At 54.2% G+C, this 57,671-nt stretch carries 47 protein-coding genes (1 of these 47 only partly in view); 23 read left to right on the top strand and 24 right to left on the bottom strand.

Annotated features, from left to right (window positions below; genetic code table 11):
- Both tesB and RC73_RS05710 read left to right on the top strand, forming a co-directional pair.
- Window positions 1–214, top strand: the final stretch of a protein-coding gene (gene tesB, locus RC73_RS05705) for an acyl-CoA thioesterase II (RefSeq protein WP_039033748.1). 650 nt of this gene lie to the left of the window's left edge; the window shows 214 of its 864 coding nt (coding positions 651–864); its start codon lies off the left edge, out of view; its stop codon occupies window positions 212–214.
- Window positions 215–225: 11 nt separating this feature from the next.
- A complete protein-coding gene (locus RC73_RS05710; RefSeq protein ID WP_039033749.1) occupies window positions 226–642 on the top strand; it encodes a YbaY family lipoprotein in 417 nt (138 codons plus the stop codon).
- Between the two features lie 250 nt (window positions 643–892).
- Here the strand turns inward: RC73_RS05710 and RC73_RS05715 are convergent, their stop codons facing one another.
- The 8 genes from RC73_RS05715 to dauA form a co-directional block, all read right to left on the bottom strand.
- A complete protein-coding gene (locus RC73_RS05715) occupies window positions 893–3,202 on the bottom strand; it encodes a toxin-antitoxin system YwqK family antitoxin (protein ID WP_039033750.1) in 2,310 nt (769 codons plus the stop codon).
- Window positions 3,203–3,257: 55 nt separating this feature from the next.
- Window positions 3,258–4,478, bottom strand: coding sequence for a sensor domain-containing diguanylate cyclase (locus tag RC73_RS05720; protein ID WP_039033751.1), 1,221 nt, complete (start codon window positions 4,476–4,478; stop codon window positions 3,258–3,260).
- Between the two features lie 68 nt (window positions 4,479–4,546).
- Window positions 4,547–5,626, bottom strand: coding sequence for a 5-(carboxyamino)imidazole ribonucleotide synthase (gene purK / locus RC73_RS05725; RefSeq protein WP_039033752.1), 1,080 nt, complete (start codon window positions 5,624–5,626; stop codon window positions 4,547–4,549).
- A gap of 1 nt (window position 5,627) precedes the next feature.
- Window positions 5,628–6,119 (bottom strand): 5-(carboxyamino)imidazole ribonucleotide mutase, encoded by a 492-nt coding sequence (gene purE / locus RC73_RS05730; RefSeq protein ID WP_025010942.1) that lies wholly within the window; start codon window positions 6,117–6,119, stop codon window positions 5,628–5,630.
- Window positions 6,120–6,360: 241 nt separating this feature from the next.
- On the bottom strand, window positions 6,361–7,527 hold the full coding sequence (locus tag RC73_RS05735; RefSeq protein ID WP_082014258.1) for a PQQ-dependent sugar dehydrogenase: 1,167 nt from the start codon (window positions 7,525–7,527) through the stop codon (window positions 6,361–6,363).
- A gap of 98 nt (window positions 7,528–7,625) precedes the next feature.
- Entirely contained in the window at window positions 7,626–9,017 is a 1,392-nt protein-coding gene (locus tag RC73_RS05740) for an SPFH domain-containing protein (protein WP_039033753.1), read from the bottom strand.
- Between the two features lie 10 nt (window positions 9,018–9,027).
- Window positions 9,028–10,113 carry an alpha/beta hydrolase gene (locus RC73_RS05745; RefSeq protein ID WP_039033754.1) on the bottom strand — a complete coding sequence of 362 codons (1,086 nt, stop codon included), beginning with the start codon at window positions 10,111–10,113 and terminating at the stop codon, window positions 9,028–9,030.
- Window positions 10,114–10,345: 232 nt separating this feature from the next.
- Window positions 10,346–12,133, bottom strand: a complete 1,788-nt coding sequence (dauA, locus tag RC73_RS05750; RefSeq protein WP_039033755.1) for a C4-dicarboxylic acid transporter DauA — start codon at window positions 12,131–12,133, stop codon at window positions 10,346–10,348.
- Between the two features lie 322 nt (window positions 12,134–12,455).
- Between dauA and RC73_RS05755 the strand changes: the two genes are divergently transcribed.
- From RC73_RS05755 to RC73_RS05770, 4 genes are all read left to right on the top strand, one after another.
- Window positions 12,456–14,426, top strand: a complete 1,971-nt coding sequence (locus RC73_RS05755) for a vWA domain-containing protein (protein WP_052248017.1) — start codon at window positions 12,456–12,458, stop codon at window positions 14,424–14,426.
- Between the two features lie 119 nt (window positions 14,427–14,545).
- Window positions 14,546–15,124 (top strand): sigma-70 family RNA polymerase sigma factor, encoded by a 579-nt coding sequence (locus RC73_RS05760; RefSeq protein ID WP_039033756.1) that lies wholly within the window; start codon window positions 14,546–14,548, stop codon window positions 15,122–15,124.
- Entirely contained in the window at window positions 15,121–15,969 is an 849-nt protein-coding gene (locus tag RC73_RS05765) for a hypothetical protein (protein ID WP_039033757.1), read from the top strand. Before RC73_RS05760 ends, RC73_RS05765 begins: the two co-directional genes overlap by 4 nt.
- A gap of 157 nt (window positions 15,970–16,126) precedes the next feature.
- Entirely contained in the window at window positions 16,127–16,597 is a 471-nt protein-coding gene (locus RC73_RS05770; protein ID WP_039033758.1) for a cupin domain-containing protein, read from the top strand.
- Window positions 16,598–16,802: 205 nt separating this feature from the next.
- Here the strand turns inward: RC73_RS05770 and RC73_RS05775 are convergent, their stop codons facing one another.
- On the bottom strand, window positions 16,803–17,225 hold the full coding sequence (locus tag RC73_RS05775; RefSeq protein WP_052248018.1) for a ribosomal maturation YjgA family protein: 423 nt from the start codon (window positions 17,223–17,225) through the stop codon (window positions 16,803–16,805).
- Entirely contained in the window at window positions 17,222–17,560 is a 339-nt protein-coding gene (locus RC73_RS05780) for a winged helix-turn-helix transcriptional regulator (protein ID WP_039033759.1), read from the bottom strand. Before RC73_RS05780 ends, RC73_RS05775 begins: the two co-directional genes overlap by 4 nt.
- 206 nt (window positions 17,561–17,766) lie before the next feature.
- Between RC73_RS05780 and RC73_RS05785 the strand changes: the two genes are divergently transcribed.
- Entirely contained in the window at window positions 17,767–18,081 is a 315-nt protein-coding gene (locus RC73_RS05785; RefSeq protein ID WP_025010933.1) for a monooxygenase, read from the top strand.
- Window positions 18,082–18,217: 136 nt separating this feature from the next.
- Window positions 18,218–21,484, top strand: coding sequence for a S41 family peptidase (locus tag RC73_RS05790; protein WP_039033760.1), 3,267 nt, complete (start codon window positions 18,218–18,220; stop codon window positions 21,482–21,484).
- Window positions 21,485–21,588: 104 nt separating this feature from the next.
- Here the strand turns inward: RC73_RS05790 and RC73_RS05795 are convergent, their stop codons facing one another.
- Complete coding sequence (locus RC73_RS05795; protein WP_039033761.1) at window positions 21,589–22,032, bottom strand: OsmC family protein; 444 nt, start codon at window positions 22,030–22,032, stop codon at window positions 21,589–21,591.
- A 343-nt stretch (window positions 22,033–22,375) separates the two neighbouring features.
- Here RC73_RS05795 and RC73_RS05800 point away from each other — a divergent pair, with 343 nt between their 5' ends.
- Window positions 22,376–23,938: a S8 family serine peptidase gene (locus RC73_RS05800; RefSeq protein WP_039033804.1), complete on the top strand. Its 1,563-nt coding sequence runs from the start codon at window positions 22,376–22,378 to the stop codon at window positions 23,936–23,938.
- An 81-nt stretch (window positions 23,939–24,019) separates the two neighbouring features.
- Here RC73_RS05800 and RC73_RS05805 read toward each other — a convergent pair whose 3' ends face one another.
- The 3 genes from RC73_RS05805 to RC73_RS05815 are packed head-to-tail and all read right to left on the bottom strand — an operon-like array spanning window position 24,020 to window position 26,251.
- On the bottom strand, window positions 24,020–24,343 hold the full coding sequence (locus RC73_RS05805; protein WP_039033762.1) for a DUF3325 domain-containing protein: 324 nt from the start codon (window positions 24,341–24,343) through the stop codon (window positions 24,020–24,022).
- Window positions 24,340–25,947 carry a PepSY-associated TM helix domain-containing protein gene (locus RC73_RS05810; RefSeq protein WP_052248019.1) on the bottom strand — a complete coding sequence of 536 codons (1,608 nt, stop codon included), beginning with the start codon at window positions 25,945–25,947 and terminating at the stop codon, window positions 24,340–24,342. Before RC73_RS05810 ends, RC73_RS05805 begins: the two co-directional genes overlap by 4 nt.
- 1 nt (window position 25,948) lies before the next feature.
- A complete protein-coding gene (locus RC73_RS05815) occupies window positions 25,949–26,251 on the bottom strand; it encodes a hypothetical protein (protein ID WP_052248020.1) in 303 nt (100 codons plus the stop codon).
- A 350-nt stretch (window positions 26,252–26,601) separates the two neighbouring features.
- Between RC73_RS05815 and hpf the strand changes: the two genes are divergently transcribed.
- The gene (gene hpf, locus RC73_RS05820; protein ID WP_039033763.1) at window positions 26,602–26,958 is read left to right on the top strand and encodes a ribosome hibernation-promoting factor, HPF/YfiA family; all 357 of its coding nucleotides are present in this window, start codon (window positions 26,602–26,604) and stop codon (window positions 26,956–26,958) included.
- Between the two features lie 75 nt (window positions 26,959–27,033).
- On the opposite strand, the gene RC73_RS05825 is transcribed toward hpf, so the two are convergent.
- Window positions 27,034–27,756 (bottom strand): YebC/PmpR family DNA-binding transcriptional regulator, encoded by a 723-nt coding sequence (locus tag RC73_RS05825; RefSeq protein WP_039033764.1) that lies wholly within the window; start codon window positions 27,754–27,756, stop codon window positions 27,034–27,036.
- 262 nt (window positions 27,757–28,018) lie between these two features.
- On the opposite strand from RC73_RS05825, the gene RC73_RS05830 reads away from it, so the two are divergent.
- Window positions 28,019–29,593 carry a methyl-accepting chemotaxis protein gene (locus tag RC73_RS05830; RefSeq protein WP_039033765.1) on the top strand — a complete coding sequence of 525 codons (1,575 nt, stop codon included), beginning with the start codon at window positions 28,019–28,021 and terminating at the stop codon, window positions 29,591–29,593.
- Between the two features lie 46 nt (window positions 29,594–29,639).
- On the opposite strand, the gene RC73_RS05835 is transcribed toward RC73_RS05830, so the two are convergent.
- Window positions 29,640–30,221, bottom strand: a complete 582-nt coding sequence (locus RC73_RS05835) for a TetR/AcrR family transcriptional regulator (RefSeq protein ID WP_039033766.1) — start codon at window positions 30,219–30,221, stop codon at window positions 29,640–29,642.
- Between the two features lie 183 nt (window positions 30,222–30,404).
- Here RC73_RS05835 and RC73_RS05840 point away from each other — a divergent pair, with 183 nt between their 5' ends.
- On the top strand, window positions 30,405–31,448 hold the full coding sequence (locus tag RC73_RS05840; protein ID WP_039033767.1) for an alkene reductase: 1,044 nt from the start codon (window positions 30,405–30,407) through the stop codon (window positions 31,446–31,448).
- Here RC73_RS05840 and RC73_RS05845 read toward each other — a convergent pair.
- Entirely contained in the window at window positions 31,366–32,307 is a 942-nt protein-coding gene (locus RC73_RS05845; protein WP_052248021.1) for a substrate-binding periplasmic protein, read from the bottom strand. The genes RC73_RS05840 and RC73_RS05845 overlap by 83 nt on opposite strands.
- A gap of 188 nt (window positions 32,308–32,495) precedes the next feature.
- Here RC73_RS05845 and RC73_RS05850 point away from each other — a divergent pair, with 188 nt between their 5' ends.
- On the top strand, window positions 32,496–37,442 hold the full coding sequence (locus RC73_RS05850; protein ID WP_039033768.1) for a S8 family serine peptidase: 4,947 nt from the start codon (window positions 32,496–32,498) through the stop codon (window positions 37,440–37,442).
- Between the two features lie 147 nt (window positions 37,443–37,589).
- Here RC73_RS05850 and RC73_RS05855 read toward each other — a convergent pair whose 3' ends face one another.
- On the bottom strand, window positions 37,590–39,986 hold the full coding sequence (locus tag RC73_RS05855) for a Lon protease family protein (RefSeq protein ID WP_039033769.1): 2,397 nt from the start codon (window positions 39,984–39,986) through the stop codon (window positions 37,590–37,592).
- A gap of 227 nt (window positions 39,987–40,213) precedes the next feature.
- Between RC73_RS05855 and RC73_RS05860 the strand changes: the two genes are divergently transcribed.
- From RC73_RS05860 to RC73_RS05890, 7 genes are all read left to right on the top strand, one after another.
- Window positions 40,214–41,437: a DEAD/DEAH box helicase gene (locus tag RC73_RS05860; protein WP_039033770.1), complete on the top strand. Its 1,224-nt coding sequence runs from the start codon at window positions 40,214–40,216 to the stop codon at window positions 41,435–41,437.
- A 348-nt stretch (window positions 41,438–41,785) separates the two neighbouring features.
- Window positions 41,786–42,547: a phosphatase gene (locus tag RC73_RS05865; RefSeq protein ID WP_039033771.1), complete on the top strand. Its 762-nt coding sequence runs from the start codon at window positions 41,786–41,788 to the stop codon at window positions 42,545–42,547.
- A gap of 69 nt (window positions 42,548–42,616) precedes the next feature.
- Window positions 42,617–43,942, top strand: coding sequence for an SDR family oxidoreductase (locus tag RC73_RS19805; RefSeq protein ID WP_160289561.1), 1,326 nt, complete (start codon window positions 42,617–42,619; stop codon window positions 43,940–43,942).
- Window positions 43,943–44,130: 188 nt separating this feature from the next.
- Window positions 44,131–44,892, top strand: coding sequence for a 3'(2'),5'-bisphosphate nucleotidase CysQ (gene cysQ / locus RC73_RS05875; RefSeq protein ID WP_082014264.1), 762 nt, complete (start codon window positions 44,131–44,133; stop codon window positions 44,890–44,892).
- A 28-nt stretch (window positions 44,893–44,920) separates the two neighbouring features.
- Entirely contained in the window at window positions 44,921–45,823 is a 903-nt protein-coding gene (mak, locus tag RC73_RS05880; protein WP_039033772.1) for a fructokinase, read from the top strand.
- Window positions 45,824–46,019: 196 nt separating this feature from the next.
- A complete protein-coding gene (locus tag RC73_RS05885) occupies window positions 46,020–46,799 on the top strand; it encodes a YdcF family protein (protein WP_052248026.1) in 780 nt (259 codons plus the stop codon).
- A 68-nt stretch (window positions 46,800–46,867) separates the two neighbouring features.
- Window positions 46,868–47,542, top strand: a complete 675-nt coding sequence (locus RC73_RS05890; protein WP_039033774.1) for a DUF2982 domain-containing protein — start codon at window positions 46,868–46,870, stop codon at window positions 47,540–47,542.
- Between the two features lie 106 nt (window positions 47,543–47,648).
- On the opposite strand, the gene RC73_RS05895 is transcribed toward RC73_RS05890, so the two are convergent.
- From RC73_RS05895 to galU, 6 genes are all read right to left on the bottom strand, one after another.
- On the bottom strand, window positions 47,649–49,916 hold the full coding sequence (locus tag RC73_RS05895; protein ID WP_039033775.1) for an OmcA/MtrC family decaheme c-type cytochrome: 2,268 nt from the start codon (window positions 49,914–49,916) through the stop codon (window positions 47,649–47,651).
- A gap of 278 nt (window positions 49,917–50,194) precedes the next feature.
- Entirely contained in the window at window positions 50,195–51,169 is a 975-nt protein-coding gene (locus tag RC73_RS05900; protein ID WP_039033776.1) for a LysR family transcriptional regulator, read from the bottom strand.
- A gap of 151 nt (window positions 51,170–51,320) precedes the next feature.
- Window positions 51,321–51,725 carry a bactofilin family protein gene (locus tag RC73_RS05905; protein ID WP_039033777.1) on the bottom strand — a complete coding sequence of 135 codons (405 nt, stop codon included), beginning with the start codon at window positions 51,723–51,725 and terminating at the stop codon, window positions 51,321–51,323.
- 114 nt (window positions 51,726–51,839) lie between these two features.
- The gene (gene napF / locus RC73_RS05910; RefSeq protein ID WP_039033778.1) at window positions 51,840–52,319 is read right to left on the bottom strand and encodes a ferredoxin-type protein NapF; all 480 of its coding nucleotides are present in this window, start codon (window positions 52,317–52,319) and stop codon (window positions 51,840–51,842) included.
- 2 nt (window positions 52,320–52,321) lie between these two features.
- Complete coding sequence (gene galE, locus RC73_RS05915; RefSeq protein WP_039033779.1) at window positions 52,322–53,335, bottom strand: UDP-glucose 4-epimerase GalE; 1,014 nt, start codon at window positions 53,333–53,335, stop codon at window positions 52,322–52,324.
- Window positions 53,332–54,243, bottom strand: coding sequence for a UTP--glucose-1-phosphate uridylyltransferase GalU (galU, locus tag RC73_RS05920; protein ID WP_039033810.1), 912 nt, complete (start codon window positions 54,241–54,243; stop codon window positions 53,332–53,334). Before galU ends, galE begins: the two co-directional genes overlap by 4 nt.
- 286 nt (window positions 54,244–54,529) lie before the next feature.
- Between galU and phhA the strand changes: the two genes are divergently transcribed.
- From phhA to tyrR, 3 genes are all read left to right on the top strand, one after another.
- Entirely contained in the window at window positions 54,530–55,321 is a 792-nt protein-coding gene (phhA, locus tag RC73_RS05925) for a phenylalanine 4-monooxygenase (RefSeq protein ID WP_039033780.1), read from the top strand.
- Window positions 55,322–55,375: 54 nt separating this feature from the next.
- Window positions 55,376–55,714, top strand: a complete 339-nt coding sequence (locus RC73_RS05930; protein WP_025010903.1) for a 4a-hydroxytetrahydrobiopterin dehydratase — start codon at window positions 55,376–55,378, stop codon at window positions 55,712–55,714.
- A gap of 198 nt (window positions 55,715–55,912) precedes the next feature.
- On the top strand, window positions 55,913–57,451 hold the full coding sequence (tyrR, locus tag RC73_RS05935; protein ID WP_039033781.1) for a transcriptional regulator TyrR: 1,539 nt from the start codon (window positions 55,913–55,915) through the stop codon (window positions 57,449–57,451).
- The last annotated feature ends 220 nt before the right edge of the window (window positions 57,452–57,671 follow it).

Genomic DNA, 57,671 nt, shown 5'->3' on the forward strand with positions numbered 1-57,671 from the left:
GTCATTTTTGACCCCGGGGATGCGGATGGCCACTATAGATCACTCACTCTGGTTCCACCGACCTGTCAATATGGGGGAATGGCTGCTTTATGCCATAGAGAGTCCCAATGCCAGTGGCGGTCGGGGATATGTGCGAGGGCAATTCTTTAATCAACAGGGCGAGCTGGTGGCTTCTGCCACTCAGGAAGGCTTGATGAGAATGACCGCCAAATAAGGGAAAGCAAGATGATTAAGTATTTGAAAGGACTGGTAATTGCTGCTGGAATAGTGTTTCTAGGCGGCTGTGTCACTGTTGACCCCAAAGCTCCTGTTATCGTCAACGGGGCCGCTGGTTACTTGGAAAGAGTGGCTTTGCCTCAAGGTTCCAGTATCACCATTGCCATCATAGATTTGGACACCCCCGGGGTAATCGTGGCACAAAAGAGCTTTGATATCGCCAGGGCGCCGGTGCCGTTCAAGTTTATTTTACCGACTGAAACCCTTGAGTCCGATGTCAACTATGGTGTGGTCGCCATGATCCAGTATCAGGGAAGGGTGATTTTCCAAACCTATGACAGATATCCGGTGATCAACAATGACAAGTTCACCACCGAAGTGTTGATGAAGGCGGTGCCAATACCTCAGTTGGAACAACAACCTTGATTATTTGATATTGGCGCGAGGATCCCTCTGTCGCGTGATGCCGTTTACTTTTGTAAGCGGCATTTTTATGGTTACTGATGAGGCCGGCTGGGGAAGGGGCTGTTTATTTCGGTAACCTGATATTAGCCGCTGCTATCAGGCTGGCTTACGACTCTAGCCTTGGCGACTTGTCTATTGAACCCATTTTCTCGCCAATAGATGCTGCCAAAATTCACAATCCTCAACTCTAGTCGCGAAACCGGGGGGGAGATTAACCATGGTGTTCAGTCTTTATCAGCTTGCCGAACTGATCGTAGAAGTTCCAGTCACCTGATTCGCGATTGCTGATATAGCTGCCTTCGGTACGCTTCTCACCATTGGTCCAGAAGGTCTGCCACAGCCCCTCTTTTCTGTCCCTGAGGAAGGTGCCTTTCTCGGCCAGCTTGCCGTTGTTGTGGAAGTAACTGGCTTCACCCTCTTTCTGGCCCTTGAGCCACTGTTCATGGCTCTGTGGTTTGCCATTTTGGAAGTACTGGCTCAGTTTGCCATCGAGTTTTCCCTGCCAGTAGTTGGCCTGCAGTTTCAACTGGCCGTTACTGTAGTACTGCTCAGACTTGCCGTGCAGTACATCGTCCTTGAACTCTTGACTGGCGGCGAGCATGCCATCTTCAAACCAGCTTTGCCACTGGCCGCTTTTGGCCCCTTTTAACAACTCGCCGGCCAGTTTCTGTTGCCCATTGTCGACATAGTACTCGCTGTAGTTGCCGCTCTTGTCGCCATTGGCATAGGTTTCCTTGCGATAAAGGATGCCCTTGAAGCTGTAATGCTCGCGTGCGCCATGCAACTTACCCTGCTGCCACTGGCTCTTGATCCTGACATTGCCTTCTGGGATGGTGCCGAAGGTGGGATCGTCCTCTTCGTAGCGGTAGTCTATCCAGCTACCTGTCTTCTTATTGTCCAGGTACTCCCCCGTAACCCGGCGGCGGCCATGATAATACTCGGCATATTGGCCATTGAGTTTGCCTTTGACAAAGGTCTGCTCCCGGCTCTTGACCCCTTCGCGATACTGAATCCAGAGCCCGTCCTTGTCGCCGTTGAGATATGCGCCTTCCTCATTGGGATCGCCGTTGGCGTACCAGCGCTTGAAGGCACCATCGAGCGGATAACGATAATCCTTGGCGGCCTTGTGTTTGGCATAGTGGGCTAACTCCCTGGGCTTGCCATTGTCGTAGAAGCTCTCATACTTGCCGACCCATTTACCGTCTATGACTTCGCCCTGTTCTTGCACTGTGCCATCTTCAAAGTAGCGGATGGACTTTCCGGTTTGCTTATCATGCTGATATTGCACCAGGCTGCGTTTTTCCCCGTTCGGGAAGTAACGGATAAAGTCGCCGTGACGTTTTCCCTGTTGCCATTGGCTGGACTCTTGCAAAACGCCGGCGCTGAAACGTTGATATAAGCCATCCAGCAGGCCCATGGTGAACTGGGACTTTTCCAGGGGTTTGCCGTCGATATCGAAACGTTCATACTTGCCATGGCGGGGATATTGACCGTTGTCGCTCAATTGGCTGTCGTGGAAGGTTTCCAGCTCGGCCAACTGGCCATTGGGATGAAAACGTTTCTGTATACCGGTTTGCAGGCCATTTTTGTAATGCTGCTCTATGACCAGCTTGCCTTCACTGTTGAAGTACTCCTGGTGGCCATCTTTTTCGCCGTCACTGAAGAGTTCATTGCCCAGCAGCACGCCTTTATTGTCGAAGGTTTGGCATGGGCCCTGGCGTTTACCCGCGCGGTAAGCACATTTGACCGCCAGTTCACCGCCGGGGTGATATTTCAGGCTTTCGCCGTCCCGTTCTCCGGCGCTGAAACGGGTTTCGCTCTCTTTACTGCCATCATCAAAAAAGCTCTGCCAGACGCCCTGACGTTGGCCATTGGCATCGAATTTGCCCTTGATCTTGATGACGCCCTGGTTGTTTTGCTCCAGATACTCGCCAAAGAGTTGGTTGTTGGCATATTGCTGACTTTGTGCCAGGGTGCCATTTTCATAGAAGCTCTGCCACTGACCATGGCGCAGGTTATCGGTATAGGTTTCGCTGGCCTTGAGTTTACCGCTGGCGTAGAAGCGCTTGACCAGCTGTTTATTGCCGCTGCGGTAGAATACGCTTTCATTGAGGCGGCCATTGCTGTCAAAGGTTTGCCATTCCCCTTCGGGTACGCCCTTGTTGAACACCTGTAATTCGGTCATCTGGCCGCTGAGGTCATACATGCGCCAGCTGCCATTCTGATAACCCTGGAAATACTGGCCCTCAATCAATTTGGCATTGTTGGGGTGAAATACCTGCCAGCGGCCATTGGGCAATCCTTGAGAGAAAGTCGCTTGGGTATAACCTTGGTTATCGCGAATGATGGAGATCTCACCATTGAGGGGCATGCCACTGGCCAGATTGTAATAATGAGGGATACCATCCTGCTGCCGGACTTCCACCATTAAGGAAGAGAGGTTTTGTGCCGCTTGTGCCTGTTGCAGCAAAGTCGATGTGCTCACGACCAACATTGTCATGATGGTGAGATGTTTATGCATAGCTTCTCCTTGTTACCGACTTCTGTAACCCCGTCATTGGGATCCGGTTCTTTACTTATTTGAGCTCACTCTTGCGGGCTTTTTTATATTGGTACATCTGGTTGTCTGCCAACCTGAGACTCTGCTCCACATCGCCATTGAAAGGTGCGATGCCAGCGCTGAAATACACGGCAACCTTATCGGTGGTCAGCTTGGTCTCGACTTGCCGTAAGCGTTCTCTGAGCCAAGTTTCACTGCCGTAGCTGAGCAGCACAAACTCATCGCCGCCAAAGCGGCTCACCAGCGCCGGTGTCGGAAAAGCGAGTTTCAGCTCGGTTGCCAAACGTTTGAGTGCAAAGTCACCGGCACCATGCCCCAGACTATCATTGATTTTTTTCAGGTTATCCATATCCAGCAGCACCAGCATGCTTTCTATGTTGTTTTTGGGCTGCCACTTCTGGGTTTGCTCTTCAAAATACTTGCGATTGGCGAGCCCCGTCAGGCTGTCAAAGTTGGCCAATTGGTGGATCTGACGGGACTTTTGGTACAGGGCGATGGCATTGGCGGCTTCATGGGTCAAAATAGCCACCAGATCCCTGTCATAGCTGCTGAAGCTGGCAACTAATGAACTGTCGAGATTGAGCATGGCATAGAGTTTGCCATCTATATGGAGTGGGCTTGAAAGCGTCGCGCTAATGGGAGGGGCGGCTGCGTTTAACAATAATGTTTGAGCTTCAGGACTCAGACCACTCTGGGCGTTGAGTTTGCGCATATCGTTGACTACAACTACCCGGTCGCAGCGGCCATTGGTCAACCTGTATGCGAAAGACTGCTCCAGGGTCATATTCAGCCGTTGCAATTTGGTCATATCCAGCCCAACAGCCGATTCAAAGTGCAGCTTATTACTGCCGGGTTTCACCAGTATGATAGAGCCCATTTCGGCGCCATCTATCATGGCGACTGCTTTACCCAGTAGGGCATTGAGGAAGGCGTGTTCGGTTTCGTATTGGCTGGAAAGATGCACCAACTCGAAGGTGGCTTCGTTGATACCCAGCACCTGTTCCAGGTGTCGCCACAGCCGGCCCAGGCGCCCTTGGTGGACAAAGTAGCCCAAACTATAGGCCATGAAATAGATGACAGAAACCCCAACCCACTGCAGCCAGGGAAGTTCTCCGGCTGGACTGGTGACCCAAAATAATAAGGCTATCAGTAGCAGCGGCAGTAACATAAGCAGCAGATGATAACGCAGATCCAATGTGTCTATCTTCTGCTTTTTGAGTCCGTTCTGATCCAACAAATCCTGAAAGCCCTAAAGTTATGCCTTGAACAGTCGTAAAAGGCGGGCAACCCTTGCCCGCCCGTTTTTCAGTCAAACTCTGCCTGTATCCATGAGAGTGGTGCCTGATACTGAGTCGGCATCCACTGCTTAAGCTGGCTGATGCTGTTTGCCAGCGCGTTTTTATCCAGTACCGACAAGTTCAGGTGGCCTACCTTACGGCCGGGGCGCACCTCTTTGTCGTACCAGAATAGCTCGGCATTGGCCAGGCTCAGCCAACGGTCGTCCTTATCTATGCCTATCAGGTTGACCATTACACACTGGAAGTTAACCTGAGGCGTCATCAGTGGCAATTCGCACAGGGCCCGCAGGTGCAGCTGGAACTGATCCATATGAGTGCCTGCCTGAGTCCAGTGCCCTGAGTTGTGCACTCTTGGCGCCAGCTCATTGACCAGCAGGTGATCGCCCACCCGGAAACACTCCATCGCCATCACCCCAACATACTCCAGCTCATGCATTATACTGCTGAGCATAGTTTCGGCCTCGGCCTGCAATGGTTGCAACCGGGCCAAGGGGGCTATCGATGCCATCAGAATGCCATCTTGATGCAAATTGAGCGTTAAGGGATAAAAGAAGCACTCGCCGCTGCGGCTGCGAACCCCAACCAGAGACACTTCTTCATCGAAGGGGATCGCCTGCTCGGCAATCGCCTCATTACGCCAATCGGCTGGGATAGTGCTCGACTCGACCTGTTTCAGCCAGTGTTGTCCCTTGCCATCATAGCCGCCGGTGCGGCGTTTCAGTAGAACTCTTTCACCATATTTGTGATAAAGATCATTAACTTGGGTGTTTTCGTCCAGCAGTTCCCAAGGCGCAGTGGCCACCTTGAGCTGATCCAGCAGGGATTTTTGGGTGTATCTGTCGGCGAGGCGGCCAAATACCGGACCATTGATGAAATGACAGTGCTGCGATAATTGCAGGCTCAGGGGTGACTCGGGCCACTGCTCACGTTCGGCAGTAATAATATCTGTGTCTGTCAGCGGCAACTTTTCATCGCTTGGCGCCATGATATCCACCGGGCGGACATCTATCGCCAGCGGTTGGCCGGCATGACGCAACATGGCACCCAGTTGGCCATCGCCCAGTACCCAAACTCTCTTGTCAGCCATCTCAGTCTTCCCTCGGATCCGGATTATCCAGTACCGCGCGGGTCTGAGCTTCGCGGAAGGCTTCGAGGCGCTCGGCCAGTTGCGAGTCCTGAGTTGCCAGCATCTGGCAGGCCAGCAGGCCGGCATTGAATGCCCCGGCTGTCCCTATGGCCAGCGTTCCTACGGCAATCCCCTTGGGCATCTGCACTATCGACAACAGACTGTCCATGCCGCTGAGAGCCTTGCTTTGTACCGGCACGCCCAGTACAGGCAAGCGGGTTTTGGAAGCTATCATACCCGGCAGGTGAGCGGCGCCGCCGGCACCGCCTATGATGACCTTGTATCCTTTGTCTGCTGCTGATGCGGCAAATTCCATCAACTTGTCTGGGGTTCTATGGGCCGAAACCACTTCGACATGGTAGGGCACCTTGAGAGAATCCATGATCTCTGCGGCCGCTTCCATGGTGGGCCAATCACTCTTGGAACCCATTACAACAGCAACGAGGGCTTGCATGATAACTCCTTAACTACTGATTTTATTTATAATATTTTGCCTGTTTCCAGGTCGGGTACAGTAACGGACGGTGCAAACCAGTTCCATGCGTGCTCTGCGTGGGCTTACAGGCCTTGATAAAAGGCGTGGTTCGCAACGTCCTTAACCCGGCGTTGTTCCCAAGGCCGGGCGATAATGGCTGCAGATAATATCATGACAGGACGGCGCGCGCTGCCCTTGAACACTGTGTTTCGGACAAAAATCAGCCCGAATAAAAGATGCGATAGAGGCGGCCTTGGGCATCATCGGCTACCAGCAAGGAACCATCCGGTAACTGCAGTACATCGGCGGGGCGTCCGGATACGGTTTCGCCCTTGAGCCAGCCTTCGGCAAACACCTGAGGTTCACCGGCCTTGCCCTGTTTTATCGGCACGAAACGCACTCGATATCCCACCTTGCTGGACCGGTTCCAGGAGCCGTGCTCGGCAATAAAAATGCCGCCGTGATAGGCCCTGGGGAAGCTGTCGCCGCGATAGAAGGTCATCCCCAGCGCTGCTACATGGGCGCCCAGCTTGACTTCAGGTGGGCTGAAATCGGCAAGCTGCTTCCCTTTGCCGAATTCAGGATCCAGGGTATCCCCTTGATGAACGTAGGGATAACCAAAATGCTGGCCGCGCTGACTCAAATGATTGAGCTCATCGGCTGGCATATCGTCTCCCATCATGTCGCGGCCATTATCGGTAAACCACAGCTGGCCACTGATAGGGTCGAAGTCGAAACCGACACTGTTGCGCACACCGGCGGCTTCGAGCCTCGGTTGTTTGCTTTGGAGATCCAGGCTGATTATTTTGCTGTAGTCGCTGCCGGCATCACAGATATTGCAAGGTGCGCCTATGGGTATATACAGGCGGCCGTCGGCGGCAAACTTGAGGTATTTCCAGCCGTGATGCTTATCTGTGGGTAAGTCATCATAAAAGATTCGGTAGCTCGGGGAAGCATTCTGACTCAGCTGCTGCTCGATATTATCGAAGGCGAGAATTTGGCTCACGGCACCTACATAGAGAGTCTGGTCCCGAAAAGCCAGCCCGGAAGGCATATTGAGCCCGGAGGCGATCACTTTAACCCTGTCATGGCGGCCATCGGCATCTGTATCTATTGCGGCATAGACTTTACCTTCGCCGCGACTGCCGATAAAGAGTGTGCCCTGGCTGCCAAGCGCCATCTGGCGGGCATTGGCGACATTATCCAGATAGACTTCTATCTTAAAGCCCTGGGGCAGGCGGATATCCTTCAGTACCGATGGCGCTGAATTTTCAGCCAGTGCAGAGCCACTCACGGTAGCTGTCAACAAAGCTGCCGTCGAGAGAGCTGCTGCAAGCGAGATAGCGCGGCGCTGCGGGCGCAGTGAAACGGATGAGTGCTTAGACATAAGGCCTCCTTGCGGTTGGGCATATCAGTATGACCTGAAATGAAGGCGAATAAAAAGGGAGGCTAAGCCTCCCTTCAATTTACCTTCTAGCCAGCCTGTTATTTGGCGGATGCTTTACTGCCAAGGGTGGTGCTTTTTTCCATCAGTCCCAACGCCGACAAGCCGGTGATCACGTCCAGATTGGAGGTCATGCCGTTGCCGCCACTGCCGTTGATATAGTTCTTCGGCATATCCACCTTGAAGTTGGGCAGGTTCTGATACAGGGCGTTGGCTACATCCCGATTCAGCTCGGCCAGATACACTTTCTCATGAGCACCCAATGCCTTGTATTTCGCCGCCAGTACGTCGGCTTCGGCTATCCCTTTTTCACGGATCGCCTTGGCCTCAAACATGGCCGAGGCCGAGTTGGCTTTCTGGATCTCCAGGTTGGCCTGGGCGATTTCCAGCTCCTTGGCCTTGCTCAGGGTAGCGATATCTTTCTTCTTGCGTTCTTCCACCAGTTCACGCTCGGCGATTTGCCGCGCCACTTCAACCTCTTTTTGCTGGGCAATAACCGCCAGCTCCTTGGCACGCTGGGCATCCTGTACTTCGCGGGTACGCTGGATCTCTTTGCGCAGCTGCTCCGTCTTGGCCTGGGCCTTGGAGGTTTCCTGCTCTTGAATGGTACGGATCCGTTCGGCAACCAGTTTTTTCTTGTCGGTCAATAGCTTGTCCAGTTGATCTTCCGGCTTGGGATCGCCGATAGTGACCTGGGTGACCGTGATTCCATAATGTTTTAGCGGGTTATCCTGACGTACCGGATTACCGCTCTTGTCGGTAATAGGCACTGTCTTCCACACCAATTGCTTGGTGGCTTGCAGCTTGTTGGAATCTTCCTGATCGAAGCCCACCGGCACCAGATCCACCTGCTCGACTTCAACCTGGCGTCGCTCAGTGGTATAGATACCGTTGCTGAGCTGATCCGACAGTTGTGCCTTGAACTGATTGAGGCCGCCCTGGAAAAACTCCTCGCCGGTATATTGGGTTGAGGTGATCACAGTGACGTTGCGGGCGTTTTTGATCAACATGGTGTCAATCAGGTTGTCGTTGGAGCGAAACTCCCGATGCATGGTCTTGAGCTGCTCGGGATCATAAGACAGCTTAAAGCGGAAAGTGGCCGGTACCTGGCCTGTGTAGGTATCGGCAAAACGTACCTGCAGCGCCGGCAGACGTTGGTAGAATACCTCGCCCTGGTTGTTGCCAAAGGAGACGGTAACGACCTGATCATAGCGGGTTATTTTCGACAGAAACGGCATGCGAAAGTGGATGCCGGGCTCGGTGAACACATCCAAAGAGCCGGTAACATTGTTCTGATGCACATAGGTGTAACCGGCATCTGTCATCAATACTGAGCTTTGGGCAATACCCAGGGCCGCCAATATGCCCACCCCTATCAGAATGCGCTTGGGGGTAAAATAGGATTTAAAACCTGAGGTACTTTTCAGTTCCATCTAATCTTCCTTAATTGAGTTCCAATACGAAATTGACATAATCCGGGTATTTCTGCTGCCAGGCATCATCAAAGAAATGTCCGCCCTGATGCGGTTTGAGCTGCAGTTGATTATCCGGGCTAAAAAATTGTTCCAGCTGTTTATCCAGCGCCAGATTACTGCTGTGTTCCTGTTCGCCGTATGAGATGACCAGTCGCTTACCGGCGGGGGCCGAAGTTTTGAGCTCGGTTTGCATGCCGCCTGCAGACAATAGCAGGGCGCCGACATAATCATTCGGGTGTTTGGCCAGCAGGTGAGCGCTGTGAAGGGCACCCTGGGAAAAGCCCATCAGTGCTACTTTCTGCTTGTTGACAGGGCTGGTCTTTGCCGCCAGGGCTAAAGCCTGCTGCACCGCCCGGTGACTGGACTCGGTTTCGGTTCTGGCCCAGCGGAAGCTGTGCTCATTGAGCTTTTCCGTGCCGTTGATGCCGATAAATATTGCCCGTTCACTCGTCAGCAGTTCGGCCATATGGGTGCTGTTGCTGCCTTCTGTGCCATAGCCGGATAACCAGACCAGCACAGGCCAGCCACCTTCAGGGGCTGTCCCATGAGGGTGGTGGATATAAGCTGTACCGGCATCTTTTGCATGCTGAGGATAACGACGTTTAACCTTTTCCAGCACGGCGCGGTACTCATCCGAGTCTCTGATGGCGTTAAGTTCTTCGTCTTCCTCAAGCATTATCTTTTGCCACAGGCCGCGGCTGTCGGCCAGTTGCAGCATTTCGATAGCCTGGTCTTTAAGTTCCAGCATTGCCAGAGTACCGGCGGCTTGATAGGGCGCCCAGATATTGCTGCTATCGCGTTCTGTGGCCATTAGGTAATAGGCGAGGGCACCGGCGTAGTTGTTGTAGCGGCTTTTTTCATTATCTCCTTGGGCGATGAAGTCTTCCGCGTTGGCTTGACTCAGATACAGGTTGGCTATCGGGCTAAGTGTTTGCCAGCGGATCTCCGCTTCTGTTTTATCCTCATTAGCCTGCGCCAGTTGGCTCAGGCTGAATAGTCCCAGCCCGGCAACCAGCTTTAACAGGTTACAGAGCTTTGTTTGTTTTGCTTGCATTCCCAGTCCTTTGCAATGTACGGCGGCAAATCAATATTGCGCCTTTTTTATCCTGTGCTTTTTAATCAACGCCCTTTTTATCAGCGCGCATACTAGCAGATTGGCTTAAGTGGGGGGGATAGCCAATCTCTTACAATTGTGTCAGTAGTTTGCGATGGTTATTACTTTGGCGGGATAAGCGAGCGCCCGGATAAGACCGGGCGCGTGAAGGTATAATCAATGCTCAATAGTGCTATTGTGCCGGTTTGATATGGGCGGCTTCTGCGCTAGTTTGACCATCTATGCTGAGCGGCACCTGTTCTTCAATTAGCTCTCTCAAAGTGGGATAGAACTTGAGCACACCTTCGATAGGCTGAACCTTGGCCTTGGCCAGGGTCCGGATTGGCTGGAATTGCAGATCGGCGACCAGCAAACGGGTATCGTTACTTTGGCATTTGCGTATCAGCTTGTTCAACGCCGCCATACCACCGGCATCGAGAATGGACACCCCATCCATATAGAGCACGATTGTCTGTTTATCCTGAGTCATCTGCGCGATTTCAGCAAAGATGCGCTCCGCCGCGGCAAAAAACAGTGGGCCATTAATCTTAAGTACTACCCAATCGTCCGGTAGTGGCCGGTCAATATAACGTTTATTGTGGCTGATATCGTAGAGGCGGGTCATCTCGGCGATCTCTTTCATAAACAGCAGGGCCGCCAGCATGATCCCGAAAGAGATGGCGATCACCATGTCGAACGCTACCGTCAGGAAAAAGCAGCTTAAAAATACCCAGATATCGCTGCGCGGCGCGGTTTTCAGCAGTTGCCAGGCCTTGGGAGCTTCGCTCATGTTCCAGGCTACAACCAGCAATAAGGCCGCCATGGCCGCCATCGGCAGGAAGGACAGTAAGCCGGCCAGCGCCACCAGCCCCAGGAGTACTACCAGGGAGTGGATAATCGCCGATACCGGGCTAAAGGCACCGGCCTTGACGTTGGCCGCGCTGCGGGCGATGGCAGCTGTAGCCGTGATACCGCCAAAGAAAGGGGCCACTATATTACCTATCCCCTGACCAAGCAGCTCACTGTTGGCGCTGTGACGCTTACCTGTCATGCCATCGAGCACTACGGCGCACAGCAGGGATTCGATGGCGCCCAACATGGCGATGGCAAAGGCGGCTGGGGCCAGGGCTTTTACCATCTGCCAGGAAAGCCCCAGAGGTTCACCATCCGGCCCGGGCTGCAACCAAGGCCACTCAAAGTTTGGCAGGAAGGGGGGAATACCATTGCCCTGGCTGCCGTCGGGCAGCAGATAATGGAAGCGGCTGCCTATGGTTTCTACCTCTTGCCCAAAGCTGCCGAGCAGCAGTGCCAGTAGACTGCCGATAATGATGGCCGGCAGATGCGCCGGTACCGGCAATTTCAGTTTTGGCCACAACAGCATCACAGCCAGAGTGACCAATGCGACCACTAAGCTGGGAAAATCGGTTTGTGGCAGTGCCAGTACCAGTACCTGCAGCTTTTCACCAAACTGCTCCGGCATGCTGTCTATCGGGAGGCCGAAGAAGTCTTTCAGCTGTAGAACTGCAATGACTACCCCTATCCCGGCGGTAAAGCCCAGCGTCACCGACTGGGGAATATATTGGATCAGGCGACCAAGGCGCAGCAGCGCCATGGCTATCAGAATCCCCCCTGACATCATCCCCGCCATCAACAGACCGGCGAGGCCAAACTCCTGAGCTATGGGATAAAGCAGCACCACAAAGGCCGCGGTTGGGCCAGAGATTGAGTAGCGTGAGCCGCCGGTAAGGGCGATGATAAAGCCGCCTATGATAGCGGTATAGAGACCATATTGAGGGGCAACACCACTGGCTATAGCCAAAGCCATAGCCAATGGAATGGCGATGATCCCCACTGTGACCCCGGCCATCAGATCCTGGCCAAAGTGTTTACCACTATAGCCTTCCTTGGCGATGACTTCACGCAGGGCATGGCCTAGGCGCAAAGAAAAAAGTTGGGTTCTGAAATTGCTTATGTGAGGCACGTCGACAGGGCTCCAGAAAATCGAACCGGCTTGTGGCCGGAAAAAAAGAGCCGTTATTTTAGGCTTCTGTAAACCCGCCTTGTGTGACGTGTGGCTCAAAAGCTAAATTTTAAGCTTTTTTTTGGGGTAAAAGTGTGTTTGGTCGAAAGCAATTCTGTTTTTCACGTTTGCTCTTCTCTTTTTATCTGCCTTGGTCGCTTGGCGTTTCTTAGCCATCATTCACCAGTGCTTTGGCTTATTTGCAAGATTTATTGTGGGTTCGATAACCCTTTTGCTTCTGCTGCCCGTTTGCAATAACAACAGCCGAATAAGGAGAAATGTTATGAAGGCGACAATGTTGCCTGGCAAATGCAAGGTGAGTACCAAAGGGAAGATGGGGATAAATCAAAGCGCCGCCATTGCCGGGCGCCAATATCATCTTAGCCTGTTGGCCATTCTAGTTGGCAGTTTGTGGCTGACTGCCTGTCAGCCACAGCAGTCCCATGAACTACCCAAGGTAGCCAATCAAGCGAGCGAGGCTCAGTCCTCTGAGGTTGAAACTACTGTGCTGCCAAGCAAAGACCCCGGGCGGGATATCGCGAATGCTATAACCCATGCGCAAGCTCAGAAGTTAGCCGTCAGCGGCGCTGCATCGTCACGGACTTTGTACCAGCCGAGTGTCCAGCCAAGAAGTTTGAGCGTGCCTGCTGAATTGACTCTGGCGGATGTGAATTATCCCAGCGCCACTGTGCTTGCCAATGGCTCGGAGGTGTATATCGCCAACGGCATCATGGTGGCGGGCGAAACACCGTTATCGACCTTTTCCGTCGATGTGGACAGTGGCAGTTACAGCCTGATGCGGCGCAGTATCAACCTGGGAGCATTGCCAGCCAAGGGCACAGTGAGAGTTGAGGAATTGATTAACTATTTCGACTACAACTACCCACAGCCGGACAAAGGCGAGCCTTTCTCCATCAGTACTGAGCTGGCACCGTCGCCTTACAATGAAGGCAAGATGTTGCTGCGTATCGGGCTTAAGGGTTATGAAGTGCCTGCCAGTCAGATAGGCGCCGCCAACCTGGTGTTCTTAATGGATGTTTCCGGCTCCATGTCATCGCAGGACAAGTTGCCGCTGCTGAAATCGGCCATCAAAATGCTCAGCGATACGCTCACCTCACAGGACAAGGTGTCGATAGTTGTCTATGCCGGTGAGGCCGGCGTCGTACTGGACGGTATCAATGGTGCCGATAAAGAGAGCCTAGACGCCGCTTTGGCTGAGCTTAAGGCCGCCGGCGGCACCAATGGCGGCGAAGGCATCCAAACAGCTTACCGTTTGGCCCGCAAGCACTTTATCAGTGGCGGGGTAAATCGGGTTCTGCTGGCCACCGATGGCGACTTCAATGTGGGTCTGACCAGCAGGCTGGAGCTGCTGGCACTGGTTGAACAACAAAAGCAGCAGGGGATTGGCCTGACGACTCTGGGGTTTGGCCTAGGCAACTACCGCGACAGTATGTTGGAGCAGTTGGCGGATAAGGGTAATGGCCAATACGCTTATATCGATACCTTGAGCGAGGCCCGTAAAATTCTGGTGGAGCAGCGTAGCGGTACCCTGCTGACCATAGCGTCGGATGTCAAAGTGCAGCTCGAGTTCAACCCGGCGCTGGTGGCCGAGTATCGCCTCATCGGCTATGAAAACCGCGCCCTCAAGCGGGAGGATTTCAACAACGATAAGGTCGACGCCGCCGAAATGGGCGCCGGACATGCGGTGACGGCCCTATATGAGCTCAGCCTTACGGATTCACATAACCTGGCCAACGATGCATTGCGCTATGGTCGCGACCCTGTCAGCGGCAAGGAAAAATACAGCCGTGAAGAGCTTGGCTATCTGAAACTGCGAGCCAAACCGCCCTTGAGTGACAGTAGCAAAGACAGTAAGAGCCAGCTTTATACTCACGGCATTCGCCTGGATTCTGCCCACAAGTCGCTTGCGCTCGCCAGTGATGATCTGCGTTTCGCCGCGGCGGTAGCCGGGCTTGGGCAACTGCTTAACGGCTCAGTGTATCTGCATGACTTTGACTGGCGCCGGGTCGCCGAGCTTGCCGATTCGGCCAAGGGCGAAGACCCATACGGTTATCGACATGAGTTTGTCAGCCTGGCTCGCAGCGCCGCGCTGTTGGCCGGGCAAGGCGCGCTTAAGCCCGGACGCAAAGTCGTGGCAGATAAAACCAGAGCCGAACCTATGTCCGAACCTATGTTTGAACCTATGCCGGCCGACGGATTTAAACCACTGGAACAGGGGCGTAGGCAAAACTGAGATCCAGAGTCGCGCCAGCGGGCTTTACAGCCCAATGGTGTAGAGGCAAACTCTCATCCCAATAACCAATTAAGCTGCCGGTCAGGAGAGAGAATTTGGAACAGCAAAGGCAGACGGGAATGCCAAGTGGAGAGGATGAGACCTGGATGCTGGCTTATGCCGCCGGGGATGCCCAAGCTTTTGAGCGCCTCTATCTTAAACACAAGGGCGGACTCTACCGGTATTTTGTCCGTCAGTTAAGTGACATGGCCTTGGCTGAAGACTTGTATCAGGAAACCTGGAGCCGGGTGATCAAGGCGGCGCAGAGTTATCAACCCAGCGCCAAGTTTACTACCTGGCTGTACCGGATAGCTCATAACCTGCTGATTGACCATGTGCGGGCGGTTAAACCGGTCGACAGTCTCAGCATAGTTGAGGATGAGCCGGATGCGCAGGCCAATCTGCTGGGCCCACAAACCGCCGAGCCGGATAGCGAACTGCTGCGAGGTCGTCAGGTCGCCTGGCTCAAGGAGTGCATCGGCCTCTTGCCCCAGGTGCAGAAGGAAGCCTTCTTGCTAAATCAGGAGTCCGGGCTGACGGCGCAACTGATCAGCGAAGTGGTCGGGGCAACGCTGGAGGCCACCAAGAGCCGGATACGTTATGCCTATCAGAGCCTGCGTGACTGTTTGGGGCGCAAGACCCAGGAGAGCATTGAATGACAGAGAACAAACGCGATGATGCTGCCACACCAGAGTCGCAGATAGATGCGCTCTATCGTGAAGGTGCTGTCGAGCAGCCGCCTCTGGCCTTGGATCAGCACATTCTGCAGCAGGCGAGGGACAACTGCCGTCAAGCGCCAGAGGTGATCCGTCCGGCACCCGGTTTCTGGCAAAAGCACAGATATGGCCTATCCGCAGCGGCTTCTGTGATGCTGGTGGCAGGGTTGTTTATTCTGAATCCCGAACTGCGAAACGCATCGGCGCCGCAGCTCAGTGCTCCGGCTAATCTGGAAATCAGCCCGCAGCCAGATAGCGCTGAAGATGCGGCGCAGCCCGCCAGAGTTGAGCCGATGGCGGCGCCGCAGTCCATGGCCGCCAAGCGAGCGGCACCTCAGGAACAGGCTGTTCAGCAACAGGATATGCATCTTCAAGAAAGCGCTGCTGCCAAGAATCGCGCCGTGGCAGAACAGAGTGTGCAGCAAAGAGCGGGAATGGCCCCCAGGCAGCAGCAAGCTCTGGCCGCGCAGCCAAGTGATATCGACGGCCGATTGGATCTGCTGACAAGTACCATCGAAGCCGGTGAACTTGAGCAGGCGGCAGTGCTGGTACGAGGCATAGTTGCAGATTATCAACTGACGCTGCCGGATGCTTTAGCCAAGGCCTTGAGCCTAAATGAAGCGGCTCAGGTGAAAGAAGCGGCCCAGCAGCAACTGAAGCAGCAGTCCTTTATCCATCAGGCTACGGCGCCCGAGAATGCGCAAGCGCTTAATCGCGAGCAGAGCGAGCGCTGGCAAGCCTTGCTTGAGCGTCTCGAGCAGAGTCTCGAAGTCAAAGAGAATCACTGAGACTAAAGATTGAGCTTAAAAGAGAGTGACTGAGTTTAAATATAGTGACGGGGCTTAAAAAGAGTTACGGGCTTAAAAAAAGTTACCGGGAAGTCAGTCAGTTTCAATCCATCACAGGGCAGGGAGCCTGCCCTTATTTTAATAACAGGAGTTTTTTATGTTGACCGCCGATGATGTTATCCAGGCACTCGAGCTTGAGCCCCATGTTGAGGGCGGGTATTTCGGTCGTTCATTCGTTTCGGACAGTCACTATGATGACAGCCGTAACCTGTGGACCAGCATCTACTTTATGCTCAAGACGGGGGAAGTGTCCCACCTGCATCAACTGACGGCCGATGAGATGTGGTACTTCCACAGTGGCGAGTCGCTGACCATATATATGCTCTCAGAGCAGGGTGAGCTGACCGAGGCGCAACTCGGGATGGACTTGGCCAAAGGTGAGCGGCCACAGGTCTTGGTGCCCAAAGGCACTATTTTTGGTTCGGCAATGAATAATCCGGGCTATTCGCTGGTAGGTTGTATGGTGGCACCTGGCTTTACTTTCGATGACTTCAAGCTGTTCGGCCGTAATGAACTGCTCGAGCGTTTCCCTCAGCATCAGGTGTTGATAAACCGCCTGACCCGCTAGCGAGCGTTACAAGGTTTAAGCTTATTTTGAGCCGTGATTTTTAAACCGCCTTTTTGAACCGTCAAATCCACGGGGGGCAGCTGCCAACCTGCTCCCGGTCTTTTAGCCCGATTTAGCGGGTAATTCTCAGCCCAATGCCGCCCAGGTGGTGCTGATATTGGCCTAAGCCGGGGAGCAAGCACCGAAACTGAGTTTTATTCAGGGGTTATTCCCGGGCACTTTGAGCTTGTCTCTTCCCCGGGAAAGGTAGCGCAAGGGAGCCCGGGAGTAACAGCAAACAACCCAGGCTGTATGCCAGCAGATCCAGCCAGTCGAAGTGGCTGCCGATAACGATTCGTGCTAGGCGAATATGGCCCAGCCCCAGCTTATCCACCAAGCCAAAGGCCTGACCAAACTCTATGGCGAAGGCAAATGCCAGCACCAAGGGAAGCAGCAACCGACTTGTCCAAGGGGTAAGAGTTTTAAGGGCGCAAAACATCAATATTACTACCAGCAGATCGCCGATAAACCCGCGGATGAAGCCGGGCGGGGCGTAGCGGGCTATCAATATTTCAGTACCGAATAATAAAAGCGTGGCCAAGGCAAAATGCCAGCGCTTCATGCCATCGAGCCAGGGCACAGGTTTCATTGGGCCTCTCCCGTCAGCAAGTCGGCGTTTTGCTCGGCAAAAAGGTGCATCTGCTCCAGCAGCGGCAACAGTGCCATTCCAAGCGGACTGAGACGATAGTCGACCCTGGGCGGCACTTCAGGGTAGAGAGTACGGGTGAGTACGCCGTCTTGCTCCAGCTCCTTTAGCTGAGCGGTCAGCACTTTTTGACTGACACCGGGTAGATGCCGTTTTAAGTAGCTGAAGCGCTGTGGCTGCTGTTGCAGCAGGAACAGAATGGCGGGTTTCCATTTGCCGCAGATCAGCCGCAGAACCTGATAGGCCGGGCAGAGAGGGGCTTGCTGATTGAGTGTCATAAGGCTGGGCGCAAGTTACTTTAGGGTAACTATGCCACCAATTTGTGCCTCCTTGTAGCGAACGCGCCGCAGTTTTATGATTTCATAAGGAAGGTTCTCATGCTGCTATCTGCCAAGCGAGCAGCATTAACAGTGACAGGCATTCAAGGCCAATCACTTGTTTGCATCTTCCCTGACATTAATCCGCAAACCAAGGGGAGGGTTGAATGACCACTCTATTGCAAATTGATTTTGAATTTCCCGCCGAAATGATGGGCGATGCCCTGACTGAGCAGGCCAAACCTCTGGCCGAGTCCATTACCCGGGAGCCGGGTTTCATTGCCAAAATCTGGACCGAAAACCCACGCAGCGGCGAGGCCGGTGGCATCTATCTGTTTGAAGATGAAGCCAGCGCCGAAGCTTACGCCTGCATGCACTCACAACGAGTGGCGGCCATGGGCGCCCACAACATACGCATCAGGCTGTTCGATGTGAATGAATCCTTGAGCAAAATTACCCACGGCTGGCCGCTATCAGTTTGATTTTTTCAGTATGCCTGCCGACACATTTGCTAAAACTTCTGTCGTCGGCAACAGCTGAATCCCGCCGCTTTCTCTGCTAACTTGTTGGGCTCGTAAAACCGCGCTAACTGATTAATAACAGAGAATAGAGGCATTGATGAAACTTCGTCACTCCGTGGCCTGCTGTATGCTGGCATTGGGAACTTTGGGCAGTGCAGCCGCCTATGCCGCAGAAGCGGGTCAGGGCTATTACCGTTCGCCCGCGATTCATGACAATACCCTGGTGTTTACTGCCGAAGGGGATATCTGGACTCAGACACTCGGGCAGGAGAAAGCTGCCCGTTTGACCAGCCTGCCGGCCGAAGAGCTGAATGCCAAGATCTCTGCCGATGGAAAATCGCTGGCGTTTACCGCCAACTATGATGGTGCCCAGGAAGTCTATGTGATCCCCATGAGTGGCGGGCTTGCAAAGCGCGTCAGTTTCGAAAACAGCCAGGTTCGGCTACAGGGCTGGACCGCAAATGGCGAAATTCTCTATGCCACAGACAATGCCCAGGGGCCGGCGAACTACTGGGTGCTGCGCTCGGTAAACCCGGATACCCTGACAACCCGCGATCTGCCGTTGGCCGATGCCATAGAAGGCGTGGTTGACCCACAAGGCGAGTATGTCTACTTCAGCCGCTTTGGGCTGCAAACCACAGGGGATAATGCCAAGGTGTACCGCGGCGGCGCCATGGGTGAACTGTGGCGTTATCAACTGGGGCAGGACAAAGAGGCTGTGCGGCTGGGCAAAGAGCATCAGGGCTCGCTGCGTCATCCCATGCTGTGGCAGGGGCGGGTCTATTTCGTCTCGGATGCCGATGGCAACGCCAATATCTGGTCTATGGCCAGCGATGGCTCAGATCTTAAACAGTTGACTCAATATCGTGATTTCGAAGTGCGCAGCCCCTATCTGGACGGCGGCCGCATAGTGTTCCAGCTGGGTGCCGATATTCACCTGTGGGACCTGGCTTCCGGGCAGGAGCAGAAGCTGGATCTGCGTCTGGCCTCAGACTTCCCCGAGCGGCGTGAACATTGGGTTAACGATCCGCTCGATTTTGCCACCAGTGCCAGGCTGGCCCCGGCAGGAGACAAGGTGGTCATCACTGCCCGCAGCCATGTGGCGCTGGCGACTACAGATGGTTCCCGCCTGGTAGAGCTGGACTCGGACGGCAAGCATAGAATGCGCAATGCACTGATGAGTCATGACGGCCGTTGGGTCTATGCCATCTCGGATGCTTCCGGTGAGCAGGAGATCTGGCGTTATCCCGCCGATGGCAGCGCTGGCGCCAAGCAGCTGACCCAAGATGGCAACACATTGAGAATGAGCCTGGAGCTGTCGCCCAATGGGCGTTATTTGGCTCATGATGATTATGCCGGTAATTTGTGGCTGCTGGATCTCAAAGACGGCAGTAACAAGAAGATAGTGACCAACAACGAAGGTCTCGGCCCCTATGTCGATATCCGTTGGTCGCCGGATAGCCGCTTCCTGGCTTTGACTCGCTCGGAAGTCGGTGCCCAGCGCAGCCAGGTGATGCTCTACTCGCTGGAATCCGCCAAGGGCGAGATGCTGACCAGCGACAAGTACGAGTCTTTCTCGCCCAGCTTCAGCCCGGATGGCCAGTGGCTCTATTTCCTGTCAAACCGTGAGTTCCAGGCCACTCCATCTTCGCCTTGGGGCGATCGCAACATGGGCCCCGTATTTGACAAGCGTAGCCAAATATTTGCCCTGGCATTGAGTCAGGATGCCCGTTTCCCATTCCAACGTCCCAACGAGCTGCAAGGCGCTGTTGCCGGTGATGAAAAGGCCGCTGACGATAAGCTGCAAGTGGATTGGCAAGGCCTGAAGTCGCGGCTGTGGCAAGTCCCCATCGAGGCGGGTAACTACCAGAATTTGCAGGTGCTGGACTCGGGGCTCTATCTGCTAGATAGCGATATCACAGGCGAACAGTCGGCGCTCAAGCTGGTAAGGTTTGACCCTTTGAGCCCCAAGCTGGAAACCTTCGCCGATGATGTGCGCGATTATCAGCTCTCGGCCGATCAGAGCAAGGTATTGCTGCGTAAGCAGAGCAATCCCAAAGAGATGGTAATAGTGCCAGTGGGTGACAAACTGCCGGGCGATCTCAGCAATGCTGTGGTGCAAACATCCCAGTGGCAACTCGCCATTCAACCGCGTCAGGAGTGGCAGCAGATCTTTGAAGATGCCTGGCTGATGCACAGAGACTCCTTTTTCGACAAGAAGATGCGCGGTGTCGATTGGCAAGCCGCCAAGGCCAAATATCAGCCATTGCTGGACCGGCTCACCGACAGACATGAGCTGAATGACATCTTCACTCAGATGATGGGTGAACTGGATGCGCTGCACTCTCAAGTGCGCGGTGGTGACTTTGCCAAGGATCCCGATATGCCCAAGGCCGCCGAGCTGGGTGCACGTCTGAGTCAGGTGAAAGATGGTGTCAAGGTAAGCCATATCTATCGCACCGACCCTGAGTTGCCGATGCAGGCCTCACCGCTGGCGCGCCCCGGAGTCGATGTCCGCGATGGCGACATCATCACCCATATCAATGGCCGTAAGCTGGCTACCCTGGCGCAGCTCACCTCCATGCTGCGTAATCAGGCCGATAAACAGGTGCTTTTGGGCCTCAAGCGCGGCAGCAAGCAGCACAAGGTAATAGTGCAGGCCATCAGCAACCGTGATAACGCCAAACTCAGGTATCTCGATTGGGTCAATGCCAATGCCGATAAGGTGGCCAAGGCCAGCGACGGCAAGATAGGTTATCTGCATCTGTATGCCATGGGCAGTGATGATATTGAGAGCTTTGCTCGCGAGTTTTACGCCAACTATGACAAGGATGGCCTGGTTATCGATGTGCGCCGCAATCGTGGCGGTAATATCGACAGCTGGATTATCGAAAAGCTGCTGCGTAAGGCCTGGGCCTTCTGGCAACCCACAACAGGTGCGCCTTATGTCAACATGCAGCAGACGTTCCGCGGCCACCTGGTGGTGCTGACAGATCAGTTGACCTACTCCGATGGTGAAACCTTCTCCGCCGGCATAAAGGCACTGGGATTGGCGCCCTTGGTGGGTAAACAGACGGCGGGCGCCGGGGTTTGGCTCTCGGGTCGCAACAGCCTCACCGACCGGGGCATGGCGCGGGTTGCCGAGTATCCTCAGTATGCCATCGATGGTCGCTGGGTGCTTGAAGGCCGAGGTGTCAGCCCGGATATCGAGGTAGACAACTTGCCACTGGCAACCTTCAACGGCAAAGACGCCCAGCTTGAGCGGGCTATCAGTTATCTCAAGGATGAATTGTTGCGGGAGCCGATACCGGCATTGAATGCTCGCCCCATGCCTCCCAAGGGGGAAGCGGACGATATTAAGTAAACGTCGAGGTATAAAAAACGGGGGATGCATTTGCATCCCCCGTGCAGGTGTTAGGGTGTTATCGGCCACTTGGTTCCCAGGCCGGTAGCACCCGTTTTTATTGCTCAGAAATTGATTTCCACTTCGGTATCTGCCGCCAGAGAGTTGGCGATAAAGCAGTTGGCATGTGCCTTTTCGTGGATCTTTGCCAATGTTTCCCTATCTATCTCGGTGCCTTCGGCAAAGGCCACTTCAGGATTAAGAGTCATACGGGTCACGGCGATTTTACCTGATTCCTTCTTGCCGATTTCTGCGGTGGCGTTATCCCGGTAGCTCTCGACCGGTAAGCGCTTCAAGTGAGCTATAGTCAGGAAAGTCAGCATATGGCAGGACGACAGTGCCGCCAGCAGACTCTCTTCCGGGTTGACTTTGGTTTCATTGCCTTTGTATTCGGGGGCTGCTGACGCCAGCAGTTGTTGGCCAGTACCAAAGTCTATTTGATGATCGCGATTGAACTCTCCCTCGGGCGCCGGGCTGGTTTGCCAGGATACGGTCAGATGAAAACTCAATTGGATGCTCCTTGAGACGGTTTGCAAAGTAGCGGCCACTATAGCCTATTTGCCAAACCCTTGTCTGCCACTGGGGGGCAGGATCCATTTATGCTCGATATTTTTCGGCAAAATCAACAGAAAATCTTTATTAAAGTGTTGTTTTTAAAGTTAATTACATGAATGTCTGCCATTAGTTCTTTGGTCTTAATTCTTTGGTCATTCCACCTACTTTAGTCTTGCATCTCAAGTCTGGCAGCGCTATAACAATAGCGTGTGTAAACACCTTGTTTCAATTGTTAATAAAAATAATATTTCGAGATAGATCGAAATGCAGACCAAAAACAAATTGCAGGAGAACATTATGCAGGCATTTTACAAGCCCCTCGCAGCAGCGGTGACTTTGGCGCTGTGCGTCGGTGCACAGGCTGCAGATAACGAGCGCTACATAGTCAAGTTTAAGGAGGGGAAAGGCCCCAGCACTATGGCGCAGATGAAGGCCATGGGTGCCAAAATGGAGCTGGATCTGTCGGCCCACAACGCCGCCGCTTTTTCTATTCCGGCTCAGGCTCTCAAGGGCCTGGCCAACAATCCCAACGTGGAATATGTCGAAGCGGATGTGAAGCGTTTCCCGCTTTCACAGATAGTGCCTTATGGTATTCCCATGGTGCAGGCCGACCAACTCAGTGACGCCCAGACCGGCAATATGAAGGTCTGTATCATAGATTCGGGTTACCAGTTGGCTCATGAAGACCTATCGGGCAACAATGTTGATGGCACCAATGATCCGGGTACCGGCAACTGGTACACAGATGAAAACCATCATGGTACCCATGTGGCCGGGACTATTGCCGCGCTCAACAATGGGGTTGGTGTGGTAGGCGTAAACCCCAACGGCAATCTTAACTTGCACATTATCAAGGTATTCAATGCCGATGGTTGGGGCTATTCATCCAGCCTGGTTGCCGCACTGGACAAGTGTGAACAGGCCGGCGCCAAGGTAATCAACATGAGTCTGGGTGGCAGCATGAAGAGCCGCACCGAGGACAGCGCCTTTGCTGCCGCCGACAGTCGCGGCATTCTGAGTATTGCTGCAGCCGGTAACGACGGTAATACCCGTCACTCTTATCCGGCATCTTATAACTCTGTGGTGTCGGTTGCCGCAGTGGATGCCAACAAGCAGCATGCGGATTTCTCACAGCGTACCAGTCAGGTTGAGCTCTCCGGCCCGGGGGTCGGCGTACTTTCCTCTGTGCCTATGGGCACTGCATTGGTAGCTGCTGCCGCTGTTGCCGGCAATGGTTATGAGGCCATAGGTATGGAAGGCTCACCTACAGGTAGCGCCGCCGGTACTCTGGCTGACTGCGGCACAGGTGAGAGCCAGTGTGATGCCGCCGGCAAGGTGTGTTTAATTCAGCGCGGTAATATCGCCTTCTCCGACAAGGTGCTCGCCTGTGAAAACGGCGGTGGTGTTGCGGCCATTATCTACAACAATGAGCCGGGGGCCTTAAACGGGACTCTGGGTGAGGTGGTTACCGCCATTCCGTCTGTGGGTGTGAGTGATACCGATGGTGCGGCCATGTTGGCGGCAGTCGGCAGCAATGCCAGCGTTGATATCGGTGCGGGTAACTATGCATACTTCGACGGCACTTCGATGGCGACACCTCATGTGGCCGGGGTTGCGGCCTTGGTGTGGAGTCATTTCCCTCAGTGCAGCAACAGTGACATTCGTGCGGCATTGCGTGCCACCGCCGAAGATCTTGGTGCTACCGGCCGTGATGATGAGACAGGTTATGGTCTGGTACAGGCCAAGGATGCTGTGGATTATCTGACCGCCAATGGTTGCTCCGGCAGTGGCACCGGCGGTGGCGGTGACACAGGTGGATGTAAGGGCAAAGGCTGTAAAAACCCGAAAAATCCTCGCTGATTGCTGGATCTCTTTTGAGATACACACTAAAAAGCGCTGCAGTTGCAGCGCTTTTTCATGGCGAGTTTGAGGCAGAGTTGGCTAGATAAACCAACCCGCTATCAGGATGACAGGTGCCAATATTAACGTTTTTGGTAGGCTACGGCTGGCATAGCTGAGCTGTAAAACCACAGGCAGGGCGGCCAGCGTCATCAGACCGAAAAACAGTATGCTACCGTAACCCCAATCATATTTTGTGACACACAGTATCAGGCTCATCAATAGCGTCAGCCAACCACTGACATACAATAGCTGGCTTTCCAATGTTTTTGGCGCGCGCCCCATGGCCTCACGGAAATGACCGAACATGGACATGGCCAGCAGGCCAAAGGCGAGATAAGTCAACGCAATAAGTGCAATCATCATCCGCGCACCGCCTTAAGTTTTTGGGCCTTGGCCGTTTGTTTCATTGGCAGTCTCCCCAAACGCTTGAAGGCAAATAAGCCAAGGGCAGCGAAGGCCAGCGCCAGCAGATCAAATCCTGCCAATTGCCATTGACCGGCCGCGAAGTTGCTCAGCAGGTTGGCTGGCGAGGTCAGGGCGTTCAGCAGCGGCAAGAACGCCAGTGCGGCTGTCAGCGCCGCCAGTTGAGCGCGCCACATGGCTTTGTCTCGGCGCCAGATAGCCAGCAGGCCACTGATCACCAGCAGAATAAAGAAACTGTGAACCTCCCATTGACTGCGGCCAGGCAAAGAGGCCGGCAGCAGGCGATTGGCATAGAAAAAGGCCACTGTACCCAGGGGTAGGCCGAGGATAAACATCAGGTTCAGCGTTTCCACCAGGCGCAGACCCAGGCTGGGCTTGGCGCCCTGACTGATGGCTTTTTGTTGTTTCTGGCGAATCTTAACCGCCCACATCAAGGTACCGCTGGCTATCATCACGCAGCCGCTCAGCCCCAGAAGGAAGAAGAGCCCCCTCAGTACGGGGCCGGAGAAACGGGCGGTGTGCAAGGACATCATGGCGTCGTGAGTTGCCTTGGCGGCGCTGATGTCGTTGTCCGCGCTGTAGAGAAGCTCGCCATCAGTACCGCTGAACACCATAAACAGCTCCCGCTCTGTGACCTGCTCGCCTGTGTTGAAAGTGACCACTACCCGGCTGTTGGCATCATCCGGGTTGATCACTGACACCGACTTGAGCGGCAGTTCGGCAAAAGTTTGCTGCACCTTGGGCAAAAAGTTTGCCAGTGGCAATTGAGGCGCGGCTGCATTGGCGGCAGCTATGCAGGTGAAGCTGCTGCCGGGGCGGGCTTCATTGATAAATTCCCGGCGGTCACTGTCATAGTTGACCAATATGCCCCAAGGCATATAGATGATCATCAGGGTGATAAGCCCGGTATAAGTGATCATCAGATGGAATGGCAGTGCCAGTACCGAACTGACATTATGGGCATCGAGCCAGGAACGGCTGCCCTTGCCGGGGCGAAAGCTGAAGAAGTCCTTGAAGATGCGTTTATGGATCACTATTCCTGAGATGATCGCCAGCAGCATAAACATGGTGCAGAAACCGACAATCCAGCGCGCCGTGATGGCCGAGATATAATGCAGATCGAAATGCAGGCGATAAAAAAAGTTGCCGCCGCGGCTCTCCCGCACTTCAGTCACATAGCCGCTGTTATCGGCCTTGACTGCATGTTCACTGAAGGCGCCGCGGCGCTGTCCCGGCTCCGGCGGCTGTTGCCAGCCATAACTCAACATGGGATGACGCTCAGTGGGGAATTCAATCAGCCAGCGCTGGGCGTTGACCGCATTTTGCCTGAGATAATCCTCGCCCTGACTCAGTTGCTCAGTAAGGCGGGTGGTATCGTAGGATTGGAACACCTCTTTGTGTAGCTCAGGCTGATTCCACAGGCTGATTTCATGGCGATAGTAGCTCAGGGTGCCAGCAAAAAACACCAATAACAGTACCCAACAAACCAGCAGGCCTACCCAGGTGTGTAGCCAGGTCATAGTTCGAAAAAAACTGTCTTTCATCTCAAGCCCCCAGCAGTTTCAGCACGCCAAACAGGGCGGTCGCCAGCAGCAGGAGTTCCTGCCAGGCCCGCAAACTGCGTTTGATGCAAAATACCCTGATAACCACCAGGGCGTAGATCAAAAAAGACAGCATCATGGCGCACACTGTACTGTCGATACGGCTCATCGGCAGACTCACAGCCAACAGGGCACAGGCCAAAGACGCAATAAGATAACCGCCAATAATAGATGCCAGCGCCCGGCTGATAATGGTCAGGGCTTGGGGATGGCGCCTGGGAAACTGTAATAGAGATAAAGATTTCATGATTGCTGCGGATAGTGCATTGGTCATCAAGGGAAAGAGATGCGCTGATTCTATCTTAATAATGCTTAATGATAAACATTAGCATTCGTGTTTTACTTGTAAATGATGCCTGTATCAAGTTGGCCAGGGTTTGATAATGAAGGGGCTGAAAATATTGAACTGAATTAAATCGAGCTAATTACAGGCGATAAAAACAGCACTAAACAGGGAGTATGATGAACTCTGGATTAATTTTGACCATACAAGAGCAGAATAAGGCACTTATCGAGCTTTATTTGAACATTGCCCCTTGTGTTTTACGCTGAAAGCCCCAAGCTCTATAAGTGAATCAGCAGAAAAAAGGAAAACCTATGAAAATTCAGCTTTCAGGTCATCATGTTGAAGTTACAGCAGCAGTACGTAGCCATATCGAAGAGAAGTTTTCCAAAATCGCCAAGCATTTTCCCAGCCTGATCGGCTTGGACATCATTATTGCCAAAGAGCATGGCGTACATCAGGTTGATATTCGAACCAATTACGAGGGGGTGGCGGTCGCGGCCTCCGGCAAGAACGAAGTCATGTATCCGGCTATCGCCGAGGCAGGCAAAAAACTGGAAGCGGCGCTCAAGCACAGAAAGGGACAGCTCAAAGCCGATCTTCATGAAAAGCCCGAGGTGACGACCCCGGAAATTGCCCACGAGATCATCCAGGAAATGGAACTGCGTTAATTCAAGGACTTAACTTTGATGCAGAAATGAAAAAGGGACCATCTGGTCCCTTTTCCATATTCTAAATCTTTGAGATTATTCGATGATCTCGGCGTTGTGATAGACATTTTGCACGTCATCACAGTCTTCCAGTGCGGCAATAAACTTGTCGAACTGGGCGACATCTTCACCGGACACTTCCACCATGCTCTGTGGCACGAAAGTGATCTCTTCCATCTCAAAGTTGATCTCGGGGAAGGCTTCCTGCAATGCCGTCTTGGCTTTGTAGAATTCGGTGTTGGGGGCGTAGACACTGATCATGCCATCTTCCAACTCGACATCGGCAACATCGACATCGGCCATCATCAGGGCCTCGAGCACCACTTCATCATCTTCACCGGGGAAGACAAATACCGCCTGGTGATCGAACATGTGGGCCACAGTGCCTGGGCCACCCAGTTTGGCATCATTCTTCACAAAGGCCTGACGAACCTCGGTGAAGGTGCGCTTGCCGTTGTCGGTCAGACAGTCGACAATCACCATGCAGTTACCCGGGCCGAAACCTTCATAGCGGGCAGTATCATAGTCTTCACCGCCACCACCTTTGGCCTTGTCGATAGCCCGGTCAATAACGTGTGCCGGTACCTGATCTTTCTTGGCGCGCTCAATCAGGCGCCGCAGTGCCAGGTTACCGTCGGGATCGACACCGCCACCCTTGGCACACACGTAGATCTCTTTCCCGTAACGGGAGTAGACCTTGGTCTTCTGTGCGGCCGTTTTGGCCATGGATTCCTTGCGGTTTTGATATGCTCTGCCCATCTTTGCAATGTCTCATCAATGCGTTGAAAAAGAGTGGCAGATTCTAGCAGCTTTCCCACACTAAATGCACCTGTCCGCCCGTCGGGCTGCCGGCAGTGTGAAGCCACGCCTGATCATGCTTACCGTCTCCGGCCGTAGAAGTTCATAGCCTCACTATAGACTTATGTCCAATTCGGCAGATCGCCGTGCTTTGGGTTATGCTGAAAACTCAAGGATCCCTTATTTGGTGCAAACCAACACTAAGGATAGGAAGGGAGGCTGCATGTTTGAGGAAAACCGTATTTGGCCTATGCTGGCGGGTTTGCTGCTCGGGGCGCTGGCACTGGGTTGTGTCCAGTTGGCTTTAAGTGCCGACAATCTATTACTTTCACTGCTTGGATGGTGTCTTGCGCTTATTGGCCCTGTATTGGCGCTGCGCTGGGCTTCCCGCCCTGTGGTTCAAAATGCCAAGCAGGTATCCAGCGAGAGCGCAGGTGATGACAAGGCGGCGCAGCAACTGGGCCGGGATGCCAGTCGTATTGCTATCGGCGCTGCCGAAGTGTCCCACTTTGTTGACCAGCTCAAGCTCACTCTGGATTCCAGCGGCCAGCAAGCCGGGCAAATTGCCGTGGCTGCCAATCAGCTGAGTCATACTACCGTGGTCTTGAGTGAACACGCCGAAGTGGTGCTCAATCAGGCACAGGCATCCCGCAGTGTCAGCATGGAAGGGCGTCAGTATGCTGTCAGTGGTTTTCGTGCGGTTGAAGCCTTGAGTCAGGATGTCGACAAGGCCGCCTCCGGGGTGGGGCAACTCAAGGCGCAGGCCGATGCCATAGGCAAAATCACCGAAGTGATTGACAGTGTTGCTGCCCAGACCAATCTGTTGGCGCTCAATGCCGCCATTGAAGCCGCCAGAGCCGGAGAGGCGGGCAGGGGCTTTGCCGTTGTGGCCGATGAGGTGCGCAGTCTGGCGGCCAAGACCGCAGAGGCTACTCAGAATATTGCCGCCATGTTGACCCAGATTAGAGAGCTGACCGATGGCACCTCACAGCTAATGAATCAGGTGGTTAGCCAAACGGCCGGCGCCGTGGATGCCATGAATTCATTGGAGCAGAGGTTTGACAGTATCGCTTCGGGTGTCGAGGACTCGGCGCAGGCGTTGGAGCAGATTGAGGCGGCTTTACGTGAATATCGCGGCACTACGGCGGATATTTCCAATGCCATTACCCATATCAGCGAGTCGCTGACAGATACAGGTCGTCGCAGCGAGCAGATCTCCCGTCAGGCCTTTGGGCTGTCGCAGACCACAGAGGGAATGTTCCGGGCGCTTTCCCATTGGGATACCGGCAGTTTCGATCAGCTTATTTTCAAAGAAGCGCAGCAGGCCGCCAAGGCTTGCGGCCAGGCGCTGGAGCAAGGGTTGGTGGAAGGCAAATTTACTGAGCAGCAGCTGTTTTCGCCGCAATATCGGCCGATAGCGGCGACAGAGCCACCCAAATACAACACCGCCTTTGACGGTTTTACCGACAAGCACTTTCCGGCCTTGCAGGAACCGATACTGGAACGTCACCGGCAGGTGATTTACGCCGGTGCGGTCGATAAGAAGGGCTACTTTCCGACTCACAATCAGCGTTTTTGCCAGCCGCTGACCGGCGATAGGGAGCGGGATATGCTGCAAAACCGCACCAAGAGATTGTTCAACGACCCAACAGGGATCCGCTGTGGCCAGCACACGGAGCCGGTGCTGCTGCAGACCTACAAGCGTGATACGGGCGAGGTGATGCACGATCTCTCTGTGCCTATCTATGTTAAGGGCAAACACTGGGGTGGCTTTCGGATAGGCTTCAAGGCCCAGTGATGCTGCAGTGCGACTGCGCCTTGGGCGCTCAAGGCTTGCGGTCGGCTCAGAGACTCAGGTGTTCAAACAGCTCTGTGGCCAGGGCTCTGAGTTCATCGGCGCTCGGGCGAGTATGGGCATAAGTGCGCAGGCCATAAATACCCATCATCAGAAACCGGGTCAGTTGCGCCGGATCTTTATCGGCGGCCAGTTCACCTTGCGCCTGGGCCTGCTGCAGTATCTGCTGCAACGCCGTTTGCCATTGTTGTAGATGTTGGTTCACTCTTTGTTGCACAGCCAGATCTTGCTCACCCACTTCGCTCAAGGCCTTGACCAAAAGGCAGGCCTGGCTGGTGTCACAGCTGAGGCACTCGCTGACTATGTTGTCCAGATAACGCCGCAGGCACTCGAGTCGTGAACCCTCGGCCGGGAAAAAGCCCTGTAGCTGCTGCTCGCGATCGGCGTGGTACTGGTCAATCGCCGCCAGAAACAGCCCGTGCTTATTGTCGAAGGCACAATAGATAGACCCCGGATGCAAGCCGGTTGCCCGGGTCAGATCCTGCATACTCGTCTTGCTGTAACCCTTGGCCATGAAGGCATTCATGGCGCTGCGCAGCACTTTCTCGCGATCGAATTCGGCGTTTCTCATAAGATGATTTCCCACTGTGATGCGCCGAGTTTACTGCAATTTGAACATTTGTTCAAAAAAGGCTTGAATGATCATTCAACAATCTTTATCTTGAACAAACATTCAAATAGGGGCTCAGCTCCTCAGGCTCTGAATAAGGCGAATGCCAGTGACTGAGCCGTTAACTCGCCAAGGGCAGGAACCATGTACCAGAACTTGTTTGAACAGTATCGTCTCAATGACAGCATCACACTCAATAACCGCTTTATGATGGCGCCGCTAACCCGTTGTATGGCCGATGCCGATTTGGTGCCGACCGATGCCATGTTGGCTTACTACGCCCGCCGCGCCGAGGCTGGGCTGATCATCAGTGAAGCCACCATCATTCGCCCGGATGGGCAGGGCTATCCCAATACTCCTGGGCTCTTTACCCAGGCTCAGATTGCCGGTTGGCGCAGGGTGACAGATGCCGTGCATGAAAAGGGCGGTAAGATTTTTGCCCAGCTGTGGCACACAGGCAGGGTCGCGCATCCGCACTTCTTTAATGGTGAGCATGTGTTGGCACCATCTGCCGTGGGCGTTGAAGGTACAGTGCCGAGAATGCGCGAGCTGAGCTATCAAACCCCAAAGGCGGCCAGCAAGGCCGAGATTGCTGAACTGGTGCGTGATTACGCCAAGGCGGCAGAAAACGCCATTGAGGCCGGTTTCGATGGTGTGGAGATCCACGGCGCCAACGGTTATCTCATCGATCAGTTCCTGCATTACGACAGCAACCGACGTGAAGATGAGTACGGCCAAACGCCTGAAAACATGAGCCGCTTTGCCCTGGAAGTAGTGGATGCCACCATAGCCGCCATAGGTGCAGATCGCACGGCGCTGCGTTTGTCACCCGGGGCATACTTTAATATGAGTGCCGATCCCCGTGACCGTCAGGTGTTCGATTATCTGCTCGCTGAGCTTGGCTCACGCCGATTGGCCTATCTGCACGAGGGCATGTTTGACGACAACATGCGCTTTGACTTCCTCGATGGCCGGGTATCGGACTACATGCGCCGTCACTACCAGGGAAATCTGGTGGGTGTGGGTGGCTACAGCCCGGAAACGGCCGCCGAGGCGATTGCTGCCGGGCGTTTTGACCTGGTCGCCATAGGCCGCCCCTTTATTGCTAACCCTGACTATATCGCCAAGGTTCGCAGCGGTGAGCGCCTGCAAGATTACTCGGATGAGATGCTGGCCACTCTTGACTGAAGCAGAACATCCCGTTCGGAGTCTTATCCTTAACCCGCTTAGCCATGGCGCCATCGAGATGCAGTATTGGCGGCGCCCGGCGTCCTTGTAGAATTGCCCCATATTTGGCGAGTATTTTGGCATACTCGCCGTTTTTTTTGATTGTCTCCAGCCCTTGATTGAACTCGGCTATCAACTCTGCGCCATGGGGATGAAGGCGACTGGTGCTCAGGTGCAGGTTGCGAATATCCAGTGGCGGACCGGTAAAGTCGAAGCTATCTTCCTGGTGCAGACGCCAGAATGTATCTGTGGCGACAATTTCATCCTCCAGAGTCAAATCCAGACGCCCCACTGCCAACATCTTCAGATTGGACTCCAGACTGTTGTTGGGCACGCGAATAAAATCGCGTGCGGCGCGAAAACCGGTTTGATAGCTGTATCCGCGTACCACGCCGATTCTTTTCTCCTTGAGGCTGTCGAGATCTGTGTATTCAAAGGGATCGCCACGGCGCTTGATGAAACGCTGGCGATTTTGCAGATAGGGCTCAGAAAACAACAGCACTTGCTCTCGCTCCGGCGTATGCCAGGTCGCCAGCAGCAGATCGGTTTTGGCCTCTTTAACCGACCTCAGTGCCCTGGCCCAGGGTTTTAACTCCACCTGTAAGCGATAACAATGAACCGCCAGCGCGCTCTGAACTATTTCCAGTGCCAAACCGGTTTTGCCATCGGTCTCAATAAAAGGAGGCCAGGGATCATTGGTCAGTGTCAGATGCAGCGGTACTGCCGGTTCAGAAGTTGAAGGGGATGAAGGATTACAGTTAGCGAAAGCCAGCCATGGCTGCTGCAGAAATAGCAGAAAAAATACCCAAGTCAGTTTCATATTTAACCTTCATATCAGAGGCTTGGAACCCAAAAGTGCTGAAAGAAAGCTGCAGGTGTCGTCAGCATCCCATAAATCCGCATGTAATTGCAACGTTACCAAATGCTACGAAATTGTTTGTTTTTGTTTGTTATATCTGGAGGGCAGATTTTCTGCGTAATTGAAAGCAAGAGTCTTAAAGAGGACCTATGACTATAACAAATAATCAGCTTGGAACGCGGTTCCGGCAGACGGCGCTGGCCAGTCTGACCGCGCTCTATTTCGGCGGCATGATGAGCGCCACCGCCCAGGTGCAGATGCAACCTGTGGGCAAAGGCAATTTCTATCAGCCAAGTTTTACCAAAGAACAGGTGTTGGCGGCAGACAAGGCCCGCAAGGCGAGTCTTGAAGGTGATATTTATGCCGGTCAGCCGGGAGTGCTCAATCAGGTGTTGCGTCAACGGACACCGGAACAGATATTTCAACCGGATCCATCTGTCAGTGGCGTTCAAAGTTATATAGTGCAGCTTAATGAAGAGCCTCTGGCAACTTATGACGGTAGTATTTCAGGGCTGGCGGCCACCAAGGCACCAAAAAATCGTTCGCTGATCGCCAAAGGTCGGGTCAGTGTCAATACGACTGATGCCAGGGCTTACAGCCGCTTCCTGGAACAGCGCCAGGACAGTTTCGTAAACCGCGCCCGTCAGGCCGGCGCCAATCTGCAGTTGAAACAGCGCTTCACCGTCGCCAGCAATGCCATGGTGGTGGAGATGACTCAGGAAGATGCCAAAATTCTTGCCCGTCAGAGCGGCGTCAAGCGGATAACCCCTAACCGCATTTTCCAACTGCGTACCGACAGAGGGCCTGAGTTTATCGGTGCCGACCGGATCTGGCTCGGCCAGGACCCGAGTACAGGCCTGGCTGCCAAGGGCGAGGGCATGTTGGTCGGGATCATAGATACCGGGGTTAACACAGATCACCCGGCCTTTGCCGAGGATCAGGACTATGTGCGTTTGAATCCGCTCGGTAGCAACAAGTTTACCGGTGATTGTGTCGACAGCCCTGAGCTGTGTAACAACAAACTGGTGGGGGTACATTCCTATCCCGAGATCACAGATGTTTACGGTGCGCCGGAATTTCAGGCCAACCCCTGGGGCACACCTGTCATGGTGCGCCCGGCCAATGGTGAGGACTATAACGGCCATGGCTCCCACACCGCCAGCACAGTAGCAGGTAACCATCTGGATAATACACCTTTGCAGGCTGCAACAGGTGACGCTACCAGTGATGGGGTTAATGTGCCCTTTAACTTCCCGTCTACCAGCGGTGTAGCGCCGCGGGCACATATCATCTCTTATCAGGTGTGCTGGCCCGGCAATGGTGGTGATCCCTATGCAGGTTGTCCCGAGTCGGCGATTCTGGCGGCTTTTGAAGATGCGATTGCCGACGGGGTCGATGCGATAAACTTCTCAATCGGTGGCGCTGAATCTTTACCCTGGGCCGACCCTATGGAGTTGGCTTTTCTGGCAGCCCGTGAAGCGGGGATTTCTGTGGCCGTAGCGGCCGGTAATGCCGGCGCCTATTGGAGCGCGGATCACAGCTCTCCCTGGGTGACAACTGTTGGCGCCACCACCCACGACAGGGTGCTGGAAGCCGGTAGCAAGCATATAGACAACTTCGGCGGCAACGAACGTTATCGCCCGTCCGAGCCTATTGCAGGCAAGAGTTTCTCCGGCAGCATTACCGGTGAGGTGGTGCTGGCTGAAAACTATGCCGACCCTGATCCCAGTGATGATTTCAACGCCGCTTCCTGCAACGCCCCTTTCCCTGCCGGAACCTTCCGCGATGACCAGATTGTCATCTGTGAGCGCGGTGACATTCCCAGAGTGGACAAGGCCAAGAATGTAGCGGCCGGCGGCGCCGGTGGTTTTATTCTGCAAAACGTGGACTATCAGGTCGACAATCTGGTGGCCGACAGCTTTGTGATCCCTGGGATCCAGGTGAAGCAGAGTAACAGATATAAGCTGAAAAACTGGGTTAAATACAGTGAGCCTGGCACGGCTGTCGCGACTATCTCGGATTTCAGCAACGAGTATCTATTTGACGACGCGTTGGCCAATAACCTGGCGCCTTTCAGCTCAATGGGCCCGAGCCGCACCAACAACACCTTGGTGCCGGATCTTACTGCTCCCGGGGTACAGATTTACGCTGCCAACGCAGATGATCAACCCTTTACCGGAGCGCCGGATGCTTCTGACTGGACCTTTATGAGCGGCACCTCAATGGCAGCCCCCCATGTGACGGGTGCCATGACGTTGCTGATGCAGCTGCATCCAGAGTGGACCCCGGCTGAAGTGCAGTCGGCGCTGATGATGACTGCCGGGCCTGTGTATCTCAACACAGGTTATGAGTTGCTGGAGCCTTTCTATCACTTTATGGCTGGCGCCGGTGCCATTAATGTGGCCCGTGCAGCCGATACCGGCCTGGTGATGGATGAGACCATAGAAAATTACCGTAATGCCAATCCGGAAAACGGTGGGATAGTCAATTGGCTCAACCTGCCTTCCATGGTGGAAATGGCCTGTGAGCAAAGCTGCAGCTGGATGCGTACTGTTACTGCTACCCGCGACGGCAGCTGGAGTGCCGAGGCTTTGGGTCAGGAGCAGGGCTTTGAGCTCAGCGTTTCTCCCACGAACTTTACTCTTGCCAAGGGTGAGAGTCAGACCCTGGTGATCAAGGCCAAAGTGCCGCCGCTGATTGAGTCCAACGTCAATCCGAGCGAACCGGGAACGCCTTGGCAACAGGTACAAAACAAAAACACCTTCTTCAATGGTGAGCTCAGGCTCACTGAAGCGTCGGGTGCTTCCCCTGAGCTGCACATGCCAGTGGTGGTGGCCAGTAAGGCAGATCAGATGCCGGTATCCATGGATTTGGAGATCAGCCGCTCTCAGGGCAGTGAGACTCTGAAGATGAATACCTCGGCCTATGCCCAGCTGACGCCACGTTTCTACGGCCCAGTGCAGCCTGAACTTAAAAGTGCCACCCTGGAAGCCGTGGCGCCATTCCTTGACCTGGACTACATAGAAAAGGGCTGGGATATTCAAACAGTCACGGTTCCTGAAGGCGCCAAGCGTTTGGTGGTGGAAGTGCAGAGCGCCAAGCGCACCAGCACGCTTGAGGATATGAACCCACGCTATTCAGGGGTGTTCCCTTTTGTGATCCTGGGTCGTGATGCCAACGGCAACAACGGCTTTATCCCTTCGCAGGAGGAGATGGAACAGGATGACAGGGCGCTCAAGGCTGAATACGATGCCGAGCTGATGTGTTTCTCTTCCAGCCAAGCCGAAAACAACCTTTGTAGCCTGGAAAATCCTGCTCCCGGTACTTATTGGTTTGCCACCGCCATGGCTTATGGCAAGGGGGAAGTGGAAGCTGTGACCGGCCATGCGGTGATCATGGCCGATGACGATCGTGGTATGTTGAGCTTGGATGGCCCGGCATCGCACGATGGCAACGGTGACTACCAGTTGACTCTTAACTGGAATATTCCCGATGCCAAGCAAGGGGATGTTTTCTATGGCGGTATGGATCTCGGTGCCGGGCCGGGCGCTGAAGGTTCTTTCGGTTTTAGTGCCCTCAATATCCGCCGCAGCGAGGATGCCGTCAGTTGGACAGTCAGCCAGGACAAGGCGCTGAGTGAAGATGTTGTGGATGTTACCGTTAAACTGGCGGCCAACCTGGAATCCCGCGATCGCAACTATGAACTGCAGCTCAAGTTACCTGAAGGCATGCGTTTGGCGCCGGCGACCATCAAGAGCAATAACCCTGCGGTTGCCGAAGCGATTGTTGCCGATGAAAACGGTTTGACGCTGACAGGCTTGCAGCCCAGCACTCGGCTCCTTGAGCGGCAATACAAAGTCAGTACCAACCTTAACGATGCCATGTGTCGTACACCTATGATTGATGAGTACTCCACCGGTGGCTACATAGATCTCTTTGGTGAGTTTGGTATGCAGCCCAATGCCGACTGGTTGGTCGGTGATTCTCAAACCAGTGTCGATGTGCCTATTGACTGGTTGTTCTACAAAGAGGGCGCCGAGTTTAAGGTGTACAATCAGGCCAATGCCGGTTATATGCGGATGCACACAGTGGGCGCGTTGCAGTTTAACACTGCCTACTGGTATATGGGTGCGCACCGTGGCCCGGGTTTCCTCTACGAGGCGCTGGCACCCTTCTGGCGTGGCAGTTTCGAGATGAAGTACCGCCGTCATTGGGAAGAACCATGGGGCCTGACCATAGCGTCTCAGTATAAGGAAGAACGTCCGGATCTGGGGGATTTGTTGTTCCTCGAGTTTGATAATGTTACCGACCGCCAGACAGGTCAGGAGTTTGACTTCCAGACCATACTGCGTAGTGGTATCGACGATCATCCAGGTATGTATGAGATCATCTATGCCTACCAGAATCTGGGGGCCGATGTGGCCGACGGTGCTGTGTTTGTCGAAGGCTTTGACAGTACCTGGTCCAGTGATGCGGGGCCGAAGAATGGCTATCTTTATGAGATGCTGGGCTTCGATAATCTGGATACCTTGCTCGAGGAAGACCTTGTGATCTGTTTTGATTACTCAGGGCCTGAGCAAAGCAGGGTCGAGCTGAGCTTCAAGGCGGCGATTCAACCCGGTGCTACCGGTAAGGCGCTTGCCATGACACTGGATTACGATCTTGAAGGCGGCGAACCGGAAACCCTGAGCCATCAAATTGCGGTTAAAGGCAATATCCAACTGGCGCCACTCAGTGACATGAGCGTTGCTGAAAATGGCCGTATAGACGGTATTGCCGTGACTTATATTGATGCCGATAAAGTGCCTAATCTGTTGGAGGTCAGTGGTGAACACATCAGCGCAGAGATTAACGGTGACAGTTTCAACCTGATCCCAGAGGCCGATTTCCACGGTGAAACCCTGGTCACAGTAACTGTGCGTGATAGCCTCAACAGCGGCGATGCCGCCAGCACCAGCTTTATGCTGAAGGTGGAGTCCGACGGGGTTGACCCTGTGAGCCCACCAGAGCCGCCGGTGGATGAGTCAGACTCGGGTGGTTCACTCGGCTGGAGTTTACTGCTCTTGTCGCTGGGATTGCTGCGACGTCGGCGTTAAGCCCAGTTCAGGTGGTTCGCCTGGAAAAATAGCCAGATGAAAAATCCCCGCCATTAACAATGGCGGGGATTTTTTTTGAGTTTCACGGCATGGTCACTGACGTTTTGACTTTATACCGGAAAAGAGTGCGCTTTGCCCAGAATAGGTTTAAGCCTTGTTTTGATTCTTGTCTTGGTTTTTAGTTTTCAGGGCTGACAGCCTGGCCGAGGCCAGCCCCAGTAAACTGCCATTCGGGTAGTGACCGCGCTTGTCGGCCTTGCCGGTTTCCATATCACACAGCAATGCCATCGCCTCGGTCACATGCTCGACCGTCCAGATATGGAACTTGCCCTTGCTGATTGCGTCCACCACAGGCTTTTTCAGCATCAGGTTGTGGGCGTTGGCCGCGGGAATGATCACCCCTTGGGTATGTCTGCGCCCCTTGATGGCACAGACATCGAAAAAGCCTTCAATCTTTTCATTGACTCCGCCTATGGGCTGGGCTTCACCGAACTGGTTCATTGAGCCTGTGATGGCGATATCCTGGCGCAGGGGAACCTGGGCGATTGCAGAGATAATGGCGCAGCATTCGGCCATGGAGGCACTGTCGCCATCGACCCCGGAATAAGATTGTTCAAAGGTCAGGGAGGTGGTCAGCGGAATATCGGCCTCGCGTCCCAACAGGGTTTTGATATAGGCCGAGAGGATCCACACCCCCTTGGAGTGAATACGGCCGCCGAGGCGCACCTTATGTTCTATGTCCAACACTTCGCCCTTGCCAAAGGCTGTGGTCGCGCTGATGCGATTGGGCAGGCCAAACTGATGATCTGTGGTGGCGATAACCGATAGGGCGTTGACCTGACCACAGACCTTGCCGTGCACATCAATCAGGGTGGTGCCCTTGTGAAAGCTTTGCATCAGTTGGTCCCTGAGGCGCGATACCCTTTGCTCCTGCTGCGCCAGTGCCTGCTCTACATGGGTGAGGCGAATACTGCGGGCGTTGGCCGCCTTGGCGCAGTAGTGGGTCTCCCGCAGCAGATTGGCGATATTGGCCGAATGCAGTGACAGCTGGGTTTGGTCATCGGCCTGGCGCGAGCTGAATTCTATTATCCGCGCAATGGCGCTGCGATCGCAGTGCAGCATCTGGTTGTCGTGCACTATCGAAGAGATAAATCTGGCATAGAAACATTCGGCCTTCGGACTTCTTGGCATCACATCTTCAAAGTCGGCAGTTACCCGAAACAGCTCACTGAAGTCGGGATCATAATGCTGCAGCAACTGGTAGGTCTGGTTGTCACCGAAGAGCACGATTTTGACATCCAGAGGGATAGGCTCAGGTGCCAGTGAAACTGTGCCGGACAGGGAGACTTCACGCTCCAGCGAGCTGAGGTCCAGACTGCGGGAACGCAGTGCCCGTTTGAGTCCGTCCCAAACGTAGGGCCGCTCCAGCACCTTGACCGCATCCATAAGCAGCACCCCGCCATTGGCCTTGTGCAGGCTGCCGGGTCGGATCAGCGAAAAGTCGGTAAAGACAGTGCCGCGGTAAGTGGCGTTTTCCACATATCCAAACAGGCCGTGATAGGTGGGGTTTTCCTCTACCACCACAGGGAATTTCTGCTCTTCCTGTTCTACCAAGAGATTAACCTGATAGCGCCTGGGCATTTTCTTTTCCAGCGAGGCATAAGCCAGCGCCAGTTGGTCTTCACTCTCCTCAAGGAAGATATCCAGGTTGCCGAGCATATCTTTTTGCATCGCCGTCAGAAAAGAGCGGATTTCCGGCAGACTGCGGTATTCATCCTTGAGCGGCTTGAAGAAATGGCTCAGTACTTCGCGGGCCACCTGTTCATCGTGCTCCTGCTGCTTGGTGCTGAACTCCTCTTCCCATTCGGTCAATTGGCGAATAATGCCCCTTAGGCGCGATTCCAAGTGTTTGATATTCTGTTCAAACAGCTGTTGCTCGGCTTCTGGCAGGGCGAGATAGGTTTCCTCGGTATGCGGCTCTTCGCCGTTCAGCGCCATCAACTGATACTCGCCCTGAGTGTTGATGGAGAGGCTTATTTTCATCCCCTTGGCTTCTTCGCTCAGAGCCAGCAGCGCCGCTTCCTGTTTTTGCGCCAACTGACTCTTGAGCTTGTCGGCGCGGCGGTAATACATCTCGTTGTCAAACGCCAACGGCAGCGCCTTGACCAGCCTGAGAACCAGTTTTTCCATCTCTTTCTTGAAAGTGACGCCCTTGCCGGCGGGCAGTTTGAGCACCTTGGGGGTCCGGGTCTGGTCGAAGTTGGCCACATAACACCAGTCGTTAAGTGTCTTGTCGGTAAATTCATGGCGCTTGAGATAACGCAGCATCATGGTGCGTTTGCCCAGACCATTTTGGCCTATGGCATAGATGTTGTAGCCCTTCTCCTTGATGGACATGGCAAATTCCACCGCACTCTGGGCCCGCTCCTGGCCTATGATGTCATCCAGCGGCTCCAGTTCGCGGGTAGACTTGACCTCGTCTCCCAGATTGTCGAGATTGGCGGGACGATATACCTGACTGGCATCTAAGCTGGTGACGGCCATGGGCGCTTCCTTGTTCAAATAGGGCAGAGAAAAGTAAAACTGCTTTTTATGACAATAAGATGCGCTGCAGCCTAAAGCAAACGTCAAGCCGAATAAGTCTCTCGGGCGGTTAATTTTTCACCCGTAAGCCACGTTTGCTGCCTGAACCCAGGGATAACACCTATCCGGCACCGGGTAGCAGGGTATAATGGCAGTTTGCCCTAAGCTTTATTTTTGAAGGACTCTCCATGGAATTTGCCGCTTTTTCTCTGCCCGAACCGCTACTGACCAATCTGGCCGGACTGGGTTTTAGCAAGGCAACCCAAGTGCAGGCAGAGGCCATTCCTTTGGTGCTCGCCGGCAGCGATCTCCTGGTGCAGGCACAGACGGGCACAGGGAAAACCGCCGCCTTTGCCTTGCCGCTGCTGGCGCGTTTACTGCCCGCCACGGCTGAGAGAGCAGTAAAACCCGCAGCGCCCAAGGCTCTGGTGCTGGTGCCTACCCGGGAGTTGGCGCAGCAGGTTTTCGATAACATTAAAAGCTATGCCAAGGGCTGCGAGCTGAAGATTGCCATTGCCTATGGCGGCGTGCCACTCGATGGACAGCTAAAGAACTTCAAGGATGGCGTTGATCTCTTGGTCGCCACGCCCGGGCGCCTGCTGGATCACCTTAAAAAGCGCAGTCTCAGGCTGGATAAGGTTGAAACCTTGGTGTTTGATGAGGCCGACCGCATGTTGGACATGGGGTTTGAAGATGAGATCTCGGCGCTGATGAAAAAGATGGCCAAACAGCGCCAGACTCTGCTGTTTTCCGCCACCTTCAACGACAACATCTGGCGTCTGGCAAAGACTTTGCTGCAGTCTCCCAAAGTGCTGGAGCTGCAAGCATCAGAGCAGGATGGCAGTATCAAAGAGCGATTGATTGAGCTCGATAGCGAGCGTAAGGCCGCCGCCGTTGCCGCCCTTTGTCGCCGGCACGACTGGCGTCAGGTGTTGCTGTTCAGCCGCACCAAGGAGGGCGCCGACAAACTGGTCTGTGAGCTCAGTGCCGAGGGCTTGGCCGCCAGTGCGCTGCACTCAGATCTGAGTCAGGCCCAGCGGGAGCAGACCTATCAGGCGTTCAAGGCGGGTGAATGCCGTTTGCTGGTGGCCACGGATGTTGCCGCCAGAGGCCTGGATGTAGCGGCCTTGCCTTGCGTTATCAATCTGGAGCTGCCGTTCAAGCGCGAAGATTATCTACACCGCATTGGCCGCACCGGCCGCGCCGGCATGGAAGGGCTCGCCATCACCCTATTCAGTCGTGACGACGAGCGCCTCCTCGAAGAGCTGGAAGCCATGCTCGACAGGCGCCTCCCCAGAGAATGGCTGCCCGGGTTTGAGCCGGATCTCAACCGCAGTTTCGACGCGCCGAAAAACCAGAGTAAAGCCGCCCAAAAGCAGCGGGCCCGCAAGAGAGCGCTTGGTAAAAGATAGCAAGTCCGATTTAGTTGAGCCTACTTGGGTTAGTCAACCGCAAATGCCAACAACATAAGTATTCTGCTCCTGATGGATTCGAGGCCTTCGCTGGCATGGGTGCCAGAGTAGAGCCATCAGGGATGATTTCACGGCGTGCCGAGAAGCCGTTAGGACGAAAGCCCACGGCAGGTGCTTGAGAGTTTTGCCGAGTGGAAATCTATGCTGTTCAAGCCGTTTGAGTCGATGCATCCCCTTTATCTTTGGGGTGGCCGATGGGCTGGAAAGCTATTGGGTTCATTCGCCAAAGTGGGTCAGTTGCGCTAAGCTAGTGGCCCGGTTTTCAAGAAACAGTCTCCTGGGGGAGCCATGTTCGTAGTCGATACCCATACCCACACAGTTGCCTCTACTCACGCCTACAGCACGATCCATGATTATCTGGCAGTCGCCAAGCAGAAAGGGATCCGTTTGTTTGCCACCACAGATCATGGTCCGGCGATGGCCGATGCACCGCATTTCTGGCATTTCGTGAATCTCAGGGTGTTGCCGCGGATAGTCGACGGCGTGGGGATATTGCGCGGGATTGAAGCCAATATTACCAATCTGGAGGGGGAAATCGACTTCTTTGGTGAGTTCCTGGAAGAGCTGGACTTGGTGCAGGCCGGGTTTCACGAGCCGGTATTCCCTCCCGCCGACAGTGACAGCCATACTCAGGCGCTGCTGAACTGCATTCGCAGCGGCAAGGTCGATATCATTACCCACCCAGGCAACCCCAAATATCCACTGGATCAGGAGCTGATTGTCCGCGCCGCCGCCGAGCATAATGTGGCGCTGGAGATCAATAACTCCTCTTTTGCCTGCTCCCGCAAGGGCAGTGAAGACAGCTGCCTCAATATTGCCAAACTGGCGAAACGATTCGACGCCCAATTGGTGATGGGATCAGATTCCCATGTGGCCTTCAGTCTGGGTGAGTTCCCGCTGGCGCTTGAAATAGTGGATGCCGCCGGTTATCCAAGAGACAGGCTGCTCAATCGCGAGCCATTGGCACTGCTGAATTTCCTGCAGCAGCGAGGCCACAAGACGCTTGGTGAGTTAATCGACTACTTTGAGAGTGAGGCGGTTGCAGGCTAACCTGGTTCGCCTGCTTTAAGTATACGAACCACAAAAATCCATCAACTGATTAGCCATGAATTCCGAATCGTGACAGCCAAGACTACCCGAATATTGATCACCGGCGCTCATGGTCAGCTCGGACAGGCGCTGCTGGCGAACTTACCTTGGTTACCCGAGTTTTCGCCTTCCAGGCTGCGAATGAAGATACCTGAGGTAAGCCTGGTGCCCGGCAGTGCTGTAGAGCCCCGCAGTGCTGTAGCACCTGGCAGCGCAATTGAAATTGTGGCGCTCGGGCATCAGCAGCTGGATTTAACCTCGGCAGATTTGCCTGAGCGGCTCAGTGAAATCAATGCTGATGTGATAATCAACTGCGCCGCCTACAACGCCGTGGATGCGGCCGAGCAGGATATGGCTGCCGCGATGGCGCTTAATGCCGAAGCGCCGGAGCGTTTGGCTATCTGGTGCCGGCAACAGGGTGCTTGGCTTATCCATATTTCGAGCGACTATGTCTTCGGGAATGTCTTCGGAAATGTCTTCGGAAATGTCTTCGGAAATGTCTTCGGGAAGGATTTGGGAAATGCTCTTGGAAACGTTTCTGGAAATGCAGCTGCCAATATGTTCGGGAATGCGCCCAGAGCCTTGACCGAGAGCGATGTTTGCGAGCCTTTGAGCCTGTATGGTCAGAGCAAGCTCGCCGGCGAGCAGCGCTTGCTTAAGGCCAATCCCGGCGCCCTGGTGCTGAGAACCTCTTGGCTTTACAGCCGTTTTGGCAGCAACTTTGTGTTGACCATGCGGCGATTGCTGACCGAGCGCCCCGAGCTCAAGGTAGTGGCGGATCAGATCGGCACGCCAACCTGGGCCGAGGCGTTGGCGCGGCTTATCTGGCAGTTGCTCATCTGGTTTCATCTTAAGCCAGAGAAGTCCGCGGTGCTGAGCGGCTGCTTTCATTACGCAGCAACGGGGCAGTGCAGCTGGTATCTTTTCACCAAAGAGATAGCCGAGCAAATTGCCAAGCAGCAGTGCAATTCAGCGCCAAGCTCTCAGGCGGCGGTGCCATTGCAAACCGCGTTGCAATCTCAGGCCGCGTTGCAATCTCAGGCCGCGTTGCAATCTCAGGCCGCGTTGCAATCTCAAGCTACATTACATGCTCAACCAAACCCGGCGCCAATCACGCCAGGGTGCCGGATAACGCCTGTCAGCACAGCAGAGTACGGCGCCTTATTGAATCGAGCGCAGGCGCCGCGCCCGGCGTATTCGGCGCTCGATTCAAGCGCTCTCAAAGATGCCATGGCGGCCATGCCTTCGGCATTTCGCTGCTATTTGCCAAAAGACTATCCATCACCCATCTGGCTTTCCTGGCAGGCGCAGCTGGCGCTGATGCTTTCGGGGCTTGGTGCACCTTCCTTGGATTGAATGGGGTTAAACAGGATGAAAAGTAAGGCAAAACCGGCTGTAGATTATAACCAGTAGCTAAAGGTTATACCCACCAAAGCCGGGTGGCTGGCATAATAAACTATCTTGTTGATCCAAAGGATGAAACCTTGTCGAATAATCCCCCCAAGACCTTGCTTGATGCCAAGCAGCTGACACTCTTGACCGAGATGGCCCGCGCCGCCGGTGAGGCGATAATGCACTACTATCAGGGCGGCGAACTGGCGATTGAGCACAAGGCCGATGACAGTCCGGTCACGGCTGCCGATCTTGCCAGTCACGCCGTGTTGCAACAGGCGCTGGCGCGTGAGTTTCCAGCCTGGCCACAGATGTCGGAAGAAGCGGCGGATATCCCCTGGGCGCAGCGGCAGGGCTGGGAAACCTATTGGCTTATCGACCCACTCGACGGCACCAAGGAGTTTATCAAGGGCAACGGTGAATTTACCGTCAACATTGCGCTTATTCACCGAGGCCAGGCGGTCGCAGGTGTTGTCTATGTGCCTGCCTCAGCCGTGTGCTATTTGGGCGCACTGGGACTCGGTGCCTGGCGTGAGACCCCAAATGCGGCTGGATACCAGCGGGTGGAATTGAATGCCAGGGCCGGAGTTAAGCGCCAGGTTCCTGTGATTGTCGGCAGTCGCTCGCACTCGAGCCCGGGGCTTGGCGAGTATCTGCAGCAGCTTGGCGAGCACGAAATGAAGAGTGTCGGCTCATCACTCAAATTCTGCCTGCTTGCTGAGGGCAAGGCGGACATCTACCCCAGATTGGGCCCTACCAGTGAATGGGACACGGCGGCGGCTCAGGCCGTACTTGAGAGTGCCGGTGGCCGGGTTTTGGAATATCCAGCAGGCAGCAACTTAAAATATAACCAAAAAGAAACTATCCTCAATCCTTGGTTTATCGCATACAGCGCCGATTGGCGGTGCGATTAAAGCAGATACAAACACCGGAGTTGCAAGCATGATGCGTATCGGCGTTGATTTGGGCGGCACTAAGATTGAATTGGTGGCTCTGGGTGATTCCGGGAGTGAGCTGTTTCGCAAGCGAATTGCCACCCCCAGAGACTATCAGGCGACCCTTGAGGCCATCTGTGCCTTGGTCGATGAAGCCGAGACGCAGCTGGAAATGACAGGAACTGTGGGTATTGGCATTCCCGGGGTGATCTCGCCCTTTTCCGGTTTGGTGAAAAACGCCAACTCCACCTGGTTAAATGGTCATCCGCTCGATAGAGATCTCGAGCAGCGTCTGGGGCGCAAAGTGCGGGTTGCCAATGACGCCAACTGTTTTGCGGTCTCCGAGGCGGTGGATGGCGCCGCCGCAGGCAAAGAGGTGGTGTTCGGGGTGATCATAGGCACAGGCTGCGGTGCCGGCATTGCCATTAATGGCAGGGTACATCAGGGCGGCAATGGTATAGGCGGTGAATGGGGCCATAATCCCTTGCCCTGGATACGCGCCGAGGAGTTCAACAGCACTGAGTGTTTTTGCGGCAAGCACGACTGCATCGAAACCTTTATTTCGGGAACCGGGTTTGTCCGCGACTATAACCAGGCTGCCGGTGCGCAGCTCAGCTCAGGCGCCGAGGTGATGGCATTGGTGGAGCAGGGGGATGCCGAGGCCGGCGCGGCCTTTGAGCGCTATCTCGACCGTCTGGCCCGCTCTCTGGCCCATGTGATCAATCTGCTGGATCCGGACGCCATAGTACTCGGCGGCGGTATGTCCAATGTGCAGGCCATCTATCCGGCATTGCCGGATAGACTCAAGCGCTATGTGGTCGGCGGCGAGTGCCGAACTCCTGTGTTGCCCAATCACTACGGCTGCTCCTCCGGGGTACGCGGCGCCGCTTGGCTGTGGGGCCAGGACTGAGTTTGGCGAGGTGCCCGGGCCGTGTTACAGGTATTCGACTGAGACACTTTAGACACTCTAGGCACTTTAGACAAAAGTGGAAAGCGCTCGAACATGTATTGGGGCAAGTGAGTCCATCGCCCTTCGCCAATCACTGGTCAGCCGAGTAACGCTTCTGTAAGCTATGGCTACTTTTGCCAACCTTCGGATATCAAGCGTGTTCTGGCTGAAAAAAATCCTCTCTCAATTCTTTATGCCCATCCCTCTAACCTTGGTCACTCTGCTGCTTGCCTGTTTTTATATCCGTCGCAGGCCGGGTGTAGCGCGCGCCCTGGTGGTTTTTGCCATCACTTGGGTGCTACTGCTTTCCAGCTCTATCGGCAGCAATACACTGCTTGCCGGGCTTGAGCGTCAGTATCCACTTTATACCGCAGCGCCGGCGCGCTCCTGTGTGGTGATGGTGCTGGGTTCGGGCCATGATGATGAGGTTGGCGGACTCGCGCGACATATGTTGTCGGCAACGGCGCTTGAGCGTCTCAGTGAAGGGGTGGCGCAACTCAAGGCGGCCAACAGCAAAGATTGCCTGCTGGCGGTCAGTGGTTGGAGCGGCGGTCTTGAGCAGCAGAGTCATGCCCGGCGTATGGCCGAGGCCGCCATCGAGTTGGGGGCCGAGCCATCGCGAGTTTTAATGTTGGATTCGGCCCGCGATACCATAGAGGAAGCCCAGGCGCTGCGGCAGGCCTTCGGTGCCGGCACTGATGATAAAGGGATAGATGCCTTGGGTGGCAGACAACTGATCCTGGTCACCTCCGCCAGCCATATGCCAAGGGCGATGCGAATATTCCGCTCGACCGGGCTTGAACCTCGGGCGGCACCGACTGACTTTCTGCTTAGGCGCGATCACTGGTGGCGCCTGAGCACATCCAATCTGGATGATTCACAAAAGGCGTTGCACGAATATCTGGGATTGGCCTGGTTGACTGTTACCGGCCGCTAATGGTTCAGAACCCTGGTTATAGAATGAATAAACGGCTGATAAGCCGCTGGCAATAGAGCGAAAGCGTTATGGAAACTATCACAATAAGGCCGGGCAGTAAGCGCAATGGCATTACACTGACTCTGGCCGGAGGGCTGGGCATAGTCCTGGGGTTGGTGTTGTTTATCGGTTGGCCCTGGATGTTTGCCCCGGGCATAGTGTGTTTTGCCCTTGGGGCCGTGTCTTTGGTGCTGGGTATTGCCAAGCAGCTCGAGCCCCATGTCAGTCTTGAATTCAGCGCTGAAGGGCTGAGATTCTTCCATCGCCGCGGTAGCTTGTTTGTGGCCTGGGATAATATTCAGCGGCTGGATCAGCCCAGAGTCACCCAAGGCATGGAGCAACTGACGCTGCCCTATGTCGGGCTCAAGCTCAAACGTATCAATCCACTGCTGGATGCCATTTCACCCAGGTTGGCGACCGGGCTCTTGTCGGAGCAGCGGCCCTTGCTGATGACAGCAGCTGCCCAGGATGAAGAGCTGCAGACACTGGAAGCGGCTCTCAGCGCTGAGTTTGAACCCCTTACGGTCAATGATGAGCGTTACCGAGGCGTATTGGCCATGTTTGGCCGCCGTTGCCTGACGCTGGACAAGTACTTGGGTTATCACCTCTATATTCCCGTGGACGCATTGGATCAACCGCCGGAGAGCTTTGTCCGTAAACTGCGACAGCTGTGGCAGCAGAGGATGTCGGCTACAGAGTTGTAAGTTATGGCTTAAGTTGGATGAGGAAAGATAAGGGGACCCAAGTGGGTCCCCTTGTTGTTGCAGAGTTGAGGGAGGGCCTTGCAGGGACAGCCCTCAAGGTACGGTACTAGTGAGCACCCCCTGCGTGTACCTTATCTACGCCATAGGTCTTGCCTTCGGCGTGACAGGTGGCACAGGACTCAACCGGCAGGTTGGCGTCTGTGGCAGCATCACCGGCAACGAAGGCACCATTGCTCTTGAAGTGGGCCAGAGAGGCCGCGTCAGAGTGAGCGTGACAGGTACGGCAGGATTCGGCAACCGGAGAGATATACTCGGTAGCTGAAATCTTGATCCCACGCTTGGCGGATGTCAGGCCACCATCGGCGGCAAACAGCGGTGTGTCGTCTTTGTGGCAGGCAGCACACTCTGTTTCCACAGCTGGATAGCCGTGCAGCTCGCCTGCAGCATCACGGAAGATGGCAGCTTCACCCCAGTTACCACTGTGGAAACGGTGGGCAACTGTCATCAGATCGCGGTTGGCATACAGGAGTCCGGGGACTTCGGCAAATATCGGCTTGCCATCGGCATCCAGATTACCCGTGTTGTACTCGGAGGTGCCGTGATAGGAGCCGTAATAGCTGTTGTTATGGCAGTCCATACACTGATCAAAGGTGTAGGTGCCGTGGCGGGTACCCTTGATGTAGTCCAGTGTGCCGTGACAGGCATTACACTTGGCTTCGCTGGCGCTCATCCGCTCTGCAATGGCAAAGCGGGCTGTGACAGCATCACCACCATCTAGGTTATAGAACTTAACGCTTGAAGTGGCGCCAATTGGATTACCGGCATCGAAGGGCATGCCTTCGGCACAGGCGGCTATCTTACCTGAGTTATCGACACAGAAGTTGGCCTCGGTTCCGATGTAAATGGTGCCCATTGCCTGAGCTTCCGGGACATCAGTAGTCAGGGTCAGCACGCCATTGGCGGCGCTGCCGCTGGCAAGACCTGGCCTGCTGCCCCAGCGGGTGACTTCGCCTCTGGCATCCACATTGCCTATCAGAGTGGCGTCTTTGTTGAGCACCGCCAGTTGAGCTGCATCTGTCAGTGGTTGACCATTGAAGCTGACATTAGCAGTGATGGTAACCAGTTTATTGCCCGCTGTGGTGGAAGCCGCCGCAGTGGCCGAGGTGAACTCAACGGTCAACAGCTCGGCATATTCAGCCCGTTTACCCACTTTATGAGCTTGCACTGGGCTAAGTGCTCCGCTGCCATGGCAAGACTGACACTGGCTGTCGTCGGCCTGAGCCAGGTTGAAGTCAGAGTGGCCTACGCCGGTTTCAAAGTTAACATTGATATGGCAACCGACACAGGCTTCGCGGTAGATATTGGCGTTCCAGGAGTCACCGTTGTTGTGGCAACTGGCGCAGTTGTTAAGTTCTGCCGGGAAGCCTATTTCACCGAAGTACTCTTTGGCTTCACCGGAGAGGAAACCTGCGATGTGATGGCCGGCATGCAGCCTGTGAACCATGGGGCCGAAATCAAATACCCAACCTTCGGCTTTTTGGGCTTCGTTAGGTACCAGAGCCGGGTTGTGGCAGGCAACGCACTTCTCAGTGCTTTGGTAGTTGTGGTGCGCGTTTATCTTGGCGATGCGGCCTTCGACTTCACTGTGGCAGGCAATACAGGCGGTATCTGTTACCGTATCCTTACCTGTGGCTTCAACCAACTCGCCGGATGCCGGAATATAATCCAGCGGCGTAGAGAGCACCTTGTCTGCTATGGCTGCGCCGCTGGCATCCTTGAGGTTATAGGCGCGCAGGAACAAGCGATGAGGTGCGCTGAGGTTGTCATTGGCATTCATGATGGGAGCGACTCCATCATGTGCCCAAGTGCCGGTATAGGTACCTGGCTCGGCCGGATCTTCAACCAGAAGACAGGCATCGCCAGTTTGACCCCTGGAGCTATAGGTGCCATCCAGGGTGCAGTACATGGAGCTGCCCAGTTCCTGAGCCGTGGCATTATTGACCCATTGCAGCGGCGCACCGCTGCCGGAACTATTGCTCATGGCGGTAATAGAGTAGAGGGCGACTTGATCCAGGCCCGTCAGTGGGACTCGCTCCCCTGAGCCGTTGGTGGCCGAGGCCTTGAACTTGAGGGCGAAGGTTTCGCCGCCTGCCAGTGTGTTGTCGGCCGGCACTATCTCGAAACTGACATCGCCGGCACTGATAATGGTGGAAGTACTTGAACCTGCGGGGGCTCCTGGCTGTCCGGGTTCGCCTGGTATGCCAGGTTCACCGGGGGCTCCGTCTTTTCCGTCCTCACCGTCCCCGCATGCGGTAAGGCACAATAGACTGGTCAGAGCCAGCGCCAGTAATGACTTATTGTGTTTTTTCATCATTGCGTCCCTTTATTCAAATTATGGGTACTGCCTGTGCAGTCATTTGAATATACATACATCCAAAGTAGTAGTTTTGACTTATTGTTTTATTTGTGAAATATGAGTTAAGAAATTGATAAAGAAATAACGGGTGGCGAAATCGGTAATTTCAGTTTTTGAAATTACCGAATGCGCAGAGTGACAAGCTGAAGCTGGCTATAAGTAGCAGATAGTTCTGGACAAATAGGAGAATGGGCTAATTCTGAAGGTCGCAAAGATGCCAGGTGATCAATCAGTTCTCAATATTCAGCCTTGGGGTAGAGTTCTTGAGTGACCAGGTTCAACAACAGTTTTCTTTGTTGTTCGGAGTAACGGCGATAGCTGGGGGCCTTTTCTACCAAGGAGTAGCTTGGCAGCGAAAATGCCCGGTGGAGTTTAGCCACTTCGGTCTCGGGCAGATGTTGCACCCGCAAACCCGGCATGCCTTCAATAAGCGCCATTTCATTGGGGGTGCTGAAGGCTACACTGCTCATGGTCAACAGATGAGCATGCCATTCTTCCCTGTCGTGTACGGCATGCACTTGGGATAGGGGAATGCCTTCTTGCTGACAGAAGAGTTCCATGGGATCCATGCGCTCGTTGAAGCCCTTGATGGTCAAGTAAACGAAAGTATATTGGCTGATATCTTCGAGGGTGATAGCCGGTGATTTTTGCCACAGCGGATGATCCTCTCGGCTGACAACACACACACCCATGGTTTGCCCAAGCGAACTCAGAATGAGATCCAACTGCTCGGGGTGCTCCAGACAGACCCCTAAGTCTAATTGTCCACGGTGAATTTTTTCTGCTGAATCATCTTGCCAGGGGTAGAGTCTGATCTGGCCCAACTGCTGCTGAATGTTCGTCTGTCCCAGTTTCATCGCCAGCGAGGAAAGCAAGCCATGCGCTACGGCTACATGAATACAGATATCGCTTGAAGGCAAGCGGCTCTGATGAACTTGCTGTTCCAGGCGGTGCACTGAATGGATGAAATCGCAAACCGGTTGGTATAGATTCTCCGCCAGAGGTGTAGGCTTGAGTTGTTGCTGACGGCGATAGAAAAGCTCGTCGTCAAAGGCTAATCTCAGTGCCGCCAGGCAGCGGCTTATTTTAGGGGCAGACACTGCCAATTCTCGCGCTGTACAGTTGGCGTGCCCTGTTTCATAGATGTTCTTGAACACCATGAGGGTAAAGATATCCAGCTCACACAGCTGTTTCAATAATCGACTCGACATTAGCATCCATCCTATGGATTTATACCTCTTTGGAGATAGATGCTAGACCAGCACAAATATGATTACTGTGACTGAGCACAATTCAGTGCGCTTTTCGAATTTATTGTGATTAAAATGTGATAAAAGTCATGTTTGTGTGCTTTTTTGATCACTACTCTTGAGCTTGGAGCTTAAGTTCAGTCATAGGGGGATTATCATCGCCAAGCTCTTTAAGCAAGTTAACCTCATCTTTGACTCTGATACCGATAAATTGACCACCTTCGAAGATCTCCATTGATTTACTGGCGACTTCTCCCTCGACCGTGCCGGTACCGCAGATAGTTAATTTTTCACAGTGGAGTTTACCGCGAAATAGCCCGGAAACCTTGAGTTCCTGGCAGTTAAGTTCGCCATCAATCAGGCCGTTGGCTTCGATGATCAGCTTATTTTCAGCTGTTACTTTTCCATAGATGGCGCCGCCGACCAGGGTCTCGTCATCGAAGTGGCTCTCGCCGGTAATCTTGCTACCCTGGGCAATATAGGTGAGCCCTGCCGTTTTTTTGTTTTTACCAAACATAGTACTTTTTAGTGGTTTTATCAGGGGAAACTCGATATTACCTGTTATCACAAAGTAACAAAACCACTAATATTTGGCGCTGTGGGAGTCAGATTTTTGGCTCCCGGCAGAGCGTCAGTCGGGGTTTGGCTCTCGTAGCTTGATGGCAGAGGCGGGACAGGGGGCAACGCAGGCGCCGCAGCCACTACAGCGCTCAGCATCCAGTACCGGCAGGGCGGTAGCCCCTAAAAGGGGCGGAAAGCGGATCGCCCGTTCGTCGCAGGCATCCTTGCAGCTTTGGCAGACAATACCCTGGCGAGCGAGGCAGCTGTCGGCAAATTGGGCAATGAGCCGCCAAGGCGCTTCGCCAAGAGGCCTGAATGCCGGCTGTTCACAGTGGGTGACACAGGCCTGACAAAAGCTGCATTCGGCGCGCTGAAAGTCAAGCTCCGGAAAGCCGCCATCCCCCTTGATAAGCACTTGAGTCTCGCAGGCATCCACACAGGCGCCGCAGCGGGTGCAGGCGTCGGTAAATTCCGCCTCCGGCTTGCTCCAGGGCGGCCGAACCAGATCACTCTTGCGGCGACTGAACAGGCGTCTGCGAGAAAGATCCATGACTAACCCTTGTAACCGTTAGGGTTGTTGGATTGCCAGTTCCAGCTGGAGTCGGCCATATCCTGCAGGCTGCGCTCAGCCTTCCAGCCCAGCTCTTTGGCAGCATGGGCGGGATCAGCATAACAGGCGGCGATATCGCCGGGCCGACGCGGGGCAAACTCAAAGGGGATCGCCTTGTTACAGGCTTTTTCAAAGGCTTTGACCATCTCAAGTACACTGTAGCCCTGGCCGGTTCCCAGATTATAGGTGACCAGACCTGGATTGGTGGCGAGCTTGTCCAGAGCCTTGAGGTGACCTATGGCCAGGTCAACTACGTGGATATAGTCGCGCACACCTGTGCCGTCTACTGTGGGGTAGTCATTGCCGAAGACGCTGAGTTTATCACGCTTGCCGACGGCAACCTGGGCGATAAATGGCATCAGGTTATTTGGGATATCGTTGGGATCTTCACCGATACGGCCGCTCTTGTGGGCGCCAACCGGGTTGAAGTAACGCAAGCGGGCGATATTCCAGTTGGGTTCGGCCGCGGCTAAATCCGCCAGAATATGTTCCACCATCAGTTTGGATTGACCATAGGGGTTGGTGGCCGATGTGGGAAAAGTTTCGGTGATCGGCAGACTGGCGGGATCGCCGTAAACAGTGGCCGATGAACTGAATACCAGGTTGCGAACGCCATATTCTTTCATCACCTGACACAGAATTAGGGTGCCGGTGACATTGTTTTCATAATATTTCAGTGGCTGGGCGACGGACTCACCTACCGCCTTGAGGCCAGCGAAGTGAATAACGGCTTCGAAGCTGTGGTCGCTGAAGACTTTCTGCAGGAATGCCTTGTTGAGGATATCACCCTGATAAAAGAGTACGCTCTTGCCGCTGATCTCTTCGACTCTGGCCAGGGCTTCAACACTTGAGTTGCTCAGGTTGTCTATTACCACAACCTCTTTGCCCGCGGCCAAGAGTTCGACCAGAGTGTGGGTGCCAATATAACCGGCACCGCCGGTGACCAAAATTGTCATGCTTTACATCCTTTTATTAAATCGCCCAGATAGGCGGCAAATTCACTGCCAAGCTCGGGATGGCGCAATGCATGCTCTACCGTTGCTTGCATATAGCCAAGCTTGTTGCCACAGTCATGGCTCTTGCCACGCATATAGTAAGCGTTGACCTGCTGGCTTTGCATCAGCATGGCAATGGCATCAGTAAGCTGGATTTCATCACCGGCACCGGCCGGTGTTTTGCCTAGCAAGGGCCAAATGGCGGCAGGTAGCACATAGCGGCCCACTACAGCCAAGTTAGAGGGGGCTTCGTCGACATCCGGTTTTTCAACCAGTTTGATCAGCGGCTGGGATTCGCCCGGCTTAAGATCGTGGCCGTTGACATCGGCTATTCCGTATTGGTCTACCTTCTCGTGCGGTACACCTTCGACCATTATCTGCCCGGTTCTTGTTTGGTCGAACAGGCTGACCATTTCGGCCAGGTTATCGCGGGAAAGATCGCTGGCGGCATCGTCTACTAATACATCCGGTAGCAGCACGGCGAAGGGCTCATCACCTACTACCGGACGGGCACAGAGAATGGCATGCCCCAGCCCTTTGGCCTGAGCCTGGCGGACGCTGATAACAGTGACATTTTGCGGGCAGATGGACTGCACTTCATTGAGCAGTTGCCGCTTTACCCGGCGCTCTAGCTGGGCTTCCAGTTCAAAACTGGTATCGAAGTGGTTTTCAATGGAGTTTTTACTGGCGTGGGTGACCAGCACGATCTCCTTGATGCCGGCGGCAATCGCTTCGCTGACTACATATTGAATCAAGGGTTTATCTACTACCGGCAGCATCTCTTTGGGAATCGCCTTGGTGGCCGGCAGCATACGGGTGCCAAGACCCGCAACGGGGATCACCGCCTTGCGGATGGTGGTTGATTTTATCGGCATTCAGATACCTTGGGTGCTCGGGATAAATCAGCCCCTATTGTAATGCAGTAAAACTGAAAAGCCATTTGCAAAAAGGGCTTATTTTGCTGGAAACTTGCAAAAAATTCTGCCTGGGCTGCAAGAGCAAGCTACTGAGTTTACCGAGCTAAATACTATTTTGTAACCCATTCTTTACAAATTTTCATCACTAGCCTCCGGAAATAAAGTGTGAGCTGGTTAACAAAAGTTCGCCCTTGAGTGAACATGAAATCAGAAACGATTCAGGCAGTGAGTATGGACTATGAGTAAAGCAACTCAATATGTGGCACGTCATCCAGGCAGTGATGGCCGAATAGATTACCCGCAAGATGAACACGCCATCTGGCAGGAGTTGTATTCCCGCCAGGAACACAACTTGCCCGGTCGCGCCTGCGATGAATACATGCAAGGGCTCAAGGCATTGGACTTGCCCAAAGACAGGATCCCGCAACTGGGAGAGCTGGATGCCGTGTTGCAGGACACCACGGGCTGGAAGACGGCGGCGGTGCCGGCGCTTATTTCATTCGGGCGCTTCTTTGAACTCCTGGCCAACAAGGAGTTTCCGGTGGCGACTTTTATCCGCAGCAGGGAGGAGTTTGATTACCTGCAGGAGCCGGATATCTTTCATGAGATTTTCGGTCATTGTCCCTTGCTGACCAACCCGGCCTTTGCTCATTTCTCCCATATTTACGGTCAGTTGGGGCTTGATGCCAGCAAGGAAGATAGAGTCTTTTTGGCGCGTCTTTACTGGTTTACCGTGGAGTTTGGTTTGCTGCGTACCCAGACCGACGGCCTGAGAATATACGGTGGCGGCATTTTGAGCTCGCCGGGCGAGACGCTGTACGCCTTCAGTGACACTCCGGAGCGCAGACCCTTTGAACTACTGGATGTGTTGCGCACTCCCTATCGGATAGACATTATGCAGCCCATCTATTACGAGATAGAGCATATAGATTTTCTGGATGAAATCGCCCGCATGGACATTATGAAGGCGGTTACTCAAGCCAAACGATTGGGACTCTTTACCCCCAAATTTCAACCCAAAGCCAGCTGATACTGGCGGTAATGGCCTGTGTGCAAAAGTGCAGGCCACTTTCAAGGAGATGTTATGACTGAACTGGCCAATATGAAGTGCGAAGCATGCCGCGCCGATGCTCCCAAGGTGACAGATGCCGAGCTTGCTGAGCTTATTCGGATGATCCCGGATTGGGGCGTGCAGGTGCGCGATGGCATCATGCAGCTGGAGCGGGTTTACAAGTTTAAAAATTTCCGGCAGGCGATGGCCTTTAGCAATAAGCTGGCGGACTTGGCTGAAGAAGAGTTTCACCACCCGGGGATCCTGACTGAATGGGGCAAGGTGACTGTGACCTGGTGGTCGCATTCCATTAAGGGGTTGCACCGTAACGACTTTATCATGGCTGCCAAGACAGACCAGTTACTGGATTAATCTTTTCCTAATATATTCAGTGTGTTGATTGTATCTTCACACTGAATCCTTTCCCTTTGTTACAAATCTGCTGTAAAGCGAGCTTGCCACTTGTGTCAGAACCTTCTAACGTATAGGGCGCATTTTTACATCGCTTGCAGACCTCTTCGTGCGGGCGATAATCCCAAAGAATCTGAATTATAAAAGGGAATGACAGTTATGCGCTTGGAAGTCAGTTGTCAGGATCGCGTTGGTTTAGCCAAGGATATTTTAATGGTGCTGGAGCGATACGGGATTAACCTTATCGCTATCGACGCCAGTAACAAGGGATTCTTATATTTGCAGTTTGCCGAGGTCGGCTTTGAGACCTTGAGTGAGTTGATGCCCCAAATCCGTAAGGTGGAAGGGGTGCACGACGTCAGAACCGTTTCCTTTATGCCCTCGGAGCAGGAGCATTACGCCCTCAAAACCCTCTTGAAAACCCTGCCGGATGCCGTGTTCTCCCTCGACGGAAAGGGGCGAATTCGTATCGTCAACGAGTCCGCCTTGCTTATTCTGGAAATGGCCGAACATGAAGTAATAGATGAATCCCTCAATCACTGGGTGCAAGGTTTTAATTTTGGTCGCTGGCTCAGCGAGCCCCAGGTGTTGGCGCAGGCCACTCGGGTCTCTATTGGCAACAATGAATATCTGGCCGAAATGCTGCCCATTTATCTACCGGATGAAAACGACAAGAGTATTCTCGCCGGCGCCGTGGTGGCACTCAAGTCGCCAGCACGGGTGGGCAAACAGTTCAACGCGCTGCAGAGCCAGAGCAGCGGCTTCGATTCAGTGCTGGCCGTCAGCGACAAGATGAAAGAGGTACTCAAGCAAGCCAAGCGTATGGCGCAGCTGGATGCGCCTTTGTTGATCACTGGGGAAACCGGCACAGGCAAAGAGCTGATGGCCAGAGCCTGTCACGATGCCAGCATGCGAAGGGAGAAACCCTTTATCGCCATCAACTGCGCCGCCATGCCCGACAGCGCCGCGGAAGAGGAGCTGTTTGGTTATGTCAGCAACGGAGAAGTGGTTAAACGGGGTTTCTTCGAAGAGGCCAAGGGCGGCACCGTCTTCCTCGATGAAATAGCCGAGATGTCCAAGGCCGCTCAGGTCAAATTGTTGCGTTTACTGCAGGATGGCAGCTTCCGCCGTATCGGCGGTGATGTAGAGGTGCGCGCCGATGTCCGTATCATCTGTTCGACTCAGAAGAATTTGGCGGAACTGTGTCAGACCGGCGAGTTCCGTGAAGATCTCTACTACCGCATTCATGTACTGAGTTTCCATATGCCTGCGCTGCGTGAACGCAGGGTCGATATTATCCCGCTGACGGAAATGTTCCTTGAACACTACAGCCAGCAGCTTTCCAGCCCGGTGCGGCGGATCTCGGCGTCCTGCCGCGATCACCTGTTGACCTATGCCTGGCCCGGTAACGTGCGGCAACTGAAAAACGCCGTGTTCAGAGCGGTATCCATGTGGGACGGTTCGGCCGAATTGACTATAGAACAGTTGAAACTGCCTTCCTATGCCGAAGGTTTTGGCTATTTCGACAAGGAGTTTGAAGGCACCTTGGATCAAGCCATGAAGCAGTTTGAAGCCGGTTTGCTGCGGCGTCTCTATCCGGCGTACCCCAGTACCCGCCAATTGGCGAAAAAGTTGGGGGTATCCCACACCGCCATTGCCAATAAACTCAGGGAATATGAGATCAGCAAGAAGCGCTGAAACCGCTGTAAAGCGGATTTGCCGCCGGAATGGCTGATATTTAGCCATTCCTTGAACGCAAAGCCTTTGCCGGCGCTTGCTGGTGATAAGTGTCAGTGAAAGTTTACAAACCCGTTCTCAAAGCGGTTAAATGTGAAGTGAGTCACAGAGTTTTCATTGCCCGCGGCATGAGGTATTACTGGCGGGATAACAGAAACGGATTGAGCCGGGCAGATTGCCT

Source organism: Shewanella sp. ECSMB14102, assembly GCF_000813075.1.
GTDB lineage: Bacteria > Pseudomonadota > Gammaproteobacteria > Enterobacterales > Shewanellaceae > Shewanella > Shewanella indica.

What these genes read in the sequence shown, in the direction of transcription:
- RC73_RS05785 (WP_025010933.1), top strand. Translation starts at nt 17,767, where the DNA reads ATGACCACTCTATTGCAAATTGATTTTGAATTTCCCGCCGAAATGATG.
- RC73_RS05710 (WP_039033749.1), top strand. Translation starts at nt 226, where the DNA reads ATGATTAAGTATTTGAAAGGACTGGTAATTGCTGCTGGAATAGTGTTT.
- RC73_RS05765 (WP_039033757.1), top strand. Translation starts at nt 15,121, where the DNA reads ATGACAGAGAACAAACGCGATGATGCTGCCACACCAGAGTCGCAGATA.
- RC73_RS05735 (WP_082014258.1), bottom strand. Translation starts at nt 7,527, where the DNA reads ATGTCTAAGCACTCATCCGTTTCACTGCGCCCGCAGCGCCGCGCTATC.
- RC73_RS05900 (WP_039033776.1), bottom strand. Translation starts at nt 51,169, where the DNA reads ATGTCGAGTCGATTATTGAAACAGCTGTGTGAGCTGGATATCTTTACC.
- tyrR (WP_039033781.1), top strand. Translation starts at nt 55,913, where the DNA reads ATGCGCTTGGAAGTCAGTTGTCAGGATCGCGTTGGTTTAGCCAAGGAT.
- RC73_RS05760 (WP_039033756.1), top strand. Translation starts at nt 14,546, where the DNA reads ATGCCAAGTGGAGAGGATGAGACCTGGATGCTGGCTTATGCCGCCGGG.
- RC73_RS05890 (WP_039033774.1), top strand. Translation starts at nt 46,868, where the DNA reads ATGGAAACTATCACAATAAGGCCGGGCAGTAAGCGCAATGGCATTACA.
- RC73_RS05855 (WP_039033769.1), bottom strand. Translation starts at nt 39,986, where the DNA reads ATGGCCGTCACCAGCTTAGATGCCAGTCAGGTATATCGTCCCGCCAAT.
- hpf (WP_039033763.1), top strand. Translation starts at nt 26,602, where the DNA reads ATGAAAATTCAGCTTTCAGGTCATCATGTTGAAGTTACAGCAGCAGTA.
- RC73_RS05850 (WP_039033768.1), top strand. Translation starts at nt 32,496, where the DNA reads ATGACTATAACAAATAATCAGCTTGGAACGCGGTTCCGGCAGACGGCG.
- RC73_RS05800 (WP_039033804.1), top strand. Translation starts at nt 22,376, where the DNA reads ATGCAGGCATTTTACAAGCCCCTCGCAGCAGCGGTGACTTTGGCGCTG.
- RC73_RS05715 (WP_039033750.1), bottom strand. Translation starts at nt 3,202, where the DNA reads ATGCATAAACATCTCACCATCATGACAATGTTGGTCGTGAGCACATCG.
- RC73_RS05865 (WP_039033771.1), top strand. Translation starts at nt 41,786, where the DNA reads ATGTTCGTAGTCGATACCCATACCCACACAGTTGCCTCTACTCACGCC.
- RC73_RS05845 (WP_052248021.1), bottom strand. Translation starts at nt 32,307, where the DNA reads ATGAAACTGACTTGGGTATTTTTTCTGCTATTTCTGCAGCAGCCATGG.
- napF (WP_039033778.1), bottom strand. Translation starts at nt 52,319, where the DNA reads ATGGATCTTTCTCGCAGACGCCTGTTCAGTCGCCGCAAGAGTGATCTG.
- galE (WP_039033779.1), bottom strand. Translation starts at nt 53,335, where the DNA reads ATGACAATTTTGGTCACCGGCGGTGCCGGTTATATTGGCACCCACACT.
- RC73_RS05815 (WP_052248020.1), bottom strand. Translation starts at nt 26,251, where the DNA reads ATGAAATCTTTATCTCTATTACAGTTTCCCAGGCGCCATCCCCAAGCC.
- RC73_RS05745 (WP_039033754.1), bottom strand. Translation starts at nt 10,113, where the DNA reads ATGCAAGCAAAACAAACAAAGCTCTGTAACCTGTTAAAGCTGGTTGCC.
- RC73_RS05835 (WP_039033766.1), bottom strand. Translation starts at nt 30,221, where the DNA reads ATGAGAAACGCCGAATTCGATCGCGAGAAAGTGCTGCGCAGCGCCATG.
- RC73_RS05860 (WP_039033770.1), top strand. Translation starts at nt 40,214, where the DNA reads ATGGAATTTGCCGCTTTTTCTCTGCCCGAACCGCTACTGACCAATCTG.
- RC73_RS05840 (WP_039033767.1), top strand. Translation starts at nt 30,405, where the DNA reads ATGTACCAGAACTTGTTTGAACAGTATCGTCTCAATGACAGCATCACA.
- RC73_RS05895 (WP_039033775.1), bottom strand. Translation starts at nt 49,916, where the DNA reads ATGATGAAAAAACACAATAAGTCATTACTGGCGCTGGCTCTGACCAGT.
- purE (WP_025010942.1), bottom strand. Translation starts at nt 6,119, where the DNA reads ATGCAAGCCCTCGTTGCTGTTGTAATGGGTTCCAAGAGTGATTGGCCC.
- cysQ (WP_082014264.1), top strand. Translation starts at nt 44,131, where the DNA reads ATGGCCCGCGCCGCCGGTGAGGCGATAATGCACTACTATCAGGGCGGC.
- RC73_RS05810 (WP_052248019.1), bottom strand. Translation starts at nt 25,947, where the DNA reads ATGAAAGACAGTTTTTTTCGAACTATGACCTGGCTACACACCTGGGTA.
- RC73_RS05905 (WP_039033777.1), bottom strand. Translation starts at nt 51,725, where the DNA reads ATGTTTGGTAAAAACAAAAAAACGGCAGGGCTCACCTATATTGCCCAG.
- RC73_RS05825 (WP_039033764.1), bottom strand. Translation starts at nt 27,756, where the DNA reads ATGGGCAGAGCATATCAAAACCGCAAGGAATCCATGGCCAAAACGGCC.
- RC73_RS05770 (WP_039033758.1), top strand. Translation starts at nt 16,127, where the DNA reads ATGTTGACCGCCGATGATGTTATCCAGGCACTCGAGCTTGAGCCCCAT.
- RC73_RS05775 (WP_052248018.1), bottom strand. Translation starts at nt 17,225, where the DNA reads ATGAAACCTGTGCCCTGGCTCGATGGCATGAAGCGCTGGCATTTTGCC.
- RC73_RS05755 (WP_052248017.1), top strand. Translation starts at nt 12,456, where the DNA reads ATGAAGGCGACAATGTTGCCTGGCAAATGCAAGGTGAGTACCAAAGGG.
- RC73_RS05740 (WP_039033753.1), bottom strand. Translation starts at nt 9,017, where the DNA reads ATGGAACTGAAAAGTACCTCAGGTTTTAAATCCTATTTTACCCCCAAG.
- RC73_RS05930 (WP_025010903.1), top strand. Translation starts at nt 55,376, where the DNA reads ATGACTGAACTGGCCAATATGAAGTGCGAAGCATGCCGCGCCGATGCT.
- purK (WP_039033752.1), bottom strand. Translation starts at nt 5,626, where the DNA reads ATGGCTGACAAGAGAGTTTGGGTACTGGGCGATGGCCAACTGGGTGCC.
- RC73_RS05830 (WP_039033765.1), top strand. Translation starts at nt 28,019, where the DNA reads ATGTTTGAGGAAAACCGTATTTGGCCTATGCTGGCGGGTTTGCTGCTC.
- phhA (WP_039033780.1), top strand. Translation starts at nt 54,530, where the DNA reads ATGAGTAAAGCAACTCAATATGTGGCACGTCATCCAGGCAGTGATGGC.
- RC73_RS05780 (WP_039033759.1), bottom strand. Translation starts at nt 17,560, where the DNA reads ATGACACTCAATCAGCAAGCCCCTCTCTGCCCGGCCTATCAGGTTCTG.
- RC73_RS05790 (WP_039033760.1), top strand. Translation starts at nt 18,218, where the DNA reads ATGAAACTTCGTCACTCCGTGGCCTGCTGTATGCTGGCATTGGGAACT.
- RC73_RS05805 (WP_039033762.1), bottom strand. Translation starts at nt 24,343, where the DNA reads ATGATGATTGCACTTATTGCGTTGACTTATCTCGCCTTTGGCCTGCTG.
- mak (WP_039033772.1), top strand. Translation starts at nt 44,921, where the DNA reads ATGATGCGTATCGGCGTTGATTTGGGCGGCACTAAGATTGAATTGGTG.